This is a genomic window from Bradyrhizobium sp. Ses1 (assembly GCF_059512365.1).
This window is the reverse complement of sequence record NZ_JCAMOQ010000020.1, coordinates 1-57,671: the sequence shown is the minus strand read 5'-3', so window position 1 is coordinate 57,671 and position 57,671 is coordinate 1. Positions and strand designations below refer to the sequence as shown.

Here is a 57,671-nt window from a genome sequence, read left to right as displayed (position 1 = left end):
GGAGCCATCCACGGCCAGGGTGCCGGCTGCAACCGTCGTGGTCCCCGTGTAGCTGTTGTCGCCGGTCAGGACCACTGTGCCCGCCCCAAGCTTGGTCAGGCTGCCGGCCGACCCCGCAGCGTCGGCGAGCTCGGCGTTCAGGGAGAAGGTATCGGCTGTGGCGACCGCTTCTACGTTGAGGTTGCCCCGCAGGGTGACACCGCCGGTGGCGGCGAGGGTCAGCGAGGTGTTGCCGCCGGTGGCAGCCAGGGCTCCGCCGCCGTCGAGATCAGCATTATCCGCTGCGGTTCCGCCGCGGAGCGTGGCGCCGCTTTGCAGCACGATGCTGCCTTCGGTGGTGATGCTGTTGCTGCCGGCGGCGACCAGGGTGGCGGTGCCGCCCAGGATGAAGCTGGAAGAAGAGCCATCCAGCCGGATCGCGCCGGCCGCCACTGTGGCGCTGCTGTTGGTCGCGGTGGCGTTGCTCACCTCGCCGGCGGCATAGAGATAGAGCGTGCCGGCCGCCACGTTGAAGGTGGTCTGGCTGCCCTCGTCGGTAAAGACATTGCTACCGCCAAGCTTCCAGGTGCCGGCGCCGGTCTGGGTGATAGCGAGGGGACCGTTGGTCCTGCCGCCCATGGGATCGCGCATGTCCAGTACGCCTCCGGGCGCCACGCTCACATCGAGCGTGGCGGGCCCATTCAAGTAGATGGACGAGGCTTGTCCGCTGGCCGTATTGCCGGAGAAAATGGAGGTCTGGCCTCCGCTGACCGTCAGATTGATCGTGCCGTAATCGGTGTAGACCGCACCGCCTAGCGTGTCGGTCGTGTTGCCGAAGAAGCTGCTGTCGGCAATCGTCACCGTGCCGCTTGAGTCGAAAATGGCGCCGCCACCATGGGCGGCGAAATTGTTGGAGAAGCTGCTGCCGGTGATCGTCGCGGTGCCGTTGATGAACATGGCGCCGCCATAGGTGGCCGAGTTGCCGGAGAAACTGCTGTCGGTGATCGATACCGTGCGGTTCGCTTCATTGAAGATCGCGCCACCGGCGCCGGCGGAATTATCCGAGAAGCGGCTGTCGACGATGGTTGCCGTGCCGAAGTTGAAGATCGCGCCGCCACCATAGGTGGTGGAGGAGTTGCCGGCGAAGCTGCTGCCGCTGATCGACGCCGTGCCAGTGTTGTAGATCGCTCCGTTCGCGTTGCTGGCGAAGGCGCTGTCGGTGATCGTTGCCGTGCCGGTGTTGTAGATCGCGCCGCCGGCACTGCTGGCGGAATTGTTGAAGAAGCTGCTGTCGCTGATCGACACCGTGCCGGCGTTGAAGATCGCGCCGCCCTGACTGCCGGCGGTATTGCCGGCGAAGCTGCCGGCGACGATCGTCGTCGTGCTGCCTGCCTCGCCGTAGATCGCGCCGCCATAGGAGGTGGCGGAATTGTCGGAGAAGCTGCTGCCAGCGATCGTCGCCGTGCCGTCATTGTAGATCGCGCCGCCGTCGGTGGTAGTGGCCGTGTTGCCAGAGAAACCGCTGCCGGCGATCGTCACCGTGCCGTGATAGTTGTGGACTGCACCGCCGCCATACGTGGCCGAATTGTTGGAGAAGTTGCTGTCGGCGATCGTCGCCGTGCCGGTATTGTAGATCGCGCCGCCCTCATAGGTGGCCGAATTGCCGGAGAAGCTGCTGCCAGCGATCGTCGCCATGCCGTCATTGGCGATCGCGCCGCCCTGAGTGGCGGTATTACTGGAGAAGCTGCTGTCTACGATCGTCGCCGTGCCGGAAAAATTGTAGATCGCGCCGGCAAAGCTGGCGGAGTTATTGGAGAAGCTGCTGTCAGCGATCGTCACCGTATTGGCGTTGAAGATCGCGCCGCCGAAGCTGGACGAATTGCCGGAGAAGGTCACGGACGAGTGGGCTCCGGCATCGCTCAGATTGGCGCTGGCGCTGCCGATAGCGAGAGCGGCACCAGGATCCACATTGATCGCGCCGCCAACCGGTCCGGAGCCGCTCACCGCGTATGACAGCGCGCCCCCGGCGCCTACATAGATCGCTGTCGCGCCAAATACAGTCTGCCAGGCCGAGACCGACGTGGCCGTGCTGACGGTGGTGGTGGCGTTACTGGCGACGGCCTGGTTGTAGGCCGTCAGCGCGGCCTGCATCGCAGCGCCGTTGGCCGTGCTGGGATCGGCACCGTAGGCCACGATGGCCGCTTGCAGGGCGCTGGACGCGTCGCCGACCGCATCCGCCCACGCCAGCGACGGCGCAATGCTCAGCAGCAGGGCGGCGACCGAAACGCTCCACTTCCACTCAGAGCCGACCCGGTGGCGGTGTCGGAGACGATCTTCCTTGTTGAGGAGACTGACCTGTTCGGAGACCCGGACCATGCCAAGGATCCGATTGAGGGCAGGACGAAAGGCGCGATTCATGTATGCAGCGATTTGCCGGTCAGGTGGAATTGTCCAGCAAACACACCGGCAACGTGACGGCTACCCCGTGGTACGGAAAACATGAAGTTTTGGACGGAATGCAAAATTTTCGATAGCAACGGGTGCTATCCGAGCGCACGCATCGGGAGCGATGGGATTCACTACGCGGCTGGATGGTCTATGGTTAATCATTCCGACGATCGCCCGGACCCGCGCGACTCCTCTCGGATCTCTCCCGAAACGTCGTCCCCAAAACGCCCCGCGCGCTTCCTCTACGGGGAACGAAGCAGCCTCGATCCCCGTGCGAACAGCGCGGACTATCTCGCGAACGCCAACCTGTTTCGTCGCAGCTATGTCCGAACCATCGGCGAATCGGAGGGGATGCCGCTCGACAGCACCGTGGCATGGTTCGTTGGGAACAACGTCGCTTTCTACAAGCTGACGTCCAATTCCTGCGTGGAGGCAAAGCGAACCGAAGCGGATGCGGCAGCCGACAAGATCGACGGCGTGGTATTCGACTACGTCCTGTCCGGAGAATACAGCGAGGAGACCGCAACCGGTTTCGTCAGCCTAAGAGCCGGAGACCTTGGGATGGTGCAAAGCACGGTCGAGGTGACGGCGCGGTCGCGCCTGGCTCGCATAGCGACAATTTTCCTGCCGCGAACACGCCTCGCTGCTGCACTCGAGACTGACCTCTCTGGCGAGCCCTTCATCCTTCGCTCTCTCAGTTCAACTCCGCTGGCGCCCTTTGTCGGCGCCCAGATGCGGTTGCTGTTCGAGTCCTACGGGAGGATGGACGCGCAGGACTTCGAGATCGTGCTCGAGGCGACAGCCGAACTCCTCATTCATGTGCTGGGGGGCGAATTGTCGCGGGGCGAGCAGTTTCAGGCACGACCAAGCAAGGAATTCATGCGGGCGATTGCCTACATCGAGGAGAACTATCATCGCCCCGAGCTAACGCCGGACGATATCTGGCGGGGCATCAACGTATCGCGGACCCAGCTCTACAAGCTGTTCTCGGAGAATAGCCTGACCGTGGCAGGATATCTGCGCGACGTTCGGCTGCGCCGTTTCGTCGATGCCTTGAGGACGACGGACGCGTCCGGAATCGGCCGCCTTGCCTGGACCTGCGGATTGGATATGCAGGCCGCCGACTTCACCCGTTTATTCAAGCGTGTCTATGGAATGACGCCTCGCCAGGCGCGAGCGGCTCTACAAGCTGGGCAGCCGGTTGTAACCAAGGTTTTTCCTGCGCCCTCTGATATCGAAGAGGGCGGAAAGTAACGCAAAGCTCGGACGCAAAGCGCCGCGAGAATGCGGACTCGCATCCCTCACGCTGTTTGACATTTGAATCAGCACTCGCGGCCATGCTGTAGGGTGGGCAAAGCGAAGCGCGCCCACCATCACGAGCACAGCGCTGGATGGTGGGCACGGCGCAAGTGCGCCTTTGCCCACCCTACAACTCTACAACCGGTTGCTCGCGCCACAAACGCTTCCCTGTGGTTATGGGTCTGCTTTCGCGGGGGCGGTAGGATGGGTAGAGCGAAGCGAAACCCATCATTGGTGCCGCTTGCTCCATCGCGATGGGTTTCGCTGCGCTCTACCCATCCTACGGGACGGCTGCGATGCTTTATTGCAAGCCGTACTTATGCAAGGTGACGATCATGAGGCGAATGATGCAGTCCGAGATCGTTTCGCCTTGCCGCCGCGCTTGCTGCAGCCGCTCCCATGTTGCCTCGTTGACCGGTATGACCCAGTTGCCGTTTGGCAAGCGCCGTCCGGTCGGGGGCTCAACAGCGCTCTCAATCAGGGCGCGGCACTCCTCAGTGATCTCGATATTCGGCATCGCTTTGATGGAAGTTTTCGCGGGATTAAAGCGGCCGGTGTTGGCCTGAGCCGACAAGATCCGCCAGTTAAATCGCGGCAATGCTTTTAACTGGTATCGCGAATGAGACGCTGCTAACGACGCAATAACGGCGAGTGTGCGGCTCTGCCGCGAGGTGACAGAGCGGTAATGTGACGCAACTTGTACCGCGCGCCTGCGTTACCATCTCAATGCTCATGCCCGACGACATCTTCACGCCCAACCGTGCCCGCTCGCAGGGCCCGTTCCGCGACACGCGGCCGCGGGGGAAAGTCATCGACCAGGACGGACGCGAGATTCCGGAGGCCACGCTGCATCCCCAGTTCGAGGCGTTCCGGCTCGACTTCGAGACCGCCAATCCGTTCGGCAATCTCACCCGCGAGCAGCGGCTGGCGCGGCTCGAGGCGATCGCAAAACTGCTCGACGTCGCCTTCATCGTGCCCGGCACCAAGATCCGCTACGGCATTGACGGCCTGATCGGCCTGATCCCGGTGGTCGGCGACATCATCACGACTGCGATCTCGCTGTGGCTGGTGCGCGAAGCGCGTGCGCTGGGCGCGCCCTGGCATATCACCGCGCGGATGCTCGCCAATGTCGCGCTCGACGGCGCGGTCGGCCTGGTGCCGCTCGCGGGCGACGCATTCGACGTCATGTTCCGCGCCAATGTCCGGAACGTGCGCATGCTCAAGCGCTGGCTGGACAAGCAGCCACGGTTATAGGTCCGAAAAAAGAGAAAGCCCCCGGAGCATCCCGAGGGCTTTTCGCTTGGGTAGGGACGGATCGGTTTAAGCGGCGTCGGCGTCGGTATTGGCCTGCACCGGGCGCGGACGACGCGGCAGCGGGAACGCGTCGCTCTCGTAGAGCGAACGGATGCCGTTCTGGTCGAAACGGGCTTCCTCGACCTGCAGGTAGGCGCCGTTCAGCGAATCCGCCGGCAGCTCTTCCATGGCATACTGCACGGCTTCCGCCGCGGTGCCAAAGCGCCGATAGGCGAATCCGGCCCGCTTCTTCTTGCGAATGGCGGCAGGAAACAGCTCGGCGGAGGTGTTAAAGTTGAACGGACGCATAGGACGCATGGTCGACGACCTCTTACTCTTCTTAGCGATAGCGCGATTGGGGGTTGAGGACGGCGGGCCACAACCGGCGGCGCGCCGCACATGTCATTTCGTCCCCTAATATAGGCTTATTTGACAAAATTGCGACCCCTGAACGGTGCCGACAGACCTCATGATGAATCCGCGCATGACAGTAAGGAGATCAGGATAAGCAAAATTAAATCAATTAGTTGCGTGAGTTCCGGGCCGCCTGCGTCTACCGGAAGGGGGAGAATCCGAGGTGATCGGCCGGTGTCCCGTCCGCGCATTATTCCGCGGCGCGGCGAAGTCGGCGACGGAATGACGACCCGGAAGGATTGCACGCATCGCGACGCGTTGACGCGGCTTGCGCCGCCTCGCTTCCCGCTCGGGTCGATCAGCAACGCTCTCAGCGGCAGCGCATAAGGCGCGACGTGCAGGGGCACCAAGACTTGTGCGGGGCGCGCGGCGCTTTAAAACTGACGACAACAATAGAGCGACCGGTCATCGCGACGCCGGTCCGCGAGGAAACGCTGGGAACGCCGAGGATCATGCTCAAGGAAGCCGCAACCTACGACGAGCTCTACCGCAACTTCCGCTGGGACGTGCCGGCGCGCTTCAACATGGCGACCGCCTGCTGCGACCGCCATGCCGATGGCTCCGGACGGCTCGCGCTTGTCTATGTCGACGAGGACGGCGCCCAGACGCGCACCACCTTCGACGAGGTCGCGGAGATGTCGCGCCGCTTCGCCAATGTGCTGAAGGCCGACGGTCTTGAGCGCGGCGACCGCGTCGCGGTGTTCCTGTCGCAATCGCTGGAATTGCCGATCGCGCATTTTGCCGCCTTCCGCTCCGCGATGATCTCGATCCCGCTGTTCGCGCTGTTCGGCGAGGATGCGCTGGAATTCAGACTGTCGAATTCGCAGGCGAAGGCGATCGTGACCGACGCGGCCGGCTGGGAGAAGCTCGCCAAGATCCGCGACCGCCTGCCTGAGTTGAAGAACATCTATGTGGTCGGTGACGAAGCGCCCGCAGGCACCAGGCCGTTCTGGCCCTCGCTGCGTGCGGCTTCGGCGGAGTTTACCAGCGTCGACACCTCGGCCGACGATCCCGCGCTCATCATCTATACGTCGGGCACCACAGGAAATCCAAAAGGCGCGCTGCACGCGCATCGCGTCGTGCTCGGCCATCTGCCGAATGTCGAGATGTGCCACAACTTCCTGCCGCGGCCCGGCGACCTGATGTGGACGCCGGCGGATTGGGCCTGGATCGGCGGCCTGATCAACGGCCTGTTCGCGTTCTGGTACCACGGCATTCCCATCGTCGGCCATCGCGCGCGCAAGTTCGAGCCGCAGGCGGCGACGCAGATGATGGCGGACCTCGGAATCCGCAACGTGTTCCTGCCGCCGACCGCATTGAAGCTGATGCGGCAGGCGGGCGTGAAGAATTCCGGCGTGAAGCTGCGCAGCATCTTCACCGGCGGAGAGTCGCTCGGCGGCGAATTATTGGGCTGGGTGCGCGACACCTTCGGCATCGACGCCCATGAGGTGTTCGGCCAGACCGAGTGCAACCTCGTGATCGGCAGCAATTCGAATCTGTTTCCGATCCGACCGGGCTCGATGGGCAAAGCGACACCCGGCTTCGACGTGCGCATCGTCAACGACAGAGGCGAGGAGCTGCCGCGGGGGACGCGCGGCATCATCGGTGTGCGGCAGCCGTGCCCCTGCACCATGATCGAATATTGGCGCAATCCGGAAGCGACCGCGAAAAAATATGCCGGCGAGTTCTTACTTACCGGCGATCTCGGCGTGCAGGATGAGGATGGCTATTTCTGGTACGTCAGCCGCGAGGATGACGTCATCACCACCGCCGGCTATCGCGTCGGCCCGTCGGAGATCGAGCATACGCTGATGAAGCATCCGGCGGTGGCGATGTCGGCCGTGGTCGGCATTCCCGATCCGATCAGGACCGAATCCATCAAGGCCTGGATCGTGCTCCGCCCCGGCTATGCCCCGAGCGACACGCTCGCCCGCGAGATCCAGGACTTTGTCAAAGTACAACTCGCCGCCCACGAATATCCGCGTTTCGTGGAGTTCGCGGAGTCGTTGCCGATGACCGCGACCGGCAAGGTGCTGCGCCGCGAGTTGCGCGCGAGGGGGTGACGTCGTAGCCTTACGGCGTCGCAATCCCCAGCTCCTTCAGCGCCGCCAGCATCCGCTCGGGCGGTTGCATCTGGATGACCATGGCCTCACCGGTTTCCAGCAGGCTCTTGAGGCTGGAGAGGATCGCGGGCCAGCCGGCGCGGCCACCAGAAAGGATATCGTCGCTGATCGGCCGGTCGTGCGATTGCAGCAGCGTGAGCTTGACCGCATCGCCGGCTTGCTCGATCTCATAGGTCACGAGCGTCGGTCCGAGCTTTTCCACCAGCGCCGGCCAGTTGACGTTGAAGGTCACCGTCAGCTTCCGCGCCGGCTCGCATTCGATGACCTCGCCGGTGATGTGCGGCGCGCCGTCGGGCGTGCGCACCATGAATGCGCCGCCGACGCGGAGATCGACCTCGACCGCGTGGCCGGAAAAATACTTCCGGCTGAACTCGGCATTGGTCAGCGCCTCCCAGACCTTCTCCGGTGTGGACGCGATATAGATCGTGTAGACGATCGCCGGCTTGAATTTCTCGATATTCATGTCCTCTCGATTCCTCCGATATATCTTCATTTCTATTCGAACCCTTCGATCTCAAGCGCACGAGGCGGGATCGCGATCACTGTCCCGGTCTCGAGCAGGGTCTTGAGTCCCGACAGGATCGCCGGCCATCCCTTGGAAATGCCGTCGAGAAGTTTGCTGCCTTTGGCGAAGCCTTCATGCGTCACGGTCAGCTTCACGAGGTCGCCGTGGGGCTCAATGGTGAAGGTGACCTTGGTCGGCGGTTCCTTGCGCATCTCCTCATCGAGCTGATGCTTGAAGGTGTAGGCGAGACGCCGCGGCCGCTCGGCTTGGAGGATCTCGCCCACATCCGTCGTGGTGCCGTTCATGACCAGTGCGAACGGGGAACCCACCTTCCAGTCGGATTTCACTTCCGTGTTGAACCAGTAACGCCTAGTGAACTCGCTATTGGTCAGCGCCTCCCACAATTTCTCGGGCGTGGTCGAGATATAGGTGACGTACACGAATTCCGGCTTACTCATCACGCTTCTCCAATTGCCGCTTCAATTCGCTGAGCGCGACCAGCTTGGCGCGCTCGAATTTTTTGATCCACCGTTCGCCGATCTGATGGATCGGCACCGGGTTGAGATAGTGCAGCTTCTCGCGGCCATGCTTGAACGTGGTGACGAGATTGGCCTGTTCGAGAATCGCAAGGTGCTTGGTGACCGCCTGCCGCGTCATGGCGAGGCCTTCGCACAGTTCGTTTAATGTCTGCCCGTTTCTGGCGTGAAGCCTGTCCAGGAGCGACCGCCGCGATGCGTCCGCCAGCGCTTTGAAGACTTCGTCCATGCCATCGACAATAGGCAACTAAATGGTTGCATGTCAAGGGTGTGTTTTGGCGCGGAATTCAGCCGTGTTATCGTAGCGTCAGCCAACGAAGATTGGCTTTGCAACAATGGGAGTGATGCATGAAGGGTGGCGCAAAACTTGCGCTGTGTGTGGCAATTGCTTTTCTCGGGAGCGCGGGCGCTTATGCGGAGCAGCAGAAGGTCGGAGCACCTCCCGAAGCCTCCAACATGAGATTGGTGGGAACCAACGACCTGCAGGCGCGCAGCGCCTATCAGCCCACCATCCATCATCAGGGCGACCGCTGGATCGCCTATATCGGCCATCACGGCGGCACCGATGAGATCCCCGATCCCGTCAATCCGATGACCGGCAAGCCGGAACCCAACGGCACGTCGATCGTCGATGTCACCGATCCCGCGCATCCGCAATATCTGCGGCACATTCCGGGGCAGGAGGGCAAATATGAATCCGGTGGCGCGCAGATGGTGCGTGTCTGCGACGGCAAGGATCTGCCGAAGGGGGATCGGAGCGCGGTCTATATGCTACGCACCTTCGGCAGCGAGGCGCATGAGATCTGGAATGTCGCCGATCCCGCCAATCCCGCGTTGATCGCGCGGATCGGGGGACTGAAGGATACGCATAAGAGCTGGTGGGAGTGCGACACCGGCATCGCCTTCCTGGTATCGGGCGCGCCGGACTGGCGCACCCGTCGCATGACGCAGGTCTACGATCTCAGCGATCCCGCGCACCCCGTGAAGATCAGGGATTTCGGCCTGCCGGGCCAGGAGCCTGGTTCGACCGGCGCGGTGCCGACCGAGCTGCACGGGCCAATCTCAACAGGTTCATCCGGCAACCGCGTCTATTTCGGCTATGGCACCAACAAGGGCGGTTTCCTGCAGATCGTCGACCGCGAGAAATTGCTCAACGGACCGAAGCAGCCGATCGCCGAGAATCTCCGCTATCCCGAAATATCGCGCATGCCGCTCTCGGCACTCAACGGTGCGCACACGGCATTCCCGATGCCGGGCATGCCGATCGCGGAATTTTCGCATGACCAGGACGGCAAGACTCGCGACATCGTGATGATCGTCGACGAGGCGATCTTGAACGAATGCGGCGAGGCGCGGCAGATGGTGTGGTTCGCCGACGTCACCACCGAGACCCGGCCAATGATGATCTCGAGTTACACCGTGCCGGAGGCGAGCGGCTCGTTCTGCGAACGCGGCGGGCGGTTTGGTTCGCATTCCTCGAGCGAGAGCATGGCGCCGGTTTACTACAAGAAAATCGCCTTCATCGCGTTTTTCAATGCCGGCGTGCGTGCGCTCGATATCCGCGATCCCTATCACCCTAGGGAAGTCGGCTACTTCATCCCGTCGATCACACCGGCAACCGACAAGCGCTGCGTCACCATCGAGGGCAAGGATCGCTGCAAGGTCGCGATCCAGACCAACAATGTCGAGACCGACCAGCGCGGCTATATCTATGCCGTCGACCGCGCCAATACAGGACTGCATATACTCGAATTGACCGGCGAGGCGCGCGCTGTCGCCGGCCTGCCGTGAAGGGGACGAATGCGCACCTGGCTGGTCATCGCGATTGCAGCACTTGTGCTCGGCGTCCTCTCGGGCGTCCCAGCCTACGAGACTTCGACGCCGCGCGGGACATGGCAAGAGATCGCTTGGCCGTTTCCGCGCGACGGCTGGCCCGCCGGTCGCGCATTCCGCTGCAATGCCGTGGCCTGCGGCGGAGATATCGAGGTCTACATCCGGCCAAAGCTCGGCTTCTGCAACTGCACGACCGGCGTCGCCGACGACGATGAGGTCGACCGCGTCGCGGATGTCGACTTGATCAGTACGCAGTTTGTACCGCTGCAGGCAGGAAAAGCAGTGCGTGTCGCCGATATGCCCGGACGCATGAGGACGTACGATCTGAAGATTGGCGATGGCGTGCCGCATGGAGCGATCGGCATCGCGGTCTCGCACCGCTGCGATCTGCTGGTGGCGGCGGCGCAGGGCAGGGGAGATGCAGCGGTCGTGCAGCGCGCGGCACTGGAATTGCTGGCATCGGCAGAGACGGCGAGATGGGTAAAATTCGCGATGAACACGCAGTAAGGATGCGCATGCCCGGGCTTGTTCCGGGCATCCATGTCCTTATTATGCAACAAAAGCCTCGAGCCGAGTCCTCCCATGTCCCTGCAAGCCTATCTCGCCTATGTCGCCGCCTGCATTGCGCTCGCTTTGTTGCCCGGCCCGATCGTCACGCTGGTGATCGCCAACGGCCTGCGCCACGGCACCCGCGCAGCGCTGACCAATGTGCTGGGCGCGCAGGCGGGGCTGGCGATCGTGATCGGCGTCGTCGCCGTCGGTCTCACCTCGCTGATGGCGACGATGGGCTACTGGTTCGACTGGGTGCGCTTTGCCGGCGCGGCTTACCTGGTCTGGCTGGGCATCAAGCTGATCCGCTCGCCGGTTGCGGAGGTGAGCTCGGATGAACCGCCGCCGCCACCGCGCGGCGGTTTCTTCCTGCAGGGATTTCTGGTGCTGCTGTCGAATCCGAAAGTGCTGGTGTTCTTCGGCGCCTTCATTCCGCAATTCGTAGACCTGAACAAGGATCACTTCCCGCAAGTGGCGCTGCTGGGCGTGACCTTCATGGTGACGGCGGCGATGAGCGACATGGTCTACGCGCTGCTCGCCGGCCGCGCGCGAAAATTCTTTTCCAAGCGGCGGACGCGCCTGGTCTCGCGCGTTTCCGGCGGCTTCATGATCGGCGGCGGCATCTGGCTCGCGCTGACACGGGCGCGTTAAGAGCCGGCGTCGCGGTCAGCAGAATAAAGAAAAAGGCCGCTAACCGAGGCGGCCTCAAGTGCAGGTCCGTAATCGAAGCTTCGATAATTACTTCTTGCCGTGTTCCTCCACGTGGGCCTTGGCGGCTTCCTCGGAGTGATGCATGGCGTGAAGGGCGTGAGCTCTTTGCCGTATGTGCATGGTGCGCCGCTTTTTCGTGATGTCCGCCTCATGGTGCTTAGCGGCTTCGCGATCCCCGGAATGTCATATGCCTGTCATGAAACGTCGCCATGTCTCGTGGGAATGCCGACACAGGCCGACTGCCGCGACCGCGTTGTGAGCGACGTCGAGCCTGTCTTCGCCGAGATGCTGATATTGCGCGGCGCATGAGCGCAGAGACCGACAGCGAAGATCGCAACATCCTGCTGAGCGAACGCTTCCCCGGTGGATCGTTCAAGGTGGTCGTAGCCCGTGCGCCGCGCGATTTGCACCGCTACCATTTGCGCTCAGACTTCTAGATTAAGTTCCAGTCTGTGGCAGCATGCGGACACTGTGGCGCGTGCCAGAATGCGAACGTCGCACTGGGCATCTCAACGATGGCGCTGCCCAATACGCAGTTTGTGCCGATGTCCACGCAGTAATGTGCGGAGGCGATGGGTTGGCGCACGGCCGATAGCGAAAGCACAGACGGCTGCCAATCCAGACCGCACTTATTCGAACTGAGATTGCGGACGTCGTCAGAGACCTATCGCATGACGGTGCAGGCAGGAACTTGCGGGTGACGCTCACTGGTTGACTGCACTATTGCTCCGAGACTCGCCACCAAGCGTTGCAGACGCGTCCGGCCTCGACGTACGTGGTTCCACTCGAAACAGATCGCGATCCGAACGCTTGCGTTCCCTCGCACGGCAAGGAGCGCTGGCTACTTCTAATATCGACGCGAAAGGCCACGTGCCGGCATCATCGTGGCGTTGTCGCTACCACATTACAGGTGTCGCCGAAGCGTCACATGCGCGTCGTCAGCCAAGCCCGATAATCGTTGCGTCGTTGCCGACCAAACGCGCGTAGATTGCGCAGCGAAAATGGGGCGTCCATATGAACTCGAAGAGTTTTCTCTCCTTGATATTGGCAATGTCGCTCGCTGCATCGCTGACCGGCGTTGCAGCGCCGGCGCACGCCGATAACGACGGCGGCAACCGCGACCACGGCGACAACCGCGACCATGATCATGACGGCGATCAGGACGGGCCATCATGGTCGCAAGTCGCCGCGGGTGGTGGTGATCTCGCTCGACGGCGCGAAGCCCGATTTCATCCAGAAGTTCATCGACGAGGGCGTGTTGCCGCATGACGGCGGCCTGGCGCGGCTGAGCCGCCGCGGCGCGGTGGCGGAGCAGAACGTGACGGCGTCGCCGTCGCTCACCGCGGTGTCGCACATCGAGATTGCCACCGGCTCGACGGCGGTTCACAACGACATCCCGTCGAACACCTTCCAGGCAATCGTCGGGCCGATCTCATCGAGCATCAGCGGATTTGCGGCACCGATCGGCGGCTATCGCGAGAGCCCGCTCGGGCCGTCGCCGCGGCCGACGGCATTGCCGTTGTGGGTGCAGTTGCGCCAGCAGGGCAAGAAAGTGGTCACCGCGACCTGGCCGGGCGGCGACGGCGCCGACATCTCCATCAACAACACCGTGGTGCAACCGGCCCAGCCGATCCGCGTCACCGACTTTACCGTGCCGTTCGGGGCGTTCGGCGGTATCGGGGCTCAGGGCTTCTCGCTGTCCCGGGGTGATTTCACATTCGATCCGGCTGTTGTCACGGCGCTCCAGGCGGCCGGCCGTTTCTCGTTTAGCCCGGTGCTGGTAACCTCAGCGCCGATCGAGACGTTCTCGTGTTCCTCGGCGCCATCGGCGACCTGCACCAATGCGGCGACGCTCGACGTTAAATATTCGATCCGGGTGGCGGCGCTCGACACCACCAATGACCGCAAGGTGAATTACGACACGCTGGTGTTCTTTGACGCGACGCGCGGCATTACGGCAGGACCGTTCCACGCGCCGTCGACCGGACCGGCCTACGTCAAGCTCGGCGGCGAGAATACGCCGTTCTTCTTCGAAGGCAGCGGGGCCAGGGTCGGCGCCGCATATTTTGTCTCGGCGCTGGCGCCCGATCTTTCGGTGGTGCGCTTCGCTCGCTACGGAGCCAACTACATCCCGCGCAACGCGGCGGTGCTGGCCGATGTCGATGACATCAACAACAATGTCGGATTCTGGCGTCCGCAGGCTGACTTCCGCATTCCGGAGCGGCTGAGCCCGGGCTTCACCAACTTCCCCGACCTCGAGATCGAGACGATGTTTGAGGACATGGTGAAGACCTTCGTGCGCTACCAGGCGAACATTGGCGAGCGCGCGATCCGCAATCACCCCGACGCCGACCTGGTGATGATCTATATCGAGCAGCCCGACGGTTCCGAGCATCAGTTCCTGCTCACCGACCGCCGCCAAGGCACCAAACCGACCGATCCGAACTCGATCGGCGCGGGCCAGGATCCGGCCAAGGTCGCGCGGTACGCTTCATACATCCGCTTCGCCTATCAGACGGCCGACAAGGCGGTGAAGCAGATCGCCGATGCGGCGGGCCGTGACAGCAACGTCATCGTGGTGTCGGACCACGGCTTCGCGCCGTTCCACACCTCGGTCAACCTGACCAACGTCCTGCGCAACGCCGGCATCGACACCACCAAGATCGCGATCCGCACTTCGGGTCCGGCGGCCAACATCTACGTCAACCTGCAGAACCGCGAGTTGGGCGGCACCGTCGATCTGGCGGCCTACAAGGCGCTGGTAACGCAGATCACCGACGCGGTGAAGAACGCGGTCGATTCCAACCCGAAGTTCAACTACTCGCTCAAGGACGGGCGGATCTTCACCGTGGTCGAGACCCGGCCGCTGCAGTGCGAGGAAGGGACCGGGGAATGCACCAGCAAGACCATCGGACAGGATTTCGGCGATGTGTTCGCGCTGATGGCCCCGGGCTACAACTTCGACGGCATCCAGAACCCCGGCGTCGCCCGTCTCGGCGATGCGCCGTTCAATGCGACATCGACCATGCTGTCGATGCCTAACTTCTACGGCGCCCATGGCCACGATCCCGAGCTGCCGGTGATGAGCGCGACCTTCATCGCCGCCGGCCCGCAGATCCGCAAGGACGCCACGATCCGCCGCATGCGCAACACCGACGTGGCGCCGACCGTCATGCAGATCCTGGGCGTCACGCCCCACCGCGTCGACGGCGAGGTGCTGCGCGAAATCCTGCGCTGAAAAGTTAGCGCGCGATCCTCAAACTCGTCCGATGGGCGCAGACCAGCGCCCATCGGAACCGGCCTCGTTGTGTCCTGGCTTCTCTTCGCCAACTTTTTGGCCGCTCGCCTACAATCGCAATCGTTTCACGGCGGACTGAAACAGCTCTGTAATGCGGCCGGTTCAGGCTTTTACGGCAGAAGATTGGTAGCGGGACAGAAGTCAATGAGAATCACTCTATCGCCCTGACGTGCCAAGGGCCAACCCGACCGATAGATCGGCCTTCCTCGTCCGCGCCGAGCCGTGGACCTGCGGGGCCAGTCGACGATCACTAGAGCTCCAGCGATGTCGAGCGCCCAGTCCGAGGACGCTGCATTGGGCCTTAGGGCTCAATGGTTCGTGAGGCTGTTGAATGCTACCCGTGCCGCCATAGGGTCACCTGCCGCCAGTCTTCTCGTCGCTCTGCCATCCCTGGCATCGACATGGGCCAACCTGTCTTCACGGCCGTGGGTGCCACTTCTCCGCGACGAACTGGTCAATGAAGGCTCGGAATAGCGCCACCGCTTGATGGCGTCGTTTCCGATCGCAGTTCGGAGAACTCTTGATGCAATGGCGCTTGTCGGTGGACTGGGCACGGTCGGTCTGATGCCGCCGATCATGCGTAGGAAAAGGTCGAAATGAGCAGCCTGTTATCACGCTTGTTCGCGCTGGTGGCAGCCGCCATACTGCCGGCAATCGCGATACAGGCGTACAATGAGATCGACCTGCGTCGCACGCGCGAGGTCGAAGTACAGGACGAAGCGCTCGGCCTCGCCAAGCTCGCCGCCGCTGAGCAGCAGCAGATCGTCCAGGGAGTTCGCCAGGCTTTGATTGCGCTCTCGGAGGTTCCGGCGATAAAGGCCAAGGACGTCCAGGAATGCGATGCCTACCTGTCCCGGATCAAGCAACAATATCCGGAGTTCATCTCCTTTATCGTGGTCGACATGAATGCCAGTGCCTTCTGCTCCTCATTCACGGAGCATAGGGTAGCTCCCGTAGTGCATAAGCTGGCTCCCGCCACTGGACGTGCCTACTTCGCGAACGCCGTGAGGACCGGAAAATTCACAATTGGAGAGTTCGCGTTCGGCCGAAATACCGGTCGCAGCGTCCTCCAGTTTGCGCTGCCATTCTACGACGACGAAAACCACATGGGTGGCGTCGTCATAGCATCTCTCAGCCTTGATTGGCTCGCAGACTATATCGCGAAAAAGGGCGTTCCGGAGGGAGCCGCGCTCGCCATCACCGACCGCAACGGCATCTGTCTCGCTCGCTATCCTGACAATGCCCTCTTCGTCGGCAAGAAGCTGCCTGCCGGCAAAGATCCGACGCTTTCCAACGGGACTGTAGCTGATATGGTGAACGTTGACGGCGTGCGAAGAACTGTCGCATTCGCCGCTGTGGGGGAAGATCTTCTTGTCAGCTACGGCCTCGGCAAGGCCCAGACTTTCACCAAGATCGAACATCGCACGCAGCGCGACCTGTTGTTCATCCTCATGAGCGCCCTGATCGTCTTGATCCTGACAGCGTGGGGCGCCCAACGGTTCATCCAACGCCCGTTTGCACAATTGGTTGACGCCGCGAACCGATGGCGGCTCGGCGAATTCGGCCGGCGTGTGGACATCCCGGGCAATTCGGAAATCGCACGGGTCGCCAGGGCATTCAACGCCATGGCCGATGCGCTGAAGCACCGTGAGCACGAATTGTCCGAAGCGAGGGAGCAGTTTCATCAGAGCCAGAAGATGGAGAGCGTCGGCCAGCTCACCGGCGGCGTCGCGCACGACTTCAACAATCTGCTCACGGTGGTCTCCGCGAACCTAGAACTCATCGAGGCCGGTGATGATATCGGCAAGATCCAGCACTTCGCCGCGGCTGCGCGGCGTGCTGTCGATCGGGGGGCAAAGCTGACCGCGCAGCTTCTTGCCTTCTCGCGCCGGCAGATATTGAATCCGAGTCCGGTCAACGCAAACCAGCTTGTTTCCGAGTTCCAGGGAATCATTCGCAAGGCCGTTGGGGAGGCATGCCGGGTCAAGGTGTGGACCAGTGAAGGATTGTGGCTGTGCCATGTCGATCCGGCGCGGCTGGAGACCGCTCTCCTCAATCTGGCCCTGAACGCGCGTGACGCCATGCCCAATGGCGGCGTGCTCGACATCGAGATGAAGAACGTCGTCGTGGGCGAAGGAGCCGCGGCGGGGTGCTTGCCCGGATCGTATGTCAGGCTGTCCGTCAGGGACACCGGTTCTGGAATGCCTCCCGAGGTGCGGAACCGGGTGTTTGAGCCCTTCTTCACAACGAAGGAGGTCGGCAAGGGCACCGGGCTTGGCCTTAGCATGGTCTACGGCTTTGTCCGTCAGTCCGGGGGACACATTGCCATCGAGAGCGCATTGGGAAAGGGGACCACTGTCGCCCTCTACTTGCCCAAAGCCACGCAAACGCCTGACGTCGAAACTGAAGACGCCCAACCCCAAGCGTTTCCGACCGGTTCGGAGCGAGTCCTGGTTGTCGAGGACAACGACGATCTTCTGGACCTCACGTCGGCGATGCTGACCAGGTCGGGCTATCAGGTTCGTTGCGCTCGGAACGGCACGGAAGCGCTTCGGCTGCTCCGGAGCGAGGAATTTGACCTCCTGCTAAGTGACATCGTGATGCCAAACGGGATCAACGGCATTGAGGTTGCCCGCGAAGCGAGGAAATTGAACAAGGGCATCAAGATTCTGCTTGCGTCCGGCTATGCGGGCGACGCGCTGGACCGCCATCAGGCGGTAGGCGAATTTCCGATTATCGACAAACCGTTCCGCATGTCAGAATTGGCGGCGCGCTTGCGGTCAATCCTGCACGAAGCTTGAGCTGCTCTCGCGCCGTTGCTTCCGGATCGGCAACGGTCCGCTACGGGGGCAGAACCGGCGCTTTTGCGCTACCCCTGCGGCCTCCCGCGCCGGACAGGGCGGCAACTCCCCAACAACCCGATGCGCGCGCAAGCAAATTGCGGCGGACTTCGTTGACGCCGCCGGGCGGGGATACGACATATCCTCTACTGTCGATCCAGGTCACCACCGAGGAACAAGCTATGAACCCGCCGCCAAACATTGATCCCGGCACCGCGTATTCCGACGACGACGTTGTGCACTGGCTGACCAACGACACGCGCGATGAGCGCTTCATCGACAATATTTTCGCCGAGATGTGTATGCGCCTTCAGCGAGCGGGCATTCCCGTCAAGCGGGCGTCGCTTCATATCCTGATCCACCATCCTCAATGGCTCGGCGCCCGGATGATGTGGGGCGATGGAATGCACGAAGCCAAGATTGAGAGAGTCGATTACGATGTCATGGGGCGATCCGAATACATCGGCAGTCCAGCAAACGAAATTCGCGATGGTGTCCTCGAGGTGCGCGAAAATCTCGAACGCGATCCTTCGCTGGGCCGTAAGCACGCCATCTATGACGAAATGCGGGCCAAGGGCCTGACCGACTATGTCGCTTGGCCGCTATATCATACGCTCGGCAAACGGCACATCGTGACCTTCGCAACCGACCGGGTGGGAGGTTTCGACGACGCGCATATCGCCAGCCTGCTAAAGCTGTTACCGATTCTGGCGCTGGTCAGCGAAATCCGTGTCAAGAACCGGCTGGCGCGAACGCTGCTTGAAACCTACGTCGGGTCGCATGCCGGCGAACTGATTTTGGCCGGCGCCACCAGGCGCGGCAGCGGAACCACGGTACGCGCCGCCATCATGATCTGCGATCTGCGTGATTTCACCAGGATCTCCGATAACTGGCCGCGCGATGATGTCATCGATCTTCTGAACGGGTATTTTGACGCGATGTCGGAGCCGATTGCGCGACATGGCGGGGAAATACTGAAATTCATCGGCGACGGTCTGCTCGCCATCTTTCCGCTCAGCCAGCCGTCGGCCTGCGCAAATCTGTTGCACGCCGTCTCCGAAGCCCGTCAGGCGGTGATTGCCCTGAACGAAAAGAATGGCGAAACCGGTCGTGAACTGCTGAATTACGGTATCGGCGTCCATGTCGGCGACGTCATGTACGGCAATATCGGGTCGCGTACCCGCCTCGACTTCACCGTTATCGGTCCCGCGGTTAACATGGCATCGCGTCTCGAAACCCTGACGAAACAATTGGGTCGAAAGGTGCTGCTGTCCCGCGCGTTCGCCGACTTCGTCAAAAGCGATTTCGATCTCGAACGTGTCGGCGAATATCCGGTGCGAGGCTTCAGCGAGCCAATCGAGCTGTTTGCCTATCATGGCTGAATACAGAGCTATCGCCAGGCGCAAGTCGGTCCGCCTGTCCTTGAGTTTAGCGCAGCAAAGATCATAGCCGTGTCAACCTTGAGAGTGGGAGCAGCGCTTCCCGATCCGCCATTCGAGTTCTTGACGAGCGATGGCCTGGCGGGATTCGACGTTGCGCTGGTGCAGCGCATCGCCGGGATGCTCGGCCGCGAATGGCGGCTGGTCCCGTACACGGGCGCCGATTTCATCGGCATCTTCGCCGGTCTGGATGCCGGCAGATACGACTGCGTCGCCTCTGGCACCACCATCACGCCGGGCCGGGAAGCAAAGGCCGATTTCTGCACGCCCTATGCGATTTCAGGCCAATCACTTGTCGTCGATGTCATTCGCAATCCGGACGTACATGGCATCGCCGATCTCAAAGGTCTGGTCGTCGGAGTGCAGCAGGGGAATACCAGCCAGCCAGTTGCTGAGAAACTGGTCGCGGAGAATCGTGCTGCGCGGGTGCGCGTCTATGCTTATCACGAGATCGAGCAAGCGCTCGATGATCTGACAAGCGGAGGCTGCGACGCCTTCATGAAACTCGCACCCGTCACGGCTTGGTTCGTGCGCGGCCGGCCGAGGCTTGGGGTCGTTCAGACCGGCATCACTGTGGAGCGCCTTGGCATCTGTGTCCGCAAAGGAGACATCGCGCTGCGCGATGCGATTGGCGGTGCGCAGGCCGCGCTTGCGGCCGACGGCACATTGGCCTCGCTGGTCAAACAGTGGCTTGGAGCCGGGGCGATGCTGCCATCATGAATATCGCCACATGCTCTCCGCTCGGCCGAGGCTCCCGCGTGTGCACGGCATAGGCGTCATGAACGTCGCGATCCACTGGAACTGGTGAGCTAGTTCACAATGCCCGAGATCATTGAGTGTTAGATAGGTTTCATGCGGAGCCTGACTATGCGCGCCATCATCGTATTTGCTATTCTTTTCGTCATCGTGGCTGCAACGCACCACGGTGCTTATCGACCGTATCCAACTGCTCCAATGCCTGCAGTCAATGTTCCTTGACCGGACTAGCCTGGGTTCGTAAAACGTGGCTCTTGAAGAGGAGTTGTAATGGCGAAGAAAAAGAAAGCCACGCGCGTGTTATGGTCGAAGGACGACCTGAAGACGCTCAAGACCATGGCGAAAGAGAAGCGTGGTCGAGACAAAATCGCAAAGTCTCTCAAGAGGTCACCCGCAGCGGTGACCGTGAAAGCATCTGCCCTCGGCATTTCACTGAGCACCAAGTAGCTTGACACTCCTACTTGCGAGGCTCGCGATGGGAAATGCTTGGCCGATTCCGTCTCCGCGCGGTTCGGCCCATATCTTTAGATAGAATCTTTAGATAGATGGCTTCATCGCGTCGAGGCAAGGCGTTCGCGTTAGCGCGCATCCGCCTTGCCTCCGCAATGCACGTCGCTTCGGTCGCGACCAGCACGATCTGGATTCCGCATGCGAGACCCGTCACGCGTGACGGTGTTGTCTCGCGCGTCGAGCGGATCGGCCGGCGTCGAACTGATTAATCCAAAAGACGCACTGGTTCGCGCAGCGATGAGTTGCGCGACCATGCAGCGCATGCCGCCAAGCAGGCGGCGCTATGCAATTCGCATGCGGGCGCTTTGCCTGCTCCATTCAAGCGCAAATTGAATATCTCCTGATTTGAAATCCATTTGTGCCAAGAAGGGAAGTTCGGCTGGATTCAACCCATTAGAAAATCACGACTATCCACTGTCAGTTTGACGAAGATCGGCATCGGGTTGTTCAGCAAGGGCTGGGGTGCGACAGAACAGCAAATTGAATTAAACGGAGATTAATATTTAATTTGGGAGAATTAAATATTTTAAGGCGGTGTCATCGCATGAGGTCGTTATACGAAGATTTTGGTCTGGGCCGCATCGCTCTCGGAGTGCAGACGTGGCCACGTACGGTTCTGCGAAGGAATGTCCGAGTTTCAGCTTCAGACCAAGACGACTCGCTGTCGCTGCTCGCCGCGCGGAATTTGCAGGAGGGCCTGGGTCTAAGCGCCCCAGGTGCCGCGGCGTCGGCATCCGCTGCAACATCGGACGCCGGATTTGCAGCGTTGACGACAGAAGTCCGAACGCCAGCCTCCGCGGCGGCCGAACCAGCGCCGCCAAATCCTGTGGTCATCCTTGGTCACGTGCCTTCGACTGCGACCCCCAACATTTTCGGATCTTCCACACCTCCAGCAGTCGCGCAGGTTTGCGGCTGCGGCTACTTCATTGCTCCAACACAATTGCTCGATCAGAGAGCAGCCAATGCGGCGTCGGCGCAGTTGCACGGCAGCCGCGTGTCTGGCAGAGCAGATTTCGTGTTCACCGGCCGCGCCGGGGCCATGGGCGCCTCGACCAGTGTCTCCATGTCCTTGGAGAACATTGCGCCGCTCGCAAATTGGAATGCACTACCAGGCGGAGGGGCGAGCTGGCGCACGCTGCCGGGAGGCGGCGAGATTGGTACCGGTACGGGGAAAGGTGAAATCGGAATTCTATCAGGCTCGGTGACGACTGCAGAGCTTTCTCCTGCGGCGCGGCAGGCCAACACAAGTACGTCGCCCAACGCACTCGCGGCCGCCGCGACTTCCACGAACCCAATCGTGCTCGAGAACCAGAAGACGGGAAATCCGCAAAGCGAATGGGATATCGAGGGTGCTGGCAGCTCGAATATCGAAGGTTTTGCCACCGATATCAGCGTGAATCGTGGCAACCAGATCGATTTCAAGATCAACACGGATTCATCGAACTATCGGATCGACATCTACCGCCTCGGCTATTACGGCGGCATGGGTGCGCGAAAGGTCCACACCATCCAGCACACCGGTGTGCAGAACCAGCCGGCGCCGCTGCGTGACGACACGACCGGCCTGGTCGATGCCGGCAACTGGTCTGTTTCGGCTTCCTGGGAGGTTCCTGAGGATGCCGTGTCAGGCGTCTACATCGCAAAGCTCGTACGCGAGGACGGCGTTGAAGGCGCCAATCACATCCCGTTCATCGTCAGGGATGACAGCAGCACCAGCGACGTCGTCTTTCAGACCTCTGACACGACCTGGCAGGCCTATAACGGCTGGGGCGGAGCGAATTTCTATGGCGGCAACGGCCCTGCCACAGGTCAAGGTGCGGGACGCGCCTACGCGGTGAGCTACAACCGGCCGATTGCCACCCGCGGCAGCGTTGGAAGCTTTGCAGGTCCGCAGGACTATCTGTTCGGCGCTGAATACGCGGCGATCTACTGGCTGGAGCAGAACGGCTACGACGTCTCCTACATGTCGGGTGTTGACACGGACCGTTATGGCAGTCTGCTCCTCAATCACAAGCTCTATCTCGACGTTGGTCATGACGAGTACTGGTCGGGGCAACAGCGCGCCAATGTCGAGGCGGCCCGCGATGCCGGTGTCAATCTGGCGTTCTGGAGCGGCAACGAGATGTATTGGCGCACGCGCTGGGGCAACAGCATTAGCAGCGACGGCACGGCCTATCGCACCTTGATCTCCTACAAGGAGACCTGGTCACCGGACGCATCGATCGATCCAAGCGACGAGTGGACCGGGACGTTCCGTGATCCCCGCCTCAGCCCGCCGGCGCTCGGCGGAGGAAGCCCGGAAAATGCATTGATCGGACAGATGTTCCAGGTCGATGACGTCGGCCAAGGCAGCGGCCTGCAGGCAATCACAATTCCCTACGACGACGCCAATCTGCGCTTCTGGCGCTACACCAGCGTTGCGAATCTTCAGCCGGGGCAGACAGCGACGCTGACCAGGAACTACCTCGGCTATGAGTGGGACGAAGCGGTCGACAATGGATTCGATCCCGCGGGCCTGGTCCGGCTCTCCTCGACGACGGTTCCGGTCAACAGCTACCTCCTTGATTACGGCAACACGACGGGAAGCGCCATCTCGACCCATAACCTGACGCTCTACCGCGCGGCAAGCAAGGCATTGGTCTTCGCCGCCGGAACGGTCTACTGGGCGTGGGGTTTGAGCGACAATCACGACCTGACGCCAACGCCCACTGACTCGCGCGTGCAACAGTCGATGGTCAACCTGCTCGCCGACATGGGTATTCAGCCGGGAACGCTGCAGCCGGATTTGGTCGCCTCCACCGGCTCCACGGACCAGACCGCGCCGACCTCGAGCGTCAACGCGCTGGCAAACATCAGAGCCGGAGACGTGGTCACGATTTTCGGCACGGCATCGGATGTCGGCGGCGGCGTGATCGCCGGCGTGGAAGTATCGACGGACGGGGGCTTGAGCTGGCATCCGGCGATTGGTGACGAGACATGGTCCTATAGCTGGTCTCCGCAGGTCGCCGGGACCTACACCATCATGTCGCGCGCGGTGGACGACAGCATCAATCTCGAAACGCCTTCCGTGGGGCGCACCGTGACCGTCGAGGGTCCGACTTACGTCTCGCTGTTTCCGGGCTCGGCCACCCCCGACACCGTCAACACCACCGATGCAAGCGCCGTCGAACTCGGCGTGAGATTCCAGACGTCGGTTGCCGGCACCGTGAGCGGCATCCGTTTCTACAAGGGCAGCCAGGATACCGGCACCCATACCGGCCAGCTCTGGAGCAGCACCGGCACCTTGCTGGCAACGGCCACATTCACAAACGAAACCGCCAGCGGCTGGCAGAGCGTGACCTTCTCCAACCCGATTTCGCTGACGCCCGGAGCCACCTACGTCGCCTCCTATCATACGGATGTGGGCCATTACTCCGCCAGCGTGAACTATTTCTTGAGCAATGTGACGAGCGGTCCGCTGACCGCTCTCGGCAATGGCAATGGCGTCTATACCTACAGCAGCAATATCGCGTTCCCTACGAGCACGTTCGCGGCGACGAATTTCTGGGTTGACGTCATGTTCAATCCTTCGGTCACCAACAGCGCGCCCATAGCTGCCAATGACGACGGACCGATTGCGACCCGCGATCTGGCCCTGACGATTGCGGCGTCGTCCCTGACCGGGAACGACAGTGATCCCGATGGGGATGCCGTCAGCATCATCGCCGTGAGTGCAGCAACGCACGGCAGCGTCGTGCTCAACACGCAGCCCAATCCGCAGAACAACACCATCACCTTTACACCCGATGCCGGCTACACCGGTCCGGCGAGCTTCACCTACACGATCTCCGATGGGCGCGGCGGTACGGCATCGGCTACTGTCAGCTTCACCGTGGTACCGCCAGGAGCGGCTCCGGTCAGCCTGTTCAGCGCGTCAAGCACACCGGCTTTGACCGACCTCAATGACGGATCCCAGATCCAAGTCGGGATGAAGTTCACGTCCTCGGTCGCCGGGCAGATTACGGCGCTCAGGTTCTATCGCAGCGCGAGCGACACCGGCATCAACACCCTCGATCTCTGGTCGTCAACAGGCACTCGTCTCGCCACCGCCACCTTTACCAACACCTCAGCCAGCGGTTGGCAGACCGTCACGCTGTCATCAGCGGTTTCGATCGCCGCCAACACCACCTATGTTGCTTCCTATCACACCACCGGCGCCTATGTTGCGACCAACAACTACTTCACCGCGGCCGTTACCAACGGTCCTTTGACCGCGCTGTCCAGCCTTGCCGCCGGCGGCAACGGCGTCTACTCCTATGGCGGCACCAGCACCTCCGGCATCTTCCCGACCAGCTCCTACAACGCCGCCAACTATTGGGTCGATGTCGTGTTCGCGCCGTCCGGCGGCGCCAGCAATCAGCCGCCGGTTGCCAACAACGACAGCGGCTACAACACCACGCAGAACACGGTGCTGACGATTGCGGCGGCGGCGCTGCTTGCCAACGATACCGATCCGGACGGCGGCACACTGGCAATCACGGGCGCGAGCGGCGCCGTCAACGGCACGGTCAGTTTCAACGCCCAGATTAATGTCATCACCTTCACGCCGACCGCCGGCTACACCGGGCCCGCGTCCTTCAGCTACGCGATCGCCGACGGGCAGGGTGGCACGGCCACTGCAACGGTCAGTCTGACAGTGAATCCGGTAGCCAACCAGCCGCCGGTTGCCAACAACGACAGCGGCTACAACGCCACGCAGAATACGGCTCTGACCATTGCCGCATCGGCCCTGCTTGCCAATGACACCGATCCGAATGGCGATCCGCTGACCATCACCGGTGTGAGCGGCGCCGTCAACGGCACCGTCAGCTTCAACGCCCAGACCAATGTCATCACCTTCACGCCGAACGCCGGCTACACCGGGCTCGCGTCCTTCAGCTACGCCATCTCCGATGGGCGCGGCGGCACCGCGACTGCAACAGCCAATTTGACAGTGATCCCGCCGCCGGTGAGCTTGTTCTCAAGCTCCGACACACCAGCGATTCTCGCCGATTCCGACACGGCCCAGGTCAATCTGGGGGTGCAGTTCACGTCCTCTGCGGCCGGCACCATCAACGGCATCAAATACTACAAAAGCGCCGGTGACACCGGCACCCACACAGGTTCGTTGTGGAGCAGCACCGGCACGCTGCTGGCGACCGCCACGTTCACGAACGAGACCAGCAGTGGATGGCAGACGGTGACCTTCAGCAATCCCGTCTCGATCACCGCCGGAACCACCTATGTGGCAAGCTTTCACAGCAACGGCCGCTACGCGTCGACCAGCAACTACTTCACGTCTTCACGTGTCAATGGCCCGCTCACCGCATCCGGCAGCAATAACGGCGTCTACACCTATGGCGCGGACAACCTGTTCCCGACCAGCACCTTCGGTGCCACCAACTACTGGGTGGACGTGCTGTTCAGTCCGGCGAGCGGCGCCGCCAATCAGGCGCCGGTCGCGGCCAACGACTCCGGCTTCAGCGCCACTCAGAACTCGCCGATCTCGATTGCAGCCTCCGCGTTGCTTGCCAACGACAGCGATCCGGATGGCGATGTCCTGACGATCACGGGCGTCAGCAACGGCGTCAACGGCACCGCAAGCTTCAACGCCCAGACCAACACCATCACCTTCACACCCAACTCCGGCTATACGGGACCGGCGTCGTTCAGTTACGCCGTCTCCGACGGCCAGGGCGGGACAGCGACCGCATCCGCGTCCCTGACCGTGAACCCAGCATCCGCGAGCATCATAAGCCTGTTCGGCTCCAATCCGACACCGAGCGTGGTGTCAGTCAATGATCCGCAGTCGGTGGAGCTCGGGTTCAAATTCCAATCGTCCAGCGCCGGCGACATCACCGGGTTGCGCTTCTACAAGGGCCCATCGAATACCGGCACCCATACCGCGAATATCTGGAGCAGCACCGGCACCCTGCTGGCCACGGCCACCTTCACCAATGAGACGGCCAGCGGCTGGCAGCAGGTTAACTTCGCTGCGCCGGTCACGATCACTGCAGGGACAACGTATGTTGCGTCCTATCACACCTCAGGAAACTACTCCGCCGATCCCGGCATGTTCAGCTCGGCGGTCAGCAACGGGCCGCTGACCGCACCATCATCGGCTTCGATCGGAGGCAATGGCGTGTATGCGTATGGATCAGGCAGTCTGTTCCCGACCAGCACCTACAATGCGACCAGTTACGGCGTCGATGTGTTGTTCCGTCCGCAACTCGCGGCATGAGGAAAGAAGTCAATTTATTGTCGCCTCGGCTGCGATCAGTTCTTTTCCATCGGTGGTCCTGATCGTCAGCTTCACCTGTTCGCCGCTGCTGCCGTCAGGGATCGTTGCCGAAATGCGATTTCCATTTTTCGGATCGGCCTTCACGATGTCGTCGAACAGTGCCGTGTCGCCGCGTTTCAACGTTACGCGGAGCGGGGCGGCCGGTTCGATGCTGAAGAACTGAACCGTGACGCTAGACGCCTTGGCCGAAAGATTGATCAGGATATTCTCATTCGCATGCGTCACGTTGCTCATGCCGACCGTCGGACTGTAGGTTTCCGGAATCGAGACTTCACCCAGCGCGGGAAAGTCAGCGCTATGGAAAAATTGGTCTGACACGCCTGCCCATAGTTCGACATACGGTCGCCACTCATTCGGCTCCTCGCGGGGATCTGTTTCGCCAGTGAACGAGGGAAATCCCCACGTCCACATTTTCAAGCCCGGCGTCAGCCTGTTGTCCGCGATGCGGATAATTCCTTCTTCGTTGTCATGGTTGATCACGCCCCAGAAATTCCCGCCCTGCATATCGGGCGCCGCGTAGGCGATGCCCATCGTCGGCCAATTCTTGAAGAAGCGCAGGTTTTCGAAGCGCCGCCTGCCCATCCCCGCGCTCTCGTCGCCATCTGCCAGATTGGCCGACCAGGCGGGCGTGCTATAAGTTCGGATCGGCGCGATGATTTCGGCGCCGGCGGTCGCTTTAGGGTTTTTCGGATCCGATCCCGGAGCGAGCGTCGTGCATGTCCAGTACTCGTACCGGATCGCCTTGTCGTGCGGATTTTTGAGCACCACGCGCGTATCGAGTGCGGTCCGGTCGGCCTTCAGTGTGACGTAGTATGTGGCTTCGATCCCGGTTGAACTCCTGAATTTGCCAGGTCGCGCGGAATAGTCGAAATTGTCTTTAAGCGACATCGCGACCGTCACTTCGCCCGTGCTCTCCTTGACCACCTCAAAGGCCCACGGCTTCAGCCACGTCTTGCCGTGCTCGGCATCCGGGAATGTCGGGAAGATGCCGCCATACACCATCAGCCAGTCGTAGTAGAAATTTCCGGCCTTGATGCCGTAGGGTACGCCGACATCCGTGCGATAGAGTTGTTCGTGGCCAGTCGGCTTGTAGATGATGGAAATAATGCGCCCGCCGAATTCGGGCACGAGTGTTACCTTCAGATATCGATTCTCGAGCACGCGCGCCCTGAACGTGCGGTCGACGATCGTGTTCTTGTCGAGCGACCCGCTGAGAAATCCGTCCTCCGCATCGGTCGCATACTTGACGGTACTCCACGTCATCGCCGTCTCTCTGAGAGACACGCTATCTGGCACCGGCGAGGCCGCACGCACGACGTGAAACGCACAGAGCGCCGAAAGTGCTGCTATTCCGAAACAAGAAAGAGCACGTAAGGGAACCCCGACCGGCATCTACGTCGCCTTTGAAGGAGCCGAAATGGCAGGCTGACTAATGCGCATGCTCGAGCAGCCCTTCGGCTTCCTTGATTTCGGGGAGATCTTGCCACCCCGCGTCGAATTCAGCGAGGACGGGAGCGAGCACCGAGGATACCGCCTCGGGCCGGCCATTTATATTGTGCAGGCGCGCAAGTCCAAGTGCGCTGCGTAGCTCGAACGTCCTTGCCTGTTGGTGTCGGGCGATTTCCAGGGCTCTGTTGAAGGCATCTTCGGCACTGGAGAGGTTCGCAGCGTCATGGCGCAACAACAGCTCACCTTGGACGCGATGCAGTTCGGCATCAAGCCAATGCTGGCCGGATTGTTGTGCCCACCCGATCAATTCCCTCACAGTTTCCAACCCGGCCTCGGGTTGGCCCGCCTCTGCATCCGCCACGGCAACATGCATCCCCCAAAACGGCTCACAGAGGTAGCAGTCATTCTCGTGCAGCAACGTCCAGCCTCGGCGCATTTCCGTGAGCCCAACCATTCGCTCGCCCGCCCGCCACTTTGCCAGGCCGTTCAGATAGGTGCCCGCGGCCACATACAACGGCATCGTATGGTCGCGCGCCAGACCCAAGGCCAGGATCGTCTCTGTTTGCTCCAACATGCCCCCGCATAGCCCGTCGAAAACCGCCCGATGAACGAGCGCATTGGCTTGAGCAAGCGCTCGCTTCTCCCCTGAGCCACTCACTGCTTCTGCAGCGAGCCGGCGTGCGCGATCGATCGCTCCAAGCGGCCAAAGCACCAGGGCAAGAAACCTCATGATAACGAACGGCAGATCGAGCGCGGACGCCCTGAACGTCGCGGGATCCGGCTCGGCACCATAGATCGCGAGTGCCTGCTCAAGATGCATTCGCGCGTTCAAGTACTCGCCGGCGAACCAGCAGGTCACTCCGCTGGTCCAGTGTGCGACAATGGCGGCTATCGGCGACTCCGGTCGCCGGTCGGCGACACCAATGATTGCATCCGCCAACTCCCGCATCGGCGCGATCTCGCCGTGAGTGAGGCATGCATTGAACAAGCCCGAATGGATCGGCGCGAGTTCGACCGGATCATTGGTATCAGCCGCGAACTGTCGGGCGCGCGTCCAAGCGGCCACCGTCTCGGGAGCGCTGTGCCCGAGGCTGCCTCGCAACGCGCGGCCATATGCGATTTGAAGATGGAGCCTGCTCAGCATCCGATCAGGCTCTTGAGGCAGTTCATCGGCAATGGCAACGGCCTTGCCCAGATGGGCAATCGCCTCGGAATAGGCCGAGCGTTTCAACGCCTGCTGGCCAGCCTTCCGCCACCACTCAAGGGCTGTCCCGCTCAACCCCGCTTGGGTGAAGTGATATGCCACGACTTCCGGCTCGGTCTCGGCCATGCCCGGAAACTGATCGCGAAGGACATCGCCAATATGCTTATGCAGCAGTTGCCGGCGGCTCTTGAGCAAGCTCTCGTAAGCCGCTTCCTGAACCAGTGCATGCTTGAAGCTGTAGCTCGCGTCGGGTGGCGTCCCGCGGCGCGACAGAAGTTCGGCCTGTTCGAGCTGCGCCAGCGCCGCGCTCAGCGTCAGCTCATCCCGCCCCGCTACACATCGCAGCAGCGTGTATGAGAAGTCGCGGCCAATGGCTGCGCCGATCTGTGCAACCTCTTTGACCGGCGCCAGCCGGTCAAGCCGCGCCATGAGCGAGTCGTGCAGCGTCGCGGGAATGGCGAGCGGTGGTAGCGGATTATCGAGCCGATAGCGCCCGGCTTCTTCCACGAGCAGCCCGGACTCCAGCACCATCTTGGTCAATTCCTCAACGAAGAGCGGGATGCCATCCGTCTGGTTGATGATCTGGGTCATCATTTCGCGCGGCACCTGTCGACCGACAGCCACCTGCTCGACCAGGGCGCGCGTGTCCTGCCGGTCAAGCCGCTCGAGCCGCAGCAGGCTGACATTGGCAAGGCCTGCCCAAGGCGGCTCGAACTCAGGCCGGAATGTCATGAGCACGAGGATTGGCAGTCCCCTGATCCGATCGACCGCGAGATCGTACAGCTCGAGCGTCGTGGCATCAGCCCAATGCATATCCTCGCAGACAATCAGCACAGGTTGCTGCCGTGCCAGGCCCTCAAGCTGGTCGAGCAGCGCGGCGAATGTCTGTCGCCGCTGCTGCGCTGGAGTGAGGCCGAGCGGCGGATAGCGCTCGCCGGTTGCGATGGAAAGAAGCGCGGCAATAAGCGGCGTCACGCTCGCCACCTGCCGCGTTCCGAGCGCCAGCATAGCCTCAAGCTTATCGAGCGTTTGCCCGGGCGTGTCTTGTGACGTGATGCCGGCTGCCCGCTCGAGCTGAGCGATGAAGGGATGAAGCGCACTGTTGGTATGGTAGGGCGAGCACTGATAGCGCACCCGGCGGTGCGACCCCAGCGCGAGGCTTTCGGCCAGCGTTGCCACAAGGCGCGATTTGCCGATTCCGGCTTCGCCGGAAATCAACACCACTTGACCCTGGCCCTGCCACGCCAGTTGCTGGCGCGAGAGCACGAATTCGATTTCTGCCTTGCGGCCGACAAAGCCGATCGAGCGCGCGGTGCGCACCGCCTCGAAGCGGCTCTCCGATGCGGCTGCACCTTCGACCGCCCAGACCGCGATCGGATCGGAGATACCCTCCACCTCGCGGTCACCGACATTGCGAAAAGTGAATAGATCGCCGAGCAACCGGCGCGTTGAAGCGGACACCACAACGACTCCTGGCTCCGCCAGGCTCTGGAGCCGGGCAGCGAGATTCGGTGTATCGCCGACCATCGCCTGCTCCTCCGACGCACCTCCGCTGATGAGGTCGCCGACCACCACAAGACCGGTCGAGATCGCGATCCGCACGTCGACCCGTTCTTCGACGCGCGTCTCGAGCTTTCCCATTGCGGCGGTGATGTCGAGGCCGGCTCGCACTGCGCGCTCCGCGTCATCCTCGTGTGCGCGGGGATAGCCGAAATAGGCGAGGATTCCATCGCCAACAAACCTGGCGATCATGCCGTCATATGCGGCGATGACCCTCGCGCAGGCAGCCCGGTAGGCTCTGATCACCTCCCACATGTCCTCGGGATCGAGGCGTGCCGAGAGCGCGGTCGAGCCCACCAGGTCGCAGAACATAACGGTGAGATGGCGTCTCTCGGCGCCATGCTGACGCGCGGACTCGGTGATGAGTTCGGCTTGATCGAGTTCGGCAATCGCACGGAGCATTTTACGGCGATGGCCGAGCAGGACTCCGAGCCTGTCGAAGTCCTCATCCTTCAGATCGGGAAGAATGCCAATATCGATCCCATTCTCGGCAAAACGCTTCGCGTATTGCCCAAGCCCAAGCTTATCAAGCCAGTCTGCAATCTGCTGCATTGGCACCACCCACCGTCTGGTTGGCGGTTAGCCGAGCTGAATTACCATGCTCCGACCACGATCTGCCTGCCGACTGATCCCGTCAAGTTTGATAGGAACGAAATGTGAGATCGCTGACAATAAGACCGAATTTTCTCTTGCCGAGGTAGAAAGAAAAACTGCCAGCGCGCCCCAGATGAGGGAGGAGGCCGGTCAGCGGGCTCAATCATATCTGTTAGTAGGTCTCGGCCCATTGGCTAAAGGTTCATGAGCGCAGGTGTGCTGAATGGGCGAACCTGAATCGGCTATGCGCAGCATCGTCGCGACCTTTCGAGAATTGGAGGGAACCTCCAGCTCAGTCCAATATCGTTGGAATGGACCGTCGCACCTCGGCGCCTGCGATCGACTGGCGCCACCGCCGTCAAGTCTTCGCAATGAACTCCTCAAGGTCATCAAAGAACCGCTGCTCAAACCCCAGCATGCGATGGGGGTGATGGCCGCACTGTTTATATTGGACCACTTCAAGATGGGGGTTGGTCGCCAGCAGACTGCCGGCGTGTTCATCCGAAAAAGCTCCTCCGAACCGCTCTTCGCCTCGGACGAGCTTTGCCGGGCACAGGAATGGTCGCTCGGTTGATATCGATGACAACGCCTCTTTCAAGCAGTCATCACGGAGACAACGCGGGTCGAGGCGCTGTATCGCGGAAGCATGGCTGAGCAAATGCCGAGCCGATATGTGGTCCTTGACCACACCTCCCAAGCGGTCAGGCCCATTCGAAAGAAACTGGACATAGGTTGTGAACGGCGGAGGCTCCTGCTGCCATTTCGTCAGCCGCAACAGCAAGAGTGAGAACAACTTCGAGAATATCGAGTTGCTCCATTCCTCCAGGCGCCCCAGGAACCACGGCGGGTCCTCAAGGAACACGGCTCGGATGTTCGGATTGGTTTGGCTGAGCACACCGGCCACGCATGCGCCCAGCGAATGCCCAACGACGATTGCCGGACGACCAATGGCCGCCAGAGCAGTCTCGGCATCGGAAACATAACCCGCAAGGTTGTAGTTCGGCGCGCGATCAGAGTAGCCGTGACCGCGGAAATCGAGCGTCCAAACGCAATATCGATTGGTCAATCGTTGCTTGGTTTCATCCCACGTATCGCGACTTACGCTTGCCCCATGCAGAAACAGGACAGGCACCGCATCCATCGGGCCATCGACTGATGCGGCAAGTCGTACATCGCCGTTCGCCAAGGTAAGGTCGGTCATGCATTATGCTCCGCGATGCGGATCGTGGACGGCAGATTGCCGCAGGAGAGTGCGAGTTCCAAAATTGAGCCTCAAGAGCTGCTGTATCAATCCTGCGCGAACACAAAAATCGCTCAATTGCGTGCCATTTCTGCCACGTCCTTGGAAAAAGGACCGTACCAATTGCTGGCTCCGGAGCTGGTTGTTGCACCCGTAAGAATCATCAGCTTAGCTCTAGTACGCCCCTGCCGGGGCTAGGTTCGTTCGTAAGGGAATGGACCGAGACATGGGCTATCTTAGGACACGCCATCTTAGGACACATGGACACGCAGCCCCCGTGCAACGTCCTTATGCTCTATCCGCGCTTCGTTGCGGACTCGTTCTGGAGCTTTGGCGAATCCTGCAAGTTGATGGGCGTTCGCCGCCCCGCGGCTCCCCTCGGCCTGATTTCCGTCGCCGCGATGTTGCCGGTCCACTGGACGGTGCGCCTGGTCGACTGCAATACGGCATCGCTCACGGACGATGATCTTGCCTGGGCTGACGTCGTCTTCACGGGCGGCATGTTGCCGCAACAGGCTGACACGCTGCGGCTGATCGAGCTTTGTCGCTCACAGGACAAGCCGGTGGTCGTCGGTGGCCCCGACCCGACGTCCAGTCCGCACATCTATGCCACAGCCGACTTTCAGGTGCTCGGCGAGGCCGAGGGTGTTATTGGCGAGTTCATTGCGGCTTGGGAGAGCGGTGCCCGGTCGGGTGTGTTCACAGCGCCCAAGTTCCAGGCCGACGTCACCAAGACGCCGGTGCCGCGCTTCGACCTGCTCAATTTTGAAGACTATCTTTATCTCGGTGTGCAGTATTCGCGCGGCTGCCCCTTCACCTGCGAGTTTTGCGATATCATCGAACTGTACGGACGGGTGCCGCGGAGCAAGACGACCCCGCAGATGCTTGCCGAGCTCGATGCGCTCTACGAGATGGGATATCGCGGCCATCTCGACTTCGTCGACGATAACTTCATCGGCAACAAGAAGTCGCTCAAGCTGTTTCTTCCGGAACTCGCGGCCTGGCAGCGCGCGCACGATTATCCGTTCGAGTTCTCGACGGAAGCCTCGATCAATCTGGCCGATGATCGGGAACTCCTGGAGATGATGGCCGCGGCCAACTTCTTCGGCATTTTTGTCGGCATCGAAAGCCCGGACCCGGCGACGCTGGCCGCGACCAAGAAGAAGCAGAACACAAGGCGCGATATCGCGGAGAGCATTCACAGGATATACGGCGCTGGGATGCTCGTCACCGCGGGCTTCATCGTGGGCTTCGATAGCGAGAAAGTCTCGATCGCGGACGCCATGGTCGACTTCATCGAGGAGGCCGCCATCCCCGTCTGCATGGTTGGCCTGCTCTATGCCTTGCCGAACACGCAGCTCACGCGTCGTCTTGCCCGCGAGGGGCGGCTGCACCCCAATCACGATATGGGGCCAACCATTGGCGGCGATCAGTGCACCGACGGCATCAATTTCGATCCGACGCGCCCGTTGCGCGACATCCTGATGGACTACAGACAGATTTTGGAGAGCGTCTATCATCCTGCCGCATATGCCAGGCGTGTCGACCGGTTGATGACGATGCTCGACCGTTCGAGGCAACGTCAGGAACTGCCCGTCGGTGATGTCCGTGCCAAGGTGCGGGCGCTGGAGACCGTGCATCGCGTGGTCACCGCCATTCCCGAAGCGCACGATCCGTTTTGGCGAACCTTCCTCAACAGCGCCAAGCGAGACTCGTCCTCGGCGCGGATCGCGGTGGCCATGATTGCGGCCTACGCGCATCTTGGGCCTTTTTCGCGCCAGGTCATCAGCGCCATCGATCGTCGTCTGGCCATTCTGGATGGGCCACCAAATTCGACGGCTAACATCGCGATGGCTGCGAACAGAGCCTAACGCCAACGGGAAATGGCGTGATATTTTCGAATGACACGTTCTAGTTTTGGTTGTGTCAAGCGAAAAACGCAGGTAGTTTTACCAGAACATTTTGCAGCGGGTTCACCAGACATTGAGGTGCCCCATCTGTTTCAGTTTCGAGCCAACTGCGGAAGCCGCGATTGGATTATAGGTACTGCGTACTATCGTCAGCGATAAATATCTTGCGTGAACCGGTTCACAGATGGATGGGCCAGAGCGCGATACGCTAATCACGGCTCCTGCCCGGCGTGCGCCAGTGCGATCAGCATATTCGAGAAAGCGTCGAACATCGACGTCCACCGCTTCGTCGCACACATTCGCAATTCTGGATCTATGAGCCTATCCAAGAACGACTAGTCTCTTCACGCAATTCAGAAATTTGATCGGAGAATAAGCCACACGATAAATTAGATGGAGGAACCAATGGTGAAGAGAGCGATAGCGCTCGGCGGTGGCGGTCCGGCAGCAGGGCTGCACATTGGGGTTCTGGAAGCTCTTGCCGACGCAGATATAACCTTTGATGTGTGGGCATTGTCCTGCATCGGCGCTTGGGTTGGGATCGTCTATAATCAGTTTGATCGAGTTGCGAATAAAGATAGGGCGGAAAAGACCTATCAATTCTTCAAGAATGGCGTGTTTCGGGACGATGAAAGCTATAGGCGCTTTCCCATAAACACCGTGTTCGGTCCGGATTGGGAGAGCATTGGCAAGGCGGTAACCAACTTCGTCACAGATCCCAATACCTACAAGGATTTATGGAGCCCATCCAGCATCATGAATGCCTACAGGGAGTCCATGTCGCTCTGGTTCGATCGACAGCCTGGCACGGACGGCGGGAAGAAGCTCGCGAACCTGGACAGTGGAGACATCAACGGATGGATTCTCAATCAGGTGCTGGCACCTAATCCTGTCGTTCGTTATCTCACGTCCATGATGTATCTGTCCCATGTCACTGGCCTTTCCAGGATCAACTATCCGCACAGCCAGTTCATGAAGAGCATCAATTTCGAGGCGCTGAAAAAGCCTGAAACGCCATGCATATTTCACAACGCCTGGAATCTTGACGCGCATAAGCTCGCGTTGTTCTCCAACCGTCCAATGATCCAGAAAGCCGACGAGAAGGAGTACAAGGGGCCTATCAGCGCATCCAGCCTATGTGCGTGTTCGGCCCTTCCGTTCGTCGAAGAAACCGTACGGATCGACGGGGTTACATACTGCGAAGGAGCGCTCGTCGACACGGTCAACTTCGAGAGCTTGCTCGAGGAGCACGATAAGCCAGACGATCCTCTGCACGAAATATGGGTGAGCAGGATCGTCGATGCCAAGCAAGTCCGCAAACCGCAAAACCTTCACGATGCCCTGGCAAATCTCTGTCAATTGTTCGCAGCGACCGTTGGCGAAGATGACGTCAGGCTGTTCAAATACCACGTGCGGTACGACCCACCAAAATCCGGGAACAAGAAGTGGGAAGGCACCCTCGTCGAGATTCGGGTGCCGGGGCACATCAGCTTCAAATGGAATCACAGCAATCTGGATATGGGGCGAAAGTTGGGGAAGGTTGCTACGGAACAAGCAATCAAAGCATACAACAAACACCAAGGACTTCCGGCGCATGCCGGGCCACATTTCATAAATGAGGATCCGAAGAAGAACGACCCGCAGGGGTGGGGGGAGGTGCTGGATACGTATCATGATTGTCAAAAGCGAGCGGCTTAACGCCACGGTAAAGCAGCTTCACGGCCGACTTTCAGAGCCAGGCCACGATATCTGCAGTTCGAGCAGAATTACCGCAGTCGGTCGAGCAATGCCTTTGCTTGCCTGAGATCCTGCGTATCAAGGCCCTCGGTGAACCAGGCGTAGATGGGCGCGAGCAGCTCGAGCGCTTTCTCGCGCCTGCCCTGATCGATCCACAAGGCGGCAAGGTCTACGGCAACTCGAAGTTCGAGGGCCTTGGCGTGCTGGCTCCTTGCAATTGTCAGTGCGTGATCGAGCATTGATTGCGCCTCGGTACCTGCTTCCGGCACGCCATGGAAGAGCAACACGCGCGCTTTCAGTCGATACAGTTCGGCCTCAAATATCCGTTCGCTGTTACGGCTGGTTGTCGCGAGACCCTGCTCGATAAGCTCCAGCGCAGCTTCGCGTTGATGGCTCGACAACAAGGCCGGGCACAGCAGTACGTATAGTGCTGTGATGCCGAGCTGATAGCCCGCGCTGCGATGTTCTTTCATCGCAGTCTGGATTTCTGCGAGCGCGGCGGACGAAGGATCAAGAAAAGTGGCGCTTATCCCGCGGACGGCGCGCGCCAATCCTCGCCATTGCCGGAATCCATGTTCCTCCGACAAGGCGAGACACCGTTCGGCATAGCGCTGTGCAGTCAGGAACTCGCCCCGAAGAGCGTGGAGAATGGACGCATAATAACATCCATAGGCCTGCGAATGGGGATGATTGATGGCGTCGGCACGCTGAATGGCTGCATTCAGGCGTGCGAGTGCCGTATCGGCGCGGCCCAGCAGCCAGAGTGCCCATGACATCAGAGCAAGGTCGGCCACGCCCGCATCCTGGCCGGCGGCGCGTGCCGCCAATCTGTCCTGCTCGCTGCTCGTCTCGAAGGCTTCAAAGGCCCGTTCGATTACATCGTGAGCGCCCGTGAGATGTCCCATGAACAGACGAATCATCCCTTGCCCGCGCATCGCGTTGAGCAATGTCGGTCGATCGCCGCGCGCCTCCGCGAGATTGAGCAGCGCCGAGATCATTTCCTCGGCGGCCGGCAACTCACCACGCATAACGCTCGCGGTGGTCAACCAAAACATGATTTGTAGTTCCTCGGGGGGATCTCCGAGGCGCTGGCACAACTCGCGCGCACGGGCGAAGGTCGCCACCGCGTGTGGCGAAGTCGGCCCTTCGGTGGCGATCAGGCATGGTCCCAGCGCGAATTGGAAATCAAGCTCCCGCCTGTCCTTCGGTGCGCCGTCGGCGGAATGGGCCAAGACCTCGATGCCTTTGCGCAAGTGCGCGATGGCTTCGAGGTTGGCGGAGCGCATGGCCGCCTTCTTGCCTGCCTGGAGCCAGTATTCTCCTGCCTTTTCGAACAGTCCCGCCTCCGTAAGGTGGAGTGCGAGCGTCTCGGGTTGAGTCTCCACGATTTCCGGGAACCGTTGCTCGAAGACGTCTGCGATGGTGGCATGTAGTGCCGCGCGTCGGCTCTTCAGAAGTCCCGCTTCGGCAGCGTCCCGCACCAGCGCATGCTTGAAGCTGTAGACCGCGCGAGGTATCTCGCCTCGGCAGAATATCAACTCCGCCCGAACCAACTGGGCAAGCGCCTCCTCGAGCCTCTGCCTTGGCAACCCGGTAACGGCCCTCAGCAGTTCGTAAGAGAATTCGCGCCCCAAAACTGCTCCGATCTGAGCCACGTCCTTCACCGGGGCCAATCGATCGAGTCTGGCCATCAGCGATGCGTTCAATGTCGTTGGAATCGCCATCGAGGGAAGCGGACGGCTGAGCATGTAATGGTCGTCCCGTTCCTGCAACAGCCCGGTTTCGAGCACGGCCTTGGTCAGTTCCTCGACGAACAGGGGCACGCCATCGGTCCGGGAGAGGATTTGGTCCATGACCTCCTCCGGGAGCGTCTTGCCGGCCGTGATGCGCTCGACCAATACCGCCCCGTTGCGTCGGTTCAGCCGTGTGAGCGAGACCGTCGTCACATGCGCATGACCAGGCCAGGGCGGCGTGAACTCCGGTCTGGCGGTGATCAGCAGCAGCACGCGAAGCCGCGGCATCCTTTCCAGTGTAACCGCAAGCAACTCGAGCGAAGTCGGGTCCGCCCAATGGGCATCCTCAAAGAGGACAAACACTGGCTGCCGCGCCGCCAATGCGTCGAGCTGAGCCAGGAGCGCCGCCAGCGTCATCTCCTTGCGCTTCTGCGGGCTCAGCTCGGGCAGGCGGTAGCGGCCGCTGAGCGGCAGCGACAGCAGGTTGGCCAGAGCTGGCACCACACGGTCTGCGTCTGCGCCAGAGCGCAAGAGCAGAGCTTCAAGCTTGGCAAACTTCTCCGTCGGCGTCTCGCCTCGCTCGAACCGGGCAGCACGTTCGAGGTTGGCGATGAATGGATACAGCGCACTGTTGGCGTGGTGCGCCGAGCAGAAATGGCGCACGGTAATGTGTGGTTCGGTCCGGAGCCGCTCTTGAAGCGCCAGCGCGATGTGCGACTTACCGATACCCGGCTCTCCAGTTAGAACCACCACGCAGCCTTCGCCTGACGCGGCGTGCTGCCAGCGCCGCAACAGCAGCTCAATCTCCTCGTCACGCCCGATGAGTGGCGTCAATCGAGTCTTGCGCTGCGCCTCGAAGCGGCTTTGCACTCGGCTTATCCCGAGCACCTGCCAGGCAGGTACTGGCTCCGCCCATCCCTTGAGCGCGATCGAGCCGAGATCGCGATATTCGAAATATCCGGCGGTGAGCTGGTGCGTACTCTCGGAAATCAGCACCGTACCGGGTTCGGCGAACTGCTGCAGGCGAGCAGCCAGGTTCGGTGTCTCACCAATGACCGCCTGCTCTTTGGCGGCACCTTCGCCGGTCAGATCGCCCACGACGACCATGCCGGTGGCGATGCCAACGCGGACCTGCAGCTTGGTGCCGATGTCTGTCTGCAGGTTGGCCACGGCATCGACCAGCGCCAGCCCCGCGCGTGTCGCCTGTTCGGCATCGTCCTCGTGCGCCTGGGGATAGCCGAAATAGGCCAGCACGCCATCCCCCATGTACCGCGCGATGACGCCCTCATTCCGGGTGATCACCTCCGCGATGCAGTCGTGATAGGCGCTGATGACCGAGCGCAAGTCCTCCGGATCCAGTCGGGCCGAAAGTGCCGACGAATCCACCAGATCGCAAAACATGACCGTGAGTTGACGCCGCTCGGCGCTGTCCCGCGGCGCCGGTTTGACGCCCGTTCGGGCCGTTACAGGGACTTCATTCTTGAGTTCTGCAATCGCGCGCAGAATTTTGCGCCGGTGGCCCAGCAGGACGCCGAGATCCTTGAGGTCCTGCTCCGTGAGATCGCTGACGACCGAGAGGTCGATCGCGTTCTCGGCGAAACGCTGGGCGTACTCTCCCAAGCCGATCGATGCTAGCCACTCTGCAATACCCGTCATGGCATACCTATGGCCTCTGCTATGAGAATAGCACATCGGAGAGGGCTGCGAAGGCACATCTGTCGACGGAAGCCCCGATCGCCGGACTTCTCGGCCAGTTTAACGCAGTGGCCTGGGCGAATGGTGGACCTGCAAAGCGATGTCTGTGAGGGCAACAGGCGAGATTGAGGTCGCCGCCGCTCCGCAACTACTTCAGGAGGCGCGGCGGCAGCACAGTGTCGCGGTGGTAGAGCGTGCCGATATGCCAGGGACACGCGATCCCGTCATAGTCCGGCGTGAAGCCGTGTCCGGACCATGGCGACTGGCGGCGCAGCTATCCGTACGGATCACCTTCGCCGAGGCGGCAAGCCTCGATGCCAGATTGTCCCATTGTCGAACTGAATGAGCATGCCATCCGGAGAATAGACCGCGCCTTCGTTGAAGGCATCAATCCAGATCCGGCTCGCCGGCGAAAACAAGTCTGGCCATGCGCGTGCAGGCACGCCTGACTCGGTCAGAAGATTCAAGTCATATCCGTTCTGCGTGACATGGGCAGGCAGACTTCCTCGACATTTGTCGACGCACGTATAGATGCCGGTCAGATTGATCGATTGAGCCGATGCGCTGGGAGCCGCGAGCGCGGCCAGCACGCCGATGACCAACGATAGACGTTTCATAGGACTCTCTCTTCGAAGGGTCGGGCGGACGTGGAAGGGGCGCCGTCCTGATGGGAAATTGCGCGAAGGGCCCCGCACGCGCTATGCACTTTCGGCAGGTTGATTAGGTATGCGCGGTTGACCTGCGCAGCAGCGACCTCGGCCGGGCTTAAACTCACGTCATCTGACTGGCCGAATCTGCATAGTCAGAGGGGGCCGGGTTAGGCTGCATTTCAAAAGGCGCGGCGTTTGCTGGGAAGACACGAGCCCGCGGTGGGAGCGTCGTGTCGAAGGCGGCCATGAATTCCACTCCGCCGTCGTGCTCGTGCTTTTCACGCCTATCGCATTCGGCGCAACAAAAACTCGTAAAATTGCGGATTGTCGGCCCGCGAAACATTGATCCTTATCGCTTTGGCCAGAGAGCTATTTTTATCCAGGCAGAATAAACTTCCAGGCGCGATAAAGATGCTTTCCTTTGCTCCCTCGCGCGCAAGCTTCATGTCGTCCACGCCTTCTGGAAGCAAGAGATAAAGATAATATCCCGTCTTGGTCCCAGAATAGATCTGGTGGCCTGCTCGCAATAGATCGGCTTCGACCCGGCTCAAAGCAGCTTCGGTCCGCTGCCCCAGTCGCTTCAAGTGTCTGTCGTAGTGGCCATCCGCGAGCAATCGATGGAGCAGTCGTTCGACATGCCCCGAGCTGTTTACAGTGGTGAGCATCTTGAGTTCTGCAAGCGTCGCGATGCGGTCGCTGCGGGCGGCGATGAAGCCGGATCGCAGGCTGGCCGACAGAGTCTTCGAAAATGTTCCAATCGATATGACGTTGTTCAGCTGGTCCAGCGTGGCCAATCTGTTGTTGGCAGTCGTCGGAAGGTCGACGAACGGATCGTCTTCGACGATAACGAGGTTGGATCGCGTCGCCGTCTTGAGGATGGCGTGCGCAACAGGAAGAGTTATTGAACCTCCGGTTGGATTATGACCGAGCGACTGCGTGAAGAACAACTTCGGGCGCTCCGTTTGTATCTTGGCTGCGAGGTCGTCGACGTCGGGGCCATCAGGCATGCGTCGAACGCCCACGATCCGAGCCTGCGCAAGCGTGAGCTTTGCGAACAGGGGATAGTAGCCTGGTTCGTCGACCAGAACGGTGTCACCAGGAGACAACATCGCTCGGATGATCAAATCGAGCGCATGGTTGGCTCCGAACGTGAGCAGCAGGTTGTCCTCCTTGCTCGCAATCTGTTGCGCCCTTAGCCGCAAGGCGATCTGCTGCCTGAGCGGCAAGAAACCAAGCGCGGACCCGTAAGCGTCGGCGTCGGCCGGCAGCATCCGTCCATTACTGCTTAGGTATCTCTTGATCTCCGAGTGCTCTGTCCACGATGCAGGTGGTCTTCCATCTCCAACGCGTATTTCGAAGTTCTGCGAGAGTTGGGCGTTCAGCAGCGAGGCGATGTCGACTGCTTCCGTGACGTGCCTTGGCCTTCCGTCAGCACCTCCGCGAAATGTAATGACGAAACCAGATCCCGCCTTTGCAGTAACCAGGTTGTCCAGCACCAGTCGGTCATACGCTTCGACAATGGTGTTTTTGGAAACGCCAAATTCTGCGGCGGCTTTTCTGATCGAAGGCAGACGGCTGCCTTCTGGCAAAGCACCGGAAAGTATCTGCACGCGCAATCGATTGGCTAACCCGCTGGCGAGCGTCGCTCCGCGTTCGCGGTCATAATGTGCAGGCGCCACGCAATGCCTCCTGGCGGGTACGGTGCCGGACAATTCTTTAATAGTGTACCTCGGCTTTACAGTAACAAGATGAGCTCTAACGGTTCAATGGCAAGCTCGCACAGCAGGAGCCGCCTCCAATCCAGATAACCGGGTGCGCATATGGCCGCGCCAGCTACGTGGACCCTCGGTCTCTCGGAAGGGTACAGTTACGGACAATATTTTGGAATTGTCCCTTTTGATCGCAGTGCGATGGTGCCTAACGTCGCGGCAATCGAAAAACTCTCGATGGGAGGCGCGGCGATGGCCGGAGTGGAAGAACAGCCCAGAAATATCAACTCGCGTTTGGAAAACCTGCGCAACCTCGCGCCCGCCGAGAGGATGGGGCGCGTTGCCAAAGCGACATCGCTGGGTGACGCCGAGAGAGCCGCCTTCAACGCCGGCGCACTGCCGATCGCGCTCGCCAATGGCATGATCGAGAACGTCATCGGTACGTTCGAATTGCCGATCGGCATCGCCACCAATTTCGCCGTGAACGGTCGTGACTATCTCGTTCCGATGGCGATCGAAGAGCCTTCGGTGGTCGCAGCGGCGTCGTATATGGCGCGGATAGTCCGCAAATGCGGTGGCTTCCAGACGTCGAGTTCTGCGCCAATGATGCGGGCGCAGGTGCAGGTGCTGGGTGTGACCGATGTGTACGGCGCTCGCGCAAGGGTGTTGAAGGAGCGCACAGCGATCATCGCTGCAGCCAATAGCAGAGACAAGGTTCTGATTTCGCTTGGGGGCGGATGTCGCGACATTGAAGTTCATGTCTTTGAGCACACCCCAGTGGGACCGATGCTCGCCGTACATCTCATCGTCGATGTTCGCGACGCGATGGGAGCCAACACGGTCAATACGATGGCGGAGACGGTTGCTCCGATCATCGAAAAGATCACGGGCGGCACGGTCCGCCTCCGTATTCTTTCGAACTACGCGGATCTGCGCATCGCCCGAGCCATGGTGTCCGTGACATCAGATGCGCTCCAGACCGACGAGTACAGCGGCGAGCGTGTCGCACGAGGCATCGTCGAGGCTTGTGCGTTCGCGATCGTCGATCCCTACCGGGCAGCAACACACAACAAAGGCATCATGAACGGCATCGATCCGGTTGTTGTGGCCACCGGCAATGACTGGCGGGCGATCGAGGCCGGTGCCCATGTCTGGGCAGCCCGGTCCGGCCGCTATACGTCGCTTTCCAACTGGGAGCTTGACGGCAATGGCAATCTCGTCGGCACGCTCGAAATGCCGATGGCGCTCGGCCTGGTGGGCGGCGCCACCAAGACCCATCCTGCCGCTCGGGCCGCGTTAAAGATACTGGGCGTTCAGAGTGCTCAGGAGCTGGCGGAGGTCACCGTCGCCGTCGGGCTGGCTCAGAACATGGGGGCCCTTCGAGCGCTCGCGACTGAAGGAATCCAGAAGGGGCACATGGCGCTTCACGCCAGAAACATCGCGATCGTTGCCGGAGCTGCCGGCGATGAGATCGAGAAGGTCGCCGCCGCGCTTGCAGCCGATCACGATGTTCGTGTCGACCGCGCCAAGGACGTTCTCGAGAAGCTGCGTTCGTAAAACGTTAAAACCATGCACGCCACTTTGTGCAGGCATTATGCCGCCTCGACGAGCGGGCATGAAAATGTACCTTCGGTGCTCACGCTCTTGAACGAAAATCACTCGCCATGTCGGCGGGAATTTCGTAAGGGATGGGAGGATAACGTGAACAAGGAAGAAAAGATTGGTAGAGCCGAGGAGCGCAGCGGCCCTCTCAAGAACGTAATGGTCCTCGATATAACGCGTGTCGTTGCTGGTCCATTCTGCTCGATGTTGTTCGCAGACCTGGGTGCCACCGTGATCAAGGTAGAGCACCCCGGCGAGCCGGACTATGCGCGGACATTCCCACCGTTCGTTGGCGCGGACGATGAGCAGCTCAGCGCCTTCTTCACGCAATTCAACCGCAACAAGCTGGGAATCACGCTCAATCTCAAATCCGATGACGGCAAGGCATTGCTGAAGAAGCTGGTCCGCAAGGCCGACATCCTTGTCGAGAACTTCCGTCCTGGCACGATGGACAAGCTTGGCCTCGGTTATGACGTCCTGCGGGAGGTCAATCCCAAGCTCATTTACACCGCTATCAGCGGTTTCGGCCGCACAGGCCCCAACTCGTCCAAGCCTGCTTATGACAACACAGGTCAAGCGGCAGGGGGACTGTGGTCCATGAACGGCTACGCCGACATGCCCCCGGTCCGCGTCGGCACGATCATCGGAGATCTCGCCGCCTCGCTCTATGCCGCCATTGGAACGTTGGCGGCGCTGCGCGAGGCCGAGACAACCGGCGTCGGCCAGGTTGTCGATGTCTCTCAGCAGGATTCCGTCCTGACATTGACCGAGAATGCAGTGGTCCGATACACGGCCCAGAAAGAAGTCGCCTCGCCACTGGGCAACGATCATCCATTTGTCCGACCCTATGGCCAATTTGCCTGTAAGGACGGCTACGTCTTCTTCGGTGGCTATACCGACAAGTTCTGGGCGATCACCTGTACCCTGTTCGGCGAACCGGAGCAGGCCACCGATCCGGAAATCGATACGATGGAGAAGCGGTTCGATCGGGTCGTGGCAGAAACCAAAGTCAAGCCGCTGCTGGAGCGTTGGTTCAGTCGCTACACCAAGGCCGAGCTCGAGGCGATGGCGGGCGACAAGATCCCGCTCAGCGCGATCAAGACCATCGCCGAAGTTGTCGAAGATCCGCATATCGCGGCTCGCAACATGATCGTCAACGTCCCGATCGCGGGGAAGCTGATCGGGATGTTCGGTCTCCCGATAAAGCTGTCCGGGACGAAACAGACATCATTCGAGAAAGCGCCGCTGCCTGGCGAACACAACGCGGACGTTCTCTCCCGGTTGGCGGATGTAACGCCTGCCGAGCTGGAGCGTCTCAGGGCGTCGGGAGCGGTCTGATGTCGATCGATTTTATCAAGGACGGAAGCGTTGCGACGGTCCGAATCAACCGGCCCGACAAGCTGAACGCGCTGACCCTGGCCATGTATGATGATCTCGGGCGCGCATTCTTCGAAATCAAAGCTGATGACGAGGTTCGGTCAGTCGTGCTGACGGGGGCAGGCGACCGGGCATTTTGCGTCGGCGCCGATCTCACGGAGTCCATTCCGGCACTTGCCGCCGACAAATTTGACATCTCGGCCTGGGATCCGGCCCACATCAAATTTCCCGGCTTCTACAAACCGGTCGTCAGCGCTGTTCGTGGCCTCTGCATGGGCGGCGGCTTCGAGATCATGCTGGCGACGGACATTCGCGTCGCCGCGCGTGGTGCGGTCTTTCAGTTACCCGAGCCGAAGCACGGCTTCGTGCCGGCCGGCGGCACGCTCGTGCGTCTGGTCAGGCAGATTGGCTACGCGCATGCCATGGAGATCATGCTGACTGCCGAGCGCTTTTCCGCAGACGACATGCTCGCCAAAGGCGTCGTTAACCGCGTCGTCGATGCGGATCAGGTCGAACCGCTCGCCTACGAGCTCGCTGCGAAAATCGCCGCGCTGAGCCCGACCGCGATCCAGACGATCAAGGAAGCCGCACTGACGCTTCAGGATGTTCCGTTTGCGGAAGCATTTCGCCTTGAGGCTGCGCTCGGTCAGCGCACTTTCACGAGCGAGGAGGCCAAGCGGGGTCTGGCCACGTTCGCGAACAGAGGAACCGGGAGGTGATGATGCAACCGGTCGCCTCGGAAGACCGTGGGGCAGCACCAAGAAGATTTCATTGAGATAGGCGCATTGAGCCAATCGATATCTTGAAAGGTCGAGGAAATGAGACAATCCGAATTCGGTTTGCGTTGCTTTGCGACAGCGGTTGCCGGCCTATTGCTTTCCACAGCCTGCGCCGCTGCGCAAAACGAAAAGATTTCGGATGGCGTTGTCCGCATCGGGCTCATTGAGGATATGTCGGGCGTCTACGCCGATATTACTGGCAAGGGAGCGGTCACTGCCGCGCAGATGGCGGTTGAGGATTTCGGCGGCAAGGTGCTTGGCCTGCCTGTCGAAGTCGTGTCCGCAGATCATCAGAACAAGCCTGACATCGGCGCCACCATAGCACGCAAATGGTTCGACACGGATAAGGTAGATGCAATCCTCGACGTTGCATCCTCGTCGCCTGCCTTGGCCGTCCTTGAGATCGCTAAAGAGAAGAAAAGGATCATTACGCTCAGCTCGCCGGGGTCAACCAGAATCACCAATGAAGTCTGCGGACCCTACGTGGTTCATTGGGCCTATGACACGTTCGCGATCGCCAACAGTACGGGAAAGGCGCTCGTCAGTCAGGGATTCGATACTTGGTATTTCGTGACGGCCGACTATGCGTTTGGCCAGGGCCTCGCAAAGGATACGGGCGACGTCGTCACGAATCTGGGTGGCCGTGTTGTGGGGAGCACAAAACATCCGGTAGGAACGGCCGATTTCGCATCTGTCTTGCTCGCGGCGCAGGGGACGAACGCGAAGGTCGTCGCGCTTGCCAACGCGGGCGGCGACACCATCAATTCGATCAAGCAGGCGGCGGAGTTTGGTTTGACTGCAGGCGGCCAGAAGCTCGCGGCACTGGCTGGTTTCATTAATGACGTTCACGGGCTCGGATTAAAGGAAGCGCAGGGGCTGACGATTACCGAAGCGTCGTATTGGGACATGAACGACGAGACGCGGAAGTGGGCGCAACGCTTTCACGCGACGATGAACGCCATGCCAAATATGCTTCAGACCGGCACGTATTCATCGGTCCTGCACTATCTGAAAGCCGTTCAGGCCGCGGGCACAGACCGAACCGACGACGTGATGCAAAAAATGCGGGAGTTGCCGGTCAATGACGTCTTCTACAAGAATGGAAAAATTCGAGAGGATGGCCGAATGGTTCATGACATGTATCTGTTCGAGGTAAAGAAGCCTCAAGAGTCCAAGGGGCCGTGGGACTACTATAAATTGCTTGCCACAATACCTGCCGATCAGGCATTTCAACCATTGGCTCACTCGAGATGTCCGTTGATCAAGAAGTAGGGGTGGGCGCCGCTGGAAGATGACCGTTCCTGCTGCGGTCCAAACCCACACATTGCTTTCGGAATAAGGCCGACAGCAGTGCGCCTCTCATCGGCGTCGAAGGCTCGGTGCCGTTCGCCGGAAACGGGTCGTTCGATTATCTCGGCGATGTCGCCTTGCTGTTCGGCAGGCAGGAGCAGGTCGTGACGGCGACGGGGGGTGGCCATCGCCAGCGATGCGGCGCTCATCGAGGCGGGCCTCGGCGCTCGGCGCCAACACCTCGCCCTCGATCTTCTATGCCGGCCAGCTTGCCGAGACCGACACCAACAACATGCTCAAGGGACGCTTCACGCTGAGGGTCTGAGAGACCGATCTGGACCCGCGTGCGACATCGCAAGTACCCACGCACTGCTTGATACAATCAGGTAGAATAAGGCTCGTCTGCCGGGTCGGGGCCTTGTGTCGAGATCATGAGGAGGTCAGTCCATGAAGATCGAACGCACTACATTCGGCACCATCACGATTGACGGAGAGACCTATGAACACGACGTGATCATTCGTCTGTCCGGCGAAGTGGCAAGGCGGAAGAAGAAGCTGTCGAAGAAGTACTACGGCACCTCGCATGTCCTCTCGAAGGACGAAGCGAAGTTCGTCTTCGAGAAGGGATGTGAGCAGCTCATTCTGGGCTCGGGCCAGTTCGGCAATGTGCATCTATCGCCGGAAGCTGAGGCGTATTTTGCGAGAAAGGGCTGCACGGTCCTGCTGCAGCCGACGCCCAAGGCGATTGACACGTTCAACAGCTCGCATGCGAAGAAGATCGGCCTTTTTCACGTGACCTGCTGAATCGGGCCAGGCCGCCGACCGCGCTGCGGATGAGCATAAGTCCGAGAGCGCATCGATTCACCCCCGTACGTGCCGACCGGCGGCGGAAACGACCGTCGCCTGGGTCCGCAGGTCCTGATCAATGTCCGCACTGACGTGAGCAGAGCCGACCCCGAGAGTCGGCTTGCGGTCAAAGCGCGACTTGGCGTGGAGGACGGCTCCTGGCGTGAACCAGACATCTGGTCGGACCCGCGAGTCTGAGAAGGGCCAATTGCAGACATGGCGACGGGGTTGTCGAGGTCAATCGGATACTTGCAATGCCCAGCCCTCCAACTGCGCACGGCCTTCGTCGGCGCGTCGAGCGGCCCAGGAACGGGGACGCATTCGCCAGCTTCTCCTTAAACATTGATTGCGCATAGAAACCGGACGAGAGGGCCTGCGCCCGCCTAGAGGCAGATTTCAGTGGTCTCTCCGGCGGGTCGTCTGCCTTTTGGCCACCGGCTCTCTTTCAAGACCGGCGAGGAGGTTGGCGGCAACTACGAGGTCGCGTGTTGCGAACCCCTCGCGGAACGCGTCATAAACACCGCGCAGGATCTTGCGCGCCTCCGCAATCCGAGCCTGATCCCGCAGATGGGTGGCAAGATCAACTGCCGCGCGCAGCTGCCAGGACAACGCGCCGATTTTGCCGGCGAACCTGATAGCTTCGAGGAGCAGCGCCTCTGCATCGCAGCTTCGACCCTTGGCAATATGGATGGCGGCCTGGACACGCTTAATCTCTGGGAGGCACCATCCTTCGCTCACTGTGTGTGCAAAATCGAGCGCTGACTCGATTGTCGCTTCGGCCTCACCAAGCCGTCCGCGATGAAGGAGCGCGTCTGCAAGGACACTTTGGTAGTACGGCAACCGAGCAAGGTAATTGGCATTTTTAAACCCCTCGATGGCACGTTCGAGGCCATCAATTGCACCGTCTGAAGGTCCGCTTTGCGAATAGGCCAGCGCTGCACGATAGAAGTCCGCAATCGGACGGCGGGTGGTCAGGCCCTGCCGCGCGACATGTTCCGAGAGCAAATCAATGGTTTTGCCGCACTGCTCGTAGAGCCCACTCCAATAGAAGACGGGACACGCATAGGTGAGAGCGTTATTAAGCGATAGGTGATGGTGCGCGGGGCGCGCGCGCTCGTACGCGACTATCGCCGTTCGCGCGGCAGCATCCGGGGAACCAGTTAACCACTGCACCTGCGACAGGGCGCATTCCAGAAGAACGACGATATCCGCCAAGTACCGCACACTATAGGAGCCGTTAAAATATCGCACATCGCGCTGCTCAAGGGCTTGGAGTCGTCGCAGAGCGTCCGGCAGACGGCCGAGAAATAGCTCGGCTATGCCCAAATGCACTTCCCCCTCCGGAAGAATGGAGGGATCATCTGCACTGGCAACCGAGGCGAAGGTCTCGATCGTGCGCATCCCAGCGCCGTATTGGGCCGTGAAAAGCTCAAACGCTGCGATCAGCATCAGGCTTCGATGGCGATAGTCGGTATCCCCAATGTCGTTGGCGATCTCCCATGCCCGTCGCAATGCTTCCAGCGCCTCTGGTTTGAGGCCTCTGGTGATCATGGTCGAGGCACCAAGCCACAGTTTGAACTTCATCTCGAAGGCCGTGCCCAGAAGTCCCTCCGACTCGAGCTCGTCGACCGCACGTGCCACATGGCCGTGGCATTCTTCGATGAGCGAGAAGTGATTCCAGAGAAGGAGCCCGGCGGCAGTCAGGCGTATCCTCAGCGCTCGGTTCGACGCGTCCCGAACACTCCATGCGAGTGCAGCACGCAGGTCGTCGACGACGTAGCCATAGGCGGCAGCCCATTCGCGAGCTGGGCGCAGCGACCACTCACTGCCAGCCAGCTCGAGCACCGCGCAAATATGCTCGGCATGGCGTCGGCGTACCGCCTGGTCCTCTTGGGTGGCACGAAGGCGCTCAACGCAATAGCCGCGAGTGGTCTCCAACAAACGGTAGCTGACAACTTGCCCGCTTGCGTCCATCGCCAGTAGAGACTTCGCGACCAGCTGCGCTAGTAGATCCACAAGCTCGGGAGGGCTGCGCCCAGATACGGCCGCCGCCCCCTCGACGTTGAAAGCGCCAGCAAACACAGAGATGGCCCGCAGCACGGCGGCCTCGCCCGGCGACAGAAGGCTGTAACTCCAGTCGAGCGTTGCGAGGAGGGATTGCTGCCTCGCGGGGGCTCCCGGAGGCCCGAACGTGAGCAGCCGGAGACTGTCATCGAGCATCTGCAGGATTCGCTCCGGAGCGAACGCCGACGTCTGGGTCGCAGCAAGCTCAATCGCGAGTGCGTTGCCGTCGAGGCGCCGACAGATCTCTACCACGGCCGGCGCATCGGAATCGGTGAGCGTGTATCCGGCGCGTTCTGATGCCCGCGTCGCGAACAGATCGATTGCAGGGTAAGTACGCGCCTCGTCGACTGTGGGTCGGTCGCGGGGATCGCATTTCAACCCACGGAGGCGATGCACAAGCTCATCGCGTATCCGCAGCGGCTCACGGCTTGTGACGAGGATTTGCACGTGTTCAAGGTGCTTTGCGAGCCGGTCCACGGTGGCCGCCACGTCCGGAAGCATATGCTCGCAATTGTCGAACACGAGCAACTTTTGTTGCGTCCTCAAGGCGTTAACAACAGCGGCCAATGGATCTCCGCCGGTCAGGCCGATGCCAAGGCCGGCCGTAATCACCGCGGGAATGAATTGCGCGTCGCCTATGGTGCCGAGGTCGATGAACGCGGCACCATCGGCCAACGTTCGCGCCAGTGCATGTGCTGCTGTGACGGCCAGCGTCGTCTTGCCGATGCCGCCCGCCCCTACGATCGAGACCACTCGCGACGCCTCCAAGTCGCGCAGAACTGCCTCGATCTCGTCGGCCCGCCCCAAAATCCGCGTCATTTCGCTAGGCAAATTGAGACCCGGCGCGGCCGTCGGCGCAGGTAGCAGCACTTGGGTTGTTGGACCGCTCGCTTGGACGGCCCCCACGAAACGATAGCCGCGTCGCGTAACGGTGGCGATATACTCAGCCGCAACCGCGCCCTCTCCGAGTGCACGCCGCAAGGCCGCCATGTTCACCTTGAGGTTGCTCTCGTCGACCGTGAGGTCCGGCCAAGCGCGTGCGATCAGCTCCCCCTTGCTCACCAACTCGCCTGGGCGCTCAATAAGTGCGGTCAAGAGGTCGAGTGCGCGACCGCCAATGCGAACTGGCTGCTCATCCTTGAGCAGCAGCTGCCGCTCCGGAAATAGTACGAACGGCCCAAACGCGAAGGAGCGCGCGGCCCCCTCCAATGAATCGTCCTTCATAGTTTGCCTCTGCAAAGACAAGAAGGGCACTTTGGCAAGCCGGCAACCTCCCGTGCATGGCCTCGCGGTGGGGCGCATTTGGGGTTTCAGAAGAGAGAAGCCGGCAGCCGATGCCAACTCTATTTTACTTTTTTTACCGGGAGGGCGTTCGGGAGCCAAGCGGAATGGTCCGATGGAAACGTGAAATTCTCTCGACGCCGTCCTCTTTGCAGTGTCTCCGCGGTAGCCCGCATTCATCACTGGCCCTGAAATATACGCGTCACAAGCCTGCTGAACGCAGCAATTTTGAAAAAGCACGGTCGCTGCGAGCATCTTGTCGCAGGATCAAAACCGTTTCTTCAGCTTCGCGGGTCATCCCACGAGCGGCGGATTTTTACCTGATTTAACTAGCCTGCGCCGCCCGCCGGACTACAGTCGCGGGACGGGTCGATCGAAAGTTTCGCAGCGTTTCATCCTTCCAAGGATATCGCAATGAAACACCTGATCTTGGGAGCACTTCTCTCCATGGCCGCCAGCTTTCCGTCCTCCGCGCAGACGCAAGAGAGCAAGCCCGTCTCGATCGTTCTCGTACACGGCGCCTTCGTCGACGGCTCGGGCTGGAAGGCTGTCTACGACATTCTTACCAGGGACGGTTATGAAGTTCTGGTCGTCCAGAACTCGACTGCAACGCTCGACGGTGATGTCGAGGCAACGCGGGAGGTCATACGCAAGGCGAGAAAGCCGGTCATTCTGGTGGGCCACTCCTATGGTGGCGCCGTCATCACCGAAGCCGGAAGCGATCCTAAGGTTCGCAAGCTTGCCTATATTGCCGCTTTCGCGCCAGAAGTCGGAGAATCGGTCTACGAGCTCGCGACGCGTCCTACTCCAGGCGAAGCTGGAGCACCGTTGTTGCCGTCAAGCGGCGGCTTTCTTCTGGTTGATCCAGCGAAGTTTCCGAGCGCGTTTGCGCAGGACGTCGATACGTCCATCACCGCCTTCATGGCCGCAGCACAGGTTCCTTGGGGACTTAAAGCGGTCGAGCACAAGATCACTGGCGCAGCATGGAAAGACAAGCCTGTGCACTACATGCTGACCACACAAGATCACATGGTGCCGCCCAGCACACAGCGTTTTATGTCTTCGCGAGCGAAGGCGAAACTTACCGAGCTGGCAAGCGGTCATGCCGCGATGCTCTCCCACCCGCGGCAAGTTGCGGCCTTCATTGAAGGCGCAGCCGGGGAAGCAGATTAAATTTACCGACACCATAAAGGGCGATTCGAAAAGCGTGTCCTTTCCTCAGCGAGCCCGATCGATGTTGCTTGGGACGCGGCCGCGCAACGCCACGTTGGCGGCAGTAGAACGAAGCTAAGGCTCGGTGTCTTCGCAAGACCCAAGGGGAATATCATGACTCAACACGTGCTGTTTATCGTCAGCAACGCAGCGGTGATCGGTCCGCAGAATCGTAAGACGGGCTTCTTTTTCGCCGAGGTCGCGCACCCGTTCGATGTGCTTGACAAGGCAGGCATCGCCATTGAGTTCGCTTCTTTAAGGGGCGGATGGACGCCGTATGATGCCTACGACGAGAAAGATCCTGCTGAGAAGGCCTTCCTTGAAAGCAAAGCCTTTCGCCGCCTGAATCGTAGCCGAAAACTAGCTGAGGTGGATGCTGCGGATTTTGATGCCATCCTCGTGCCGGGCGGTCTTGGACCGATGGTCGACATCCAGCGTAACCCTATCGTTCAGAATGCAGTCGTGCGCGCCTGGAGTACGGGAAAGTTCGTCACTGCCGTTTGTCACGGTCCGTGCGCGCTTCTCGGGGTAGACCTTGGCGATGGCAAGCCGTTCGTGCAGGGCAAGAAGCTCACATCGTTCTCGAAGAAGGAAGAGTACGACTACGCACGCGAAGATGTTCCTTACGAGCTTGAAGATGCCCTGAGGGCAGAGGGCGCCGAATATACGTCCGTAGCAAACTGGCAACCTTACGTCGTCGTCGATGGACGCCTCATCACTGGCCAGAATCCTGCCTCGGCCGGGCTACTGGCCAAGGAACTGCTGGCAGCACTCAGAAAGTAGGCAGCCGAGCATCGCTTGGTTGGCCTCAAGGCAGCATTCACTCCGAAAAGGCCTGGTTGATGACAATGCCGTCAAAGATTACTGCCATTCTAGTTGCTCATCCGGGCAAGAGCGTTGAGCTTAGAGAACTGCTTATCGGTATGGCGCCGCATTGCAGGGCAGAACCCGGCAATCTGCGTTGGGATGTCTGGCGCGACAGTTCGAACGATCATCGTTACGTCCTTGATGAGCTTTACCGAGATGTCACGGCGATCGAAGCGCATCGGGCCTCGCAGCATTACCAAGCCTACTTGGCCAAGGTTCCCGAACTGGCCGAACGTACGGCAGTAATCGCGGAAGTCGTGGACGTGAGGTGATCGGTGTCATCGACATATTGGCGGTGCCGTCTGCCGCATCCAGCCTGCACGAGCACGTGGTCGCGAGAGGCATCGCGACGATTGCGCATGATCCCGCAAGATTAGGAAATATCTCTCAGCCGGTACCGCGGTGGCGGCGACCGGGCCGATAGGAGACATATCGACATGATCCAGCTTACCGTAAACGGGATCAAGCGCCAGGTCGACGTCGTACCTGAGATGCCTTTGCTCTGGGTGTTGCGCGACGAGCTCGGCATCACGAGCGCCAAATATGGCTGCGGGGTTGCGCAGTGCGGCGCCTGCACCGTTCAGATCGATGGCAAGGCGGTGCGATCCTGTCAAGCGCATATCGGCGAAGTAGCGGGCAAGTCCATCGTCACGCTCGAAGGCCTCGACAACAAGGACCAGCATCCCGTTCTGCAGGCCTGGATCGAGCATCAGGTGCCACAATGCGGCTACTGCCAGACCGGACAGATCATGCAGGCGATCTGGCTTCTTTCACGGATTTCAAAGCCGACCGATGAGCAGATTAATCAGGTGATGTCGGGCAATCTCTGCCGCTGCGGAACTTATCCGCGTATCCGCGCGGCGATCCACGCGGCTGCGGCCAAAAAGATGGCGGAGAAGTGAGATGCGTCAGGTTCAGGGCTTCTCCCGTCGCGCCTTCGTGTTCGGCTCCGCTGCAGTCGCCGGCGGTATCGCTTTCGGCGCCTACGGCGCTGCAGATGCGGCACCGCTAGGCGCTGGCGACAATCCATTGGCTGCTGGCCTCGGCCCTAACTCCGTGACCTTCAATCCGTGGGTCGAGATCAGTCCAGAGAAGATCACGCTCATCGCGCAGCACGCCGACATCGGCCAGGGCGTCGGCTCGGTGCAGCCGGTCATGATTGCCGAGGAGATGGACCTCGATCCCGGCCAGTTCGAAATCCGCTTCGCAGCGCCGAGCCCGGCGTACTTCAACACCGGTTTCAAGGAGGAGTTGGCTCCCTTCCTAGCCTCGGACAACAGCCCCGCGGCTGAAGCGGCACGCGCCGCAGCGCTCGAAAGTCTTCGCAAGTCGGGCCTGCAGATGACGGGCGGCTCGAGCGCAATTCCTGACACTTATGAGAAATTGCGCAAGGCCGGCGCCGTGGCCCGCGAGACGTTGAAGGCGGCTGCCGCCAAACGCTCGGGCGTGGCGGTTGCCGACATTCGCACCCAGTCGGGACATGTGATCCTCCCCAATGGCGAGAAATTGCCTATGTCGAGCTCGCCGCAGACGCCGCCAAGATTCCGCCGGTGCTTGAAGCGAAGCTGCGCGATCCCTCCGCCTGGCGTTTGCTGGGTAAGCCGATGATGCGCCTCGATGTGCGAGCCAAGGTGCTGGGGGAGCTGAAGTTCGGCATCGACATGAAGCTGGACGGCATGCTGTACGCAGCCGTCAAGCTGAACCCCAACAAAGGGCAGCCCCTGAAGTCATATGACGCGGCCAAGGCGCAGTCGATGCCCGGGGTGAAGAAGATCCTCGAGCTCAAGAATGGCGTTGCCGTCATTGCAACGAACAGTTGGTACGCGATGCAAGCCAGCAATGCCATCACATGCGAATGGGAGCCGTCAGCGTACCCGGCCGAGCAGGCCCAGCATTGGAAGGTGCTGGAATCCTCGTTCAGACCGGAATTCCTCGGTAAGGAATGGCGGACGATCGGTGACGTCGAATCAGGGTTGAATTCTGGCACGCGTGTCGAGGCTGAATATCGCGCGCCCTACGTCGCGCATCAACCTCTCGAACCGCTCAATGGTATCGGCCTCGTCACGGACAAGGGGATGGAGATTTGGGTCGGCCATCAAAGTCCGCAGGCGGTGCAGTATGTCGCGGCGACCACGATCGGGATCAAGCCGGAGGAGGTCACCTTCCACAATCAATGGACCGGCGGAAGCTTCGGGCACCGGCTCGAATTCGAAAACGTTCGAGTGCTTGCCGAGATTGCCAACCAGATGCGCGGGACGCCGATCAAGCTGATCTTCTCGCGCGAGGAGGATTTCCTTCAGGACATTCCGCGGCAGATCGCGATCGCCCGCCACAGGGGTAGCGTCGCCAAGGGCAAGATCGTCGCGGCGGATCTGCAACTAGCATCGACGGCGCCTTTCAAAGGGCTGTTAGAGCGCATGGGTGCGCCCTCGAAAGATCCCGATCCACAATTGGCCGCCGGTACGTGGAATGTCTATTACGACATTCCCAATTTTCGCGCGACAAGCTATGAGGCGCAGGGGCTATCCCCGTCTACGACGTGGCGCTCCGTGGGCGCATCCACAGCCGGCTTTTTTACTGAGAGCTTTATCGATGAATTGATCCACGCAGCCGGACTCGATCCTATGAAGGCCCGGATCGAGATGTGCGCGGTGCCGACCTATCGCAAGCTACTAGAGACCCTCGCGGAGATGTCGGATTGGAAGGGACCACTCGGTAACGGCAGAGGCCGCGGCGTCGCGTTTGTGGAATCTTTCGGGACACCGACCGCTGAGGTCGTTGAGGTAACGGCAACCGAGCGCGGCATCAGGATCGACAAGGTTTGGGTCGTGGCCGATGTCGGCAAGGTCGTGGACCCCGTCAATTTCGAGAATCAGGTGCAGGGCGGCGTCATCTGGGGGCTCGGTCACGCCATCAATTGCGAGCTTACATACGCCAACGGTGCGGTGCAGCAGACCAATTACAACCACCACGAAGCTATGCGCATGTACCAATGTCCGGTGATTGAAGTGCGCGGACTTGAGAACGATCCGAAAGTACGAGGCGTCGGCGAGCCGCCGGTTCCTCCTGCCGCACCGGCGCTCGCGAATGCGATCTTTGCAGCAACAGGGAAGCGCATCCGCGAAATGCCTTTCAACAAGTTCATCGATTTTGTGTGAGGATCGGCAATGAAAACGTCTTCGCTGGCGCTGGCCGTCCTTGCCGCGATCGCTGTGGCAGCGCTGACTGGGATCGTTGCAGCCAGGGACGGGACCAACAAGGACTCGCTGCCAAGCAGCGTCAGCCGCGCCGAGGGCCTTGAGGCGTGGAAGCGGATCGAAGCCGTGGTAACACACCCACGCTGTGCCAATTGCCATGTCGACGCTAAGGCTATTCCCATATGGAGCCCAGCTGGCGAAACAGAGCCGCGCGTGCATGGCATGAACATCCACGGCGGCCCTAGCCGCGTTGGTGCCGAAGCGATTCCGTGCTCAACTTGTCACATGACGTCCACCCAGGCGAACGAGCCTGCGCCGTCCCCGCCACGCGCCGGCATCGACTGGCAGCTCGCACCGGTGGAATTCATCTGGTTCGGCAAGAGCGGCGTCGAGATTTGCGCGCAGCTGAAAGACCCCCAGCGGAATGGCGGTCGCGATGCTGCGGGCCTCGTAGCGCACTTGCGGCACGACGCATCGTTGAACGGCTTCATCCCCCGAGGTTGGGCTCCTGGAGAAGGCCGGTCGACGCCCCCGGGGAGCTTTGAGGAGCACGTCAAAGATATGGCAACGTGGGGCGCGGCCGGACAGCCATGTCCGAATTAGAACTGCACGACAAATCTGCGAATGAGGCGATCTTCGAATTGAGGTCTTCGGCTCTCTGAAAACGAGCCAATGTTGTCGAGAGAGATGCACAAGACCTAGGCAACTGTCGGCCCCCTTGGCCGCTGAGGTCAGCTTTGGGTCATAGGACTAAACCGCTCGCGCGGTAGGGAACCGGCTGGCAGCGGTGTCCAGACGATAGCGTAACAGGGCGTCCTGCCTT

General features: G+C 60.7%; 42 protein-coding genes (1 of these 42 running past the window's edge). 27 read left to right on the top strand and 15 right to left on the bottom strand.

All coding sequences use genetic code 11. The features are described from left to right. On the bottom strand, positions 1-2,355 hold the 5' portion of the coding sequence (locus AC5ZG5_RS22670) for an autotransporter outer membrane beta-barrel domain-containing protein (RefSeq protein ID WP_456643863.1). It extends 1,563 nt beyond the left edge of the window; 2,355 of the gene's 3,918 nt are visible here — the first part of the coding sequence; its start codon is at positions 2,353-2,355; the stop codon falls past the left edge of the window. Positions 2,356-2,478: 123 nt separating this feature from the next. On the opposite strand from AC5ZG5_RS22670, the gene AC5ZG5_RS22665 reads away from it, so the two are divergent. After that, on the top strand, positions 2,479-3,681 hold the full coding sequence (locus AC5ZG5_RS22665) for a helix-turn-helix domain-containing protein (protein WP_456643862.1): 1,203 nt from the start codon (positions 2,479-2,481) through the stop codon (positions 3,679-3,681). 346 nt (positions 3,682-4,027) lie between these two features. Here the strand turns inward: AC5ZG5_RS22665 and AC5ZG5_RS22660 are convergent, their stop codons facing one another. Next, positions 4,028-4,300, bottom strand: a complete 273-nt coding sequence (locus AC5ZG5_RS22660; RefSeq protein WP_456643861.1) for a hypothetical protein — start codon at positions 4,298-4,300, stop codon at positions 4,028-4,030. Positions 4,301-4,452: 152 nt separating this feature from the next. Here AC5ZG5_RS22660 and AC5ZG5_RS22655 point away from each other — a divergent pair, with 152 nt between their 5' ends. Next, on the top strand, positions 4,453-4,980 hold the full coding sequence (locus tag AC5ZG5_RS22655) for a DUF4112 domain-containing protein (RefSeq protein ID WP_456643919.1): 528 nt from the start codon (positions 4,453-4,455) through the stop codon (positions 4,978-4,980). 66 nt (positions 4,981-5,046) lie between these two features. Here AC5ZG5_RS22655 and AC5ZG5_RS22650 read toward each other — a convergent pair whose 3' ends face one another. Further along, positions 5,047-5,337: a hypothetical protein gene (locus tag AC5ZG5_RS22650; protein ID WP_456643860.1), complete on the bottom strand. Its 291-nt coding sequence runs from the start codon at positions 5,335-5,337 to the stop codon at positions 5,047-5,049. Between the two features lie 548 nt (positions 5,338-5,885). On the opposite strand from AC5ZG5_RS22650, the gene AC5ZG5_RS22645 reads away from it, so the two are divergent. Continuing rightward, positions 5,886-7,496 (top strand): acyl-CoA synthetase, encoded by a 1,611-nt coding sequence (locus tag AC5ZG5_RS22645; RefSeq protein WP_456643859.1) that lies wholly within the window; start codon positions 5,886-5,888, stop codon positions 7,494-7,496. A gap of 10 nt (positions 7,497-7,506) precedes the next feature. On the opposite strand, the gene AC5ZG5_RS22640 is transcribed toward AC5ZG5_RS22645, so the two are convergent. The 3 genes from AC5ZG5_RS22640 to AC5ZG5_RS22630 are packed head-to-tail and all read right to left on the bottom strand — an operon-like array spanning position 7,507 to position 8,826. After that, the gene (locus tag AC5ZG5_RS22640; RefSeq protein WP_028163801.1) at positions 7,507-8,019 is read right to left on the bottom strand and encodes an SRPBCC family protein; all 513 of its coding nucleotides are present in this window, start codon (positions 8,017-8,019) and stop codon (positions 7,507-7,509) included. A 32-nt stretch (positions 8,020-8,051) separates the two neighbouring features. Beyond that, positions 8,052-8,519 carry an SRPBCC family protein gene (locus tag AC5ZG5_RS22635; protein ID WP_028163800.1) on the bottom strand — a complete coding sequence of 156 codons (468 nt, stop codon included), beginning with the start codon at positions 8,517-8,519 and terminating at the stop codon, positions 8,052-8,054. Further along, positions 8,512-8,826 carry an ArsR/SmtB family transcription factor gene (locus tag AC5ZG5_RS22630; protein WP_028163799.1) on the bottom strand — a complete coding sequence of 105 codons (315 nt, stop codon included), beginning with the start codon at positions 8,824-8,826 and terminating at the stop codon, positions 8,512-8,514. Before AC5ZG5_RS22630 ends, AC5ZG5_RS22635 begins: the two co-directional genes overlap by 8 nt. A 119-nt stretch (positions 8,827-8,945) precedes the next feature. Between AC5ZG5_RS22630 and AC5ZG5_RS22625 the strand changes: the two genes are divergently transcribed. From AC5ZG5_RS22625 to AC5ZG5_RS22610, 4 genes are all read left to right on the top strand, one after another. Next, a complete protein-coding gene (locus AC5ZG5_RS22625; protein ID WP_456643858.1) occupies positions 8,946-10,388 on the top strand; it encodes an LVIVD repeat-containing protein in 1,443 nt (480 codons plus the stop codon). A gap of 9 nt (positions 10,389-10,397) precedes the next feature. Next, positions 10,398-10,937, top strand: coding sequence for a hypothetical protein (locus AC5ZG5_RS22620; RefSeq protein WP_456643857.1), 540 nt, complete (start codon positions 10,398-10,400; stop codon positions 10,935-10,937). 75 nt (positions 10,938-11,012) lie between these two features. Beyond that, positions 11,013-11,630 carry a LysE family translocator gene (locus tag AC5ZG5_RS22615; protein WP_028163796.1) on the top strand — a complete coding sequence of 206 codons (618 nt, stop codon included), beginning with the start codon at positions 11,013-11,015 and terminating at the stop codon, positions 11,628-11,630. Between the two features lie 365 nt (positions 11,631-11,995). Beyond that, entirely contained in the window at positions 11,996-12,127 is a 132-nt protein-coding gene (locus tag AC5ZG5_RS22610) for a hypothetical protein (protein WP_456643856.1), read from the top strand. Positions 12,128-12,614: 487 nt separating this feature from the next. Here the strand turns inward: AC5ZG5_RS22610 and AC5ZG5_RS22605 are convergent, their stop codons facing one another. Beyond that, entirely contained in the window at positions 12,615-12,839 is a 225-nt protein-coding gene (locus AC5ZG5_RS22605; protein ID WP_456643855.1) for a hypothetical protein, read from the bottom strand. On the opposite strand from AC5ZG5_RS22605, the gene AC5ZG5_RS22600 reads away from it, so the two are divergent. The 6 genes from AC5ZG5_RS22600 (at position 12,838) to AC5ZG5_RS22575 (ending at position 26,792) form a co-directional block, all read left to right on the top strand. Continuing rightward, on the top strand, positions 12,838-14,928 hold the full coding sequence (locus AC5ZG5_RS22600) for an alkaline phosphatase family protein (RefSeq protein WP_456643854.1): 2,091 nt from the start codon (positions 12,838-12,840) through the stop codon (positions 14,926-14,928). The two genes, AC5ZG5_RS22605 and AC5ZG5_RS22600, sit on opposite strands and share 2 nt — an antisense overlap. Before the next feature lie 656 nt (positions 14,929-15,584). Then, on the top strand, positions 15,585-17,789 hold the full coding sequence (locus AC5ZG5_RS22595; protein WP_456643853.1) for an ATP-binding protein: 2,205 nt from the start codon (positions 15,585-15,587) through the stop codon (positions 17,787-17,789). Between the two features lie 221 nt (positions 17,790-18,010). Continuing rightward, entirely contained in the window at positions 18,011-19,210 is a 1,200-nt protein-coding gene (locus AC5ZG5_RS22590; protein ID WP_456643918.1) for an adenylate/guanylate cyclase domain-containing protein, read from the top strand. Positions 19,211-19,279: 69 nt separating this feature from the next. Further along, positions 19,280-19,987, top strand: coding sequence for an ABC transporter substrate-binding protein (locus AC5ZG5_RS22585; RefSeq protein ID WP_456643852.1), 708 nt, complete (start codon positions 19,280-19,282; stop codon positions 19,985-19,987). 306 nt (positions 19,988-20,293) lie between these two features. Further along, complete coding sequence (locus AC5ZG5_RS22580; protein WP_165421322.1) at positions 20,294-20,470, top strand: hypothetical protein; 177 nt, start codon at positions 20,294-20,296, stop codon at positions 20,468-20,470. Positions 20,471-21,527: 1,057 nt separating this feature from the next. Further along, complete coding sequence (locus AC5ZG5_RS22575; protein WP_456643851.1) at positions 21,528-26,792, top strand: DUF4082 domain-containing protein; 5,265 nt, start codon at positions 21,528-21,530, stop codon at positions 26,790-26,792. Positions 26,793-26,801: 9 nt separating this feature from the next. On the opposite strand, the gene AC5ZG5_RS22570 is transcribed toward AC5ZG5_RS22575, so the two are convergent. The 3 genes from AC5ZG5_RS22570 to AC5ZG5_RS22560 form a co-directional block, all read right to left on the bottom strand. Then, positions 26,802-28,115 (bottom strand): DUF5107 domain-containing protein, encoded by a 1,314-nt coding sequence (locus AC5ZG5_RS22570; RefSeq protein WP_456643850.1) that lies wholly within the window; start codon positions 28,113-28,115, stop codon positions 26,802-26,804. Between the two features lie 166 nt (positions 28,116-28,281). Then, positions 28,282-31,617, bottom strand: a complete 3,336-nt coding sequence (locus AC5ZG5_RS22565; protein WP_456643849.1) for an adenylate/guanylate cyclase domain-containing protein — start codon at positions 31,615-31,617, stop codon at positions 28,282-28,284. Between the two features lie 400 nt (positions 31,618-32,017). Next, positions 32,018-32,860: an alpha/beta fold hydrolase gene (locus tag AC5ZG5_RS22560; RefSeq protein ID WP_456643848.1), complete on the bottom strand. Its 843-nt coding sequence runs from the start codon at positions 32,858-32,860 to the stop codon at positions 32,018-32,020. Positions 32,861-33,159: 299 nt separating this feature from the next. Between AC5ZG5_RS22560 and AC5ZG5_RS22555 the strand changes: the two genes are divergently transcribed. Both AC5ZG5_RS22555 and AC5ZG5_RS22550 read left to right on the top strand, forming a co-directional pair. Beyond that, positions 33,160-34,770: a B12-binding domain-containing radical SAM protein gene (locus AC5ZG5_RS22555; RefSeq protein WP_456643847.1), complete on the top strand. Its 1,611-nt coding sequence runs from the start codon at positions 33,160-33,162 to the stop codon at positions 34,768-34,770. Between the two features lie 444 nt (positions 34,771-35,214). Then, positions 35,215-36,507: a patatin-like phospholipase family protein gene (locus tag AC5ZG5_RS22550; RefSeq protein WP_456643846.1), complete on the top strand. Its 1,293-nt coding sequence runs from the start codon at positions 35,215-35,217 to the stop codon at positions 36,505-36,507. Between the two features lie 68 nt (positions 36,508-36,575). Here AC5ZG5_RS22550 and AC5ZG5_RS22545 read toward each other — a convergent pair whose 3' ends face one another. The 3 genes from AC5ZG5_RS22545 to AC5ZG5_RS22535 form a co-directional block, all read right to left on the bottom strand. Next, the gene (locus tag AC5ZG5_RS22545) at positions 36,576-39,935 is read right to left on the bottom strand and encodes an AAA family ATPase (RefSeq protein ID WP_456643845.1); all 3,360 of its coding nucleotides are present in this window, start codon (positions 39,933-39,935) and stop codon (positions 36,576-36,578) included. Between the two features lie 326 nt (positions 39,936-40,261). Then, positions 40,262-40,591, bottom strand: a complete 330-nt coding sequence (locus AC5ZG5_RS22540; protein ID WP_028168494.1) for a hypothetical protein — start codon at positions 40,589-40,591, stop codon at positions 40,262-40,264. Between the two features lie 317 nt (positions 40,592-40,908). Beyond that, positions 40,909-42,303, bottom strand: coding sequence for an aminotransferase-like domain-containing protein (locus AC5ZG5_RS22535; protein WP_456643844.1), 1,395 nt, complete (start codon positions 42,301-42,303; stop codon positions 40,909-40,911). Positions 42,304-42,585: 282 nt separating this feature from the next. Between AC5ZG5_RS22535 and AC5ZG5_RS22530 the strand changes: the two genes are divergently transcribed. The 4 genes from AC5ZG5_RS22530 (at position 42,586) to AC5ZG5_RS22515 (ending at position 47,363) form a co-directional block, all read left to right on the top strand. Beyond that, a complete protein-coding gene (locus tag AC5ZG5_RS22530) occupies positions 42,586-43,890 on the top strand; it encodes a hydroxymethylglutaryl-CoA reductase, degradative (protein ID WP_456643843.1) in 1,305 nt (434 codons plus the stop codon). Between the two features lie 144 nt (positions 43,891-44,034). Then, entirely contained in the window at positions 44,035-45,273 is a 1,239-nt protein-coding gene (locus tag AC5ZG5_RS22525) for a CaiB/BaiF CoA transferase family protein (protein ID WP_245474764.1), read from the top strand. Continuing rightward, entirely contained in the window at positions 45,273-46,031 is a 759-nt protein-coding gene (locus AC5ZG5_RS22520) for an enoyl-CoA hydratase/isomerase family protein (RefSeq protein WP_456643842.1), read from the top strand. The genes AC5ZG5_RS22525 and AC5ZG5_RS22520 overlap by 1 nt, the downstream gene beginning before the upstream one ends. Positions 46,032-46,130: 99 nt before the next feature. Then, complete coding sequence (locus AC5ZG5_RS22515) at positions 46,131-47,363, top strand: ABC transporter substrate-binding protein (RefSeq protein ID WP_456643841.1); 1,233 nt, start codon at positions 46,131-46,133, stop codon at positions 47,361-47,363. Here AC5ZG5_RS22515 and AC5ZG5_RS22510 read toward each other — a convergent pair. After that, positions 47,333-47,590 (bottom strand): hypothetical protein, encoded by a 258-nt coding sequence (locus tag AC5ZG5_RS22510; RefSeq protein ID WP_456643840.1) that lies wholly within the window; start codon positions 47,588-47,590, stop codon positions 47,333-47,335. The genes AC5ZG5_RS22515 and AC5ZG5_RS22510 overlap by 31 nt on opposite strands. Here AC5ZG5_RS22510 and AC5ZG5_RS22505 point away from each other — a divergent pair. Together AC5ZG5_RS22505 and AC5ZG5_RS22500 are read left to right on the top strand one after the other, a co-directional pair. Beyond that, positions 47,578-47,706: a hypothetical protein gene (locus tag AC5ZG5_RS22505; protein ID WP_456643839.1), complete on the top strand. Its 129-nt coding sequence runs from the start codon at positions 47,578-47,580 to the stop codon at positions 47,704-47,706. The two genes, AC5ZG5_RS22510 and AC5ZG5_RS22505, sit on opposite strands and share 13 nt — an antisense overlap. Before the next feature lie 122 nt (positions 47,707-47,828). Then, positions 47,829-48,185: an Mth938-like domain-containing protein gene (locus AC5ZG5_RS22500; protein WP_130226548.1), complete on the top strand. Its 357-nt coding sequence runs from the start codon at positions 47,829-47,831 to the stop codon at positions 48,183-48,185. A 438-nt stretch (positions 48,186-48,623) separates the two neighbouring features. Here AC5ZG5_RS22500 and AC5ZG5_RS22495 read toward each other — a convergent pair whose 3' ends face one another. Then, the gene (locus tag AC5ZG5_RS22495) at positions 48,624-51,515 is read right to left on the bottom strand and encodes an ATP-binding protein (RefSeq protein ID WP_456643838.1); all 2,892 of its coding nucleotides are present in this window, start codon (positions 51,513-51,515) and stop codon (positions 48,624-48,626) included. A 471-nt stretch (positions 51,516-51,986) separates the two neighbouring features. Between AC5ZG5_RS22495 and AC5ZG5_RS22490 the strand changes: the two genes are divergently transcribed. The 6 genes from AC5ZG5_RS22490 to AC5ZG5_RS22465 all read left to right on the top strand — a co-directional run bounded on the left by AC5ZG5_RS22490 (position 51,987) and on the right by AC5ZG5_RS22465 (position 56,809). Beyond that, positions 51,987-52,745: an alpha/beta fold hydrolase gene (locus AC5ZG5_RS22490; RefSeq protein ID WP_456643837.1), complete on the top strand. Its 759-nt coding sequence runs from the start codon at positions 51,987-51,989 to the stop codon at positions 52,743-52,745. Between the two features lie 153 nt (positions 52,746-52,898). Then, a complete protein-coding gene (locus AC5ZG5_RS22485) occupies positions 52,899-53,567 on the top strand; it encodes a type 1 glutamine amidotransferase domain-containing protein (protein WP_456643836.1) in 669 nt (222 codons plus the stop codon). Between the two features lie 59 nt (positions 53,568-53,626). Beyond that, positions 53,627-53,923 carry a putative quinol monooxygenase gene (locus AC5ZG5_RS22480; protein WP_456643835.1) on the top strand — a complete coding sequence of 99 codons (297 nt, stop codon included), beginning with the start codon at positions 53,627-53,629 and terminating at the stop codon, positions 53,921-53,923. A gap of 165 nt (positions 53,924-54,088) precedes the next feature. Continuing rightward, positions 54,089-54,553, top strand: a complete 465-nt coding sequence (locus tag AC5ZG5_RS22475) for a (2Fe-2S)-binding protein (RefSeq protein WP_456643834.1) — start codon at positions 54,089-54,091, stop codon at positions 54,551-54,553. A gap of 1 nt (position 54,554) precedes the next feature. Continuing rightward, positions 54,555-55,259: a hypothetical protein gene (locus tag AC5ZG5_RS22470; protein ID WP_456643833.1), complete on the top strand. Its 705-nt coding sequence runs from the start codon at positions 54,555-54,557 to the stop codon at positions 55,257-55,259. Further along, a complete protein-coding gene (locus tag AC5ZG5_RS22465; RefSeq protein ID WP_456643832.1) occupies positions 55,202-56,809 on the top strand; it encodes a xanthine dehydrogenase family protein molybdopterin-binding subunit in 1,608 nt (535 codons plus the stop codon). The genes AC5ZG5_RS22470 and AC5ZG5_RS22465 overlap by 58 nt, the downstream gene beginning before the upstream one ends. Positions 56,810-57,671: the final 862 nt, after the last annotated feature.

Bases quoted from the DNA above. Each gene is read 5' to 3' on its own strand.
- AC5ZG5_RS22490 (WP_456643837.1), top strand. From the start codon at position 51,987: ATGAAACACCTGATCTTGGGAGCACTTCTCTCCATGGCCGCCAGCTTT.
- AC5ZG5_RS22615 (WP_028163796.1), top strand. From the start codon at position 11,013: ATGTCCCTGCAAGCCTATCTCGCCTATGTCGCCGCCTGCATTGCGCTC.
- AC5ZG5_RS22520 (WP_456643842.1), top strand. From the start codon at position 45,273: ATGTCGATCGATTTTATCAAGGACGGAAGCGTTGCGACGGTCCGAATC.
- AC5ZG5_RS22485 (WP_456643836.1), top strand. From the start codon at position 52,899: ATGACTCAACACGTGCTGTTTATCGTCAGCAACGCAGCGGTGATCGGT.
- AC5ZG5_RS22475 (WP_456643834.1), top strand. From the start codon at position 54,089: ATGATCCAGCTTACCGTAAACGGGATCAAGCGCCAGGTCGACGTCGTA.
- AC5ZG5_RS22595 (WP_456643853.1), top strand. From the start codon at position 15,585: ATGAGCAGCCTGTTATCACGCTTGTTCGCGCTGGTGGCAGCCGCCATA.
- AC5ZG5_RS22655 (WP_456643919.1), top strand. From the start codon at position 4,453: ATGCTCATGCCCGACGACATCTTCACGCCCAACCGTGCCCGCTCGCAG.
- AC5ZG5_RS22635 (WP_028163800.1), bottom strand. From the start codon at position 8,519: ATGAGTAAGCCGGAATTCGTGTACGTCACCTATATCTCGACCACGCCC.
- AC5ZG5_RS22590 (WP_456643918.1), top strand. From the start codon at position 18,011: ATGAACCCGCCGCCAAACATTGATCCCGGCACCGCGTATTCCGACGAC.
- AC5ZG5_RS22540 (WP_028168494.1), bottom strand. From the start codon at position 40,591: ATGAAACGTCTATCGTTGGTCATCGGCGTGCTGGCCGCGCTCGCGGCT.
- AC5ZG5_RS22510 (WP_456643840.1), bottom strand. From the start codon at position 47,590: ATGAGCGCCGCATCGCTGGCGATGGCCACCCCCCGTCGCCGTCACGAC.
- AC5ZG5_RS22645 (WP_456643859.1), top strand. From the start codon at position 5,886: ATGCTCAAGGAAGCCGCAACCTACGACGAGCTCTACCGCAACTTCCGC.
- AC5ZG5_RS22625 (WP_456643858.1), top strand. From the start codon at position 8,946: ATGAAGGGTGGCGCAAAACTTGCGCTGTGTGTGGCAATTGCTTTTCTC.
- AC5ZG5_RS22480 (WP_456643835.1), top strand. From the start codon at position 53,627: ATGACAATGCCGTCAAAGATTACTGCCATTCTAGTTGCTCATCCGGGC.
- AC5ZG5_RS22565 (WP_456643849.1), bottom strand. From the start codon at position 31,617: ATGCAGCAGATTGCAGACTGGCTTGATAAGCTTGGGCTTGGGCAATAC.
- AC5ZG5_RS22560 (WP_456643848.1), bottom strand. From the start codon at position 32,860: ATGACCGACCTTACCTTGGCGAACGGCGATGTACGACTTGCCGCATCA.
- AC5ZG5_RS22650 (WP_456643860.1), bottom strand. From the start codon at position 5,337: ATGCGTCCTATGCGTCCGTTCAACTTTAACACCTCCGCCGAGCTGTTT.
- AC5ZG5_RS22570 (WP_456643850.1), bottom strand. From the start codon at position 28,115: ATGACGTGGAGTACCGTCAAGTATGCGACCGATGCGGAGGACGGATTT.
- AC5ZG5_RS22665 (WP_456643862.1), top strand. From the start codon at position 2,479: ATGAAGTTTTGGACGGAATGCAAAATTTTCGATAGCAACGGGTGCTAT.
- AC5ZG5_RS22545 (WP_456643845.1), bottom strand. From the start codon at position 39,935: ATGACGGGTATTGCAGAGTGGCTAGCATCGATCGGCTTGGGAGAGTAC.
- AC5ZG5_RS22470 (WP_456643833.1), top strand. From the start codon at position 54,555: ATGCGTCAGGTTCAGGGCTTCTCCCGTCGCGCCTTCGTGTTCGGCTCC.
- AC5ZG5_RS22605 (WP_456643855.1), bottom strand. From the start codon at position 12,839: ATGATCATGGTCGCGGTTGTCGCCGTGGTCGCGGTTGCCGCCGTCGTT.
- AC5ZG5_RS22620 (WP_456643857.1), top strand. From the start codon at position 10,398: ATGCGCACCTGGCTGGTCATCGCGATTGCAGCACTTGTGCTCGGCGTC.
- AC5ZG5_RS22600 (WP_456643854.1), top strand. From the start codon at position 12,838: ATGACGGCGATCAGGACGGGCCATCATGGTCGCAAGTCGCCGCGGGTG.
- AC5ZG5_RS22555 (WP_456643847.1), top strand. From the start codon at position 33,160: ATGGACACGCAGCCCCCGTGCAACGTCCTTATGCTCTATCCGCGCTTC.
- AC5ZG5_RS22550 (WP_456643846.1), top strand. From the start codon at position 35,215: ATGGTGAAGAGAGCGATAGCGCTCGGCGGTGGCGGTCCGGCAGCAGGG.
- AC5ZG5_RS22530 (WP_456643843.1), top strand. From the start codon at position 42,586: ATGGCCGGAGTGGAAGAACAGCCCAGAAATATCAACTCGCGTTTGGAA.
- AC5ZG5_RS22500 (WP_130226548.1), top strand. From the start codon at position 47,829: ATGAAGATCGAACGCACTACATTCGGCACCATCACGATTGACGGAGAG.
- AC5ZG5_RS22630 (WP_028163799.1), bottom strand. From the start codon at position 8,826: ATGGACGAAGTCTTCAAAGCGCTGGCGGACGCATCGCGGCGGTCGCTC.
- AC5ZG5_RS22580 (WP_165421322.1), top strand. From the start codon at position 20,294: ATGGCGAAGAAAAAGAAAGCCACGCGCGTGTTATGGTCGAAGGACGAC.
- AC5ZG5_RS22515 (WP_456643841.1), top strand. From the start codon at position 46,131: ATGAGACAATCCGAATTCGGTTTGCGTTGCTTTGCGACAGCGGTTGCC.
- AC5ZG5_RS22505 (WP_456643839.1), top strand. From the start codon at position 47,578: ATGCGGCGCTCATCGAGGCGGGCCTCGGCGCTCGGCGCCAACACCTCG.
- AC5ZG5_RS22610 (WP_456643856.1), top strand. From the start codon at position 11,996: ATGAGCGCAGAGACCGACAGCGAAGATCGCAACATCCTGCTGAGCGAA.
- AC5ZG5_RS22640 (WP_028163801.1), bottom strand. From the start codon at position 8,019: ATGAATATCGAGAAATTCAAGCCGGCGATCGTCTACACGATCTATATC.
- AC5ZG5_RS22495 (WP_456643838.1), bottom strand. From the start codon at position 51,515: ATGAAGGACGATTCATTGGAGGGGGCCGCGCGCTCCTTCGCGTTTGGG.